At 73.3% G+C, this 57,671-nt stretch carries 44 protein-coding genes and 1 pseudogene (1 of these 45 running past the window's edge); 35 read left to right on the forward strand and 10 right to left on the reverse strand.

What is annotated here, in order from left to right; genetic code table 11:
* Positions 1 to 162 precede the first annotated feature (162 nt).
* Positions 163 to 2,502, reverse strand: coding sequence for an AfsR/SARP family transcriptional regulator (locus ACZ4A5_RS18765; protein ID WP_467584741.1), 2,340 nt, complete (start codon positions 2,500 to 2,502; stop codon positions 163 to 165).
* A 399-nt stretch (positions 2,503 to 2,901) separates the two neighbouring features.
* On the opposite strand from ACZ4A5_RS18765, the gene ACZ4A5_RS18770 reads away from it, so the two are divergent.
* From ACZ4A5_RS18770 to ACZ4A5_RS18810, 9 genes are all read left to right on the forward strand, one after another.
* Positions 2,902 to 4,524 carry an AMP-binding protein gene (locus ACZ4A5_RS18770; RefSeq protein WP_467584744.1) on the forward strand — a complete coding sequence of 541 codons (1,623 nt, stop codon included), beginning with the start codon at positions 2,902 to 2,904 and terminating at the stop codon, positions 4,522 to 4,524.
* Positions 4,521 to 5,081 carry a phosphopantetheine-binding protein gene (locus ACZ4A5_RS18775; RefSeq protein ID WP_467584746.1) on the forward strand — a complete coding sequence of 187 codons (561 nt, stop codon included), beginning with the start codon at positions 4,521 to 4,523 and terminating at the stop codon, positions 5,079 to 5,081. Before ACZ4A5_RS18770 ends, ACZ4A5_RS18775 begins: the two co-directional genes overlap by 4 nt.
* Positions 5,078 to 6,226 (forward strand): SDR family oxidoreductase, encoded by a 1,149-nt coding sequence (locus ACZ4A5_RS18780; protein ID WP_467584749.1) that lies wholly within the window; start codon positions 5,078 to 5,080, stop codon positions 6,224 to 6,226. The genes ACZ4A5_RS18775 and ACZ4A5_RS18780 overlap by 4 nt, the downstream gene beginning before the upstream one ends.
* On the forward strand, positions 6,219 to 7,070 hold the full coding sequence (locus ACZ4A5_RS18785) for an alpha/beta fold hydrolase (RefSeq protein ID WP_467584753.1): 852 nt from the start codon (positions 6,219 to 6,221) through the stop codon (positions 7,068 to 7,070). The genes ACZ4A5_RS18780 and ACZ4A5_RS18785 overlap by 8 nt, the downstream gene beginning before the upstream one ends.
* Positions 7,067 to 8,041: a hypothetical protein gene (locus tag ACZ4A5_RS18790; RefSeq protein WP_467584756.1), complete on the forward strand. Its 975-nt coding sequence runs from the start codon at positions 7,067 to 7,069 to the stop codon at positions 8,039 to 8,041. The genes ACZ4A5_RS18785 and ACZ4A5_RS18790 overlap by 4 nt, the downstream gene beginning before the upstream one ends.
* A gap of 30 nt (positions 8,042 to 8,071) precedes the next feature.
* Positions 8,072 to 9,673, forward strand: a complete 1,602-nt coding sequence (locus ACZ4A5_RS18795; RefSeq protein ID WP_467584759.1) for an MFS transporter — start codon at positions 8,072 to 8,074, stop codon at positions 9,671 to 9,673.
* A complete protein-coding gene (locus ACZ4A5_RS18800; RefSeq protein ID WP_467584762.1) occupies positions 9,670 to 10,068 on the forward strand; it encodes a VOC family protein in 399 nt (132 codons plus the stop codon). Before ACZ4A5_RS18795 ends, ACZ4A5_RS18800 begins: the two co-directional genes overlap by 4 nt.
* 2 nt (positions 10,069 to 10,070) lie before the next feature.
* Positions 10,071 to 11,636, forward strand: coding sequence for a GMC family oxidoreductase (locus ACZ4A5_RS18805; protein WP_467584765.1), 1,566 nt, complete (start codon positions 10,071 to 10,073; stop codon positions 11,634 to 11,636).
* A gap of 165 nt (positions 11,637 to 11,801) precedes the next feature.
* On the forward strand, positions 11,802 to 12,755 hold the full coding sequence (locus ACZ4A5_RS18810) for a TNT domain-containing protein (protein WP_467584768.1): 954 nt from the start codon (positions 11,802 to 11,804) through the stop codon (positions 12,753 to 12,755).
* A gap of 33 nt (positions 12,756 to 12,788) precedes the next feature.
* Here ACZ4A5_RS18810 and ACZ4A5_RS18815 read toward each other — a convergent pair whose 3' ends face one another.
* The 3 genes from ACZ4A5_RS18815 to ACZ4A5_RS18825 are packed head-to-tail and all read right to left on the reverse strand — an operon-like array spanning position 12,789 to position 16,048.
* The gene (locus ACZ4A5_RS18815) at positions 12,789 to 13,307 is read right to left on the reverse strand and encodes an NUDIX hydrolase (protein ID WP_467584771.1); all 519 of its coding nucleotides are present in this window, start codon (positions 13,305 to 13,307) and stop codon (positions 12,789 to 12,791) included.
* Positions 13,308 to 13,317: 10 nt separating this feature from the next.
* Positions 13,318 to 14,010, reverse strand: coding sequence for a response regulator (locus ACZ4A5_RS18820; RefSeq protein ID WP_467584774.1), 693 nt, complete (start codon positions 14,008 to 14,010; stop codon positions 13,318 to 13,320).
* Positions 14,003 to 16,048 carry a GAF domain-containing sensor histidine kinase gene (locus tag ACZ4A5_RS18825; protein WP_467584776.1) on the reverse strand — a complete coding sequence of 682 codons (2,046 nt, stop codon included), beginning with the start codon at positions 16,046 to 16,048 and terminating at the stop codon, positions 14,003 to 14,005. The genes ACZ4A5_RS18820 and ACZ4A5_RS18825 overlap by 8 nt, the downstream gene beginning before the upstream one ends.
* Before the next feature lie 208 nt (positions 16,049 to 16,256).
* Here ACZ4A5_RS18825 and ACZ4A5_RS18830 point away from each other — a divergent pair, with 208 nt between their 5' ends.
* The 5 genes from ACZ4A5_RS18830 to ACZ4A5_RS18850 all read left to right on the forward strand — a co-directional run bounded on the left by ACZ4A5_RS18830 (position 16,257) and on the right by ACZ4A5_RS18850 (position 25,660).
* On the forward strand, positions 16,257 to 17,318 hold the full coding sequence (locus ACZ4A5_RS18830) for a radical SAM protein (RefSeq protein ID WP_467584780.1): 1,062 nt from the start codon (positions 16,257 to 16,259) through the stop codon (positions 17,316 to 17,318).
* Between the two features lie 51 nt (positions 17,319 to 17,369).
* Entirely contained in the window at positions 17,370 to 19,898 is a 2,529-nt protein-coding gene (lanKC, locus tag ACZ4A5_RS18835; protein ID WP_467584783.1) for a class III lanthionine synthetase LanKC, read from the forward strand.
* A gap of 307 nt (positions 19,899 to 20,205) precedes the next feature.
* Complete coding sequence (lanKC, locus tag ACZ4A5_RS18840; protein WP_467584786.1) at positions 20,206 to 22,674, forward strand: class III lanthionine synthetase LanKC; 2,469 nt, start codon at positions 20,206 to 20,208, stop codon at positions 22,672 to 22,674.
* The gene (locus ACZ4A5_RS18845) at positions 22,671 to 23,942 is read left to right on the forward strand and encodes an MFS transporter (RefSeq protein ID WP_467584789.1); all 1,272 of its coding nucleotides are present in this window, start codon (positions 22,671 to 22,673) and stop codon (positions 23,940 to 23,942) included. Before lanKC (ACZ4A5_RS18840) ends, ACZ4A5_RS18845 begins: the two co-directional genes overlap by 4 nt.
* A gap of 689 nt (positions 23,943 to 24,631) precedes the next feature.
* Complete coding sequence (locus tag ACZ4A5_RS18850; RefSeq protein WP_467584792.1) at positions 24,632 to 25,660, forward strand: terpene synthase family protein; 1,029 nt, start codon at positions 24,632 to 24,634, stop codon at positions 25,658 to 25,660.
* A gap of 40 nt (positions 25,661 to 25,700) precedes the next feature.
* On the opposite strand, the gene ACZ4A5_RS18855 is transcribed toward ACZ4A5_RS18850, so the two are convergent.
* Complete coding sequence (locus ACZ4A5_RS18855) at positions 25,701 to 26,456, reverse strand: 2OG-Fe dioxygenase family protein (RefSeq protein WP_467584795.1); 756 nt, start codon at positions 26,454 to 26,456, stop codon at positions 25,701 to 25,703.
* A 301-nt stretch (positions 26,457 to 26,757) separates the two neighbouring features.
* Positions 26,758 to 27,750 (reverse strand): beta-ketoacyl-ACP synthase III, encoded by a 993-nt coding sequence (locus tag ACZ4A5_RS18860; RefSeq protein ID WP_467584798.1) that lies wholly within the window; start codon positions 27,748 to 27,750, stop codon positions 26,758 to 26,760.
* Positions 27,751 to 28,319: 569 nt separating this feature from the next.
* On the opposite strand from ACZ4A5_RS18860, the gene ACZ4A5_RS18865 reads away from it, so the two are divergent.
* The 21 genes from ACZ4A5_RS18865 to ACZ4A5_RS18965 all read left to right on the forward strand — a co-directional run bounded on the left by ACZ4A5_RS18865 (position 28,320) and on the right by ACZ4A5_RS18965 (position 52,625).
* Positions 28,320 to 29,117 carry a thioesterase family protein gene (locus ACZ4A5_RS18865; protein WP_467584801.1) on the forward strand — a complete coding sequence of 266 codons (798 nt, stop codon included), beginning with the start codon at positions 28,320 to 28,322 and terminating at the stop codon, positions 29,115 to 29,117.
* Between the two features lie 204 nt (positions 29,118 to 29,321).
* Positions 29,322 to 31,076: a fatty acyl-AMP ligase gene (locus ACZ4A5_RS18870; protein WP_467584804.1), complete on the forward strand. Its 1,755-nt coding sequence runs from the start codon at positions 29,322 to 29,324 to the stop codon at positions 31,074 to 31,076.
* An 11-nt stretch (positions 31,077 to 31,087) separates the two neighbouring features.
* Complete coding sequence (locus tag ACZ4A5_RS18875; protein WP_467584807.1) at positions 31,088 to 32,023, forward strand: acyl-CoA desaturase; 936 nt, start codon at positions 31,088 to 31,090, stop codon at positions 32,021 to 32,023.
* Positions 32,024 to 32,129: 106 nt separating this feature from the next.
* On the forward strand, positions 32,130 to 33,077 hold the full coding sequence (locus ACZ4A5_RS18880; protein ID WP_398868812.1) for an acyl-CoA desaturase: 948 nt from the start codon (positions 32,130 to 32,132) through the stop codon (positions 33,075 to 33,077).
* A 64-nt stretch (positions 33,078 to 33,141) separates the two neighbouring features.
* Entirely contained in the window at positions 33,142 to 33,438 is a 297-nt protein-coding gene (locus ACZ4A5_RS18885) for an acyl carrier protein (protein WP_467584810.1), read from the forward strand.
* 14 nt (positions 33,439 to 33,452) lie between these two features.
* Entirely contained in the window at positions 33,453 to 34,553 is a 1,101-nt protein-coding gene (locus tag ACZ4A5_RS18890; RefSeq protein ID WP_467584814.1) for a fatty acid desaturase, read from the forward strand.
* Positions 34,550 to 35,413, forward strand: a complete 864-nt coding sequence (locus ACZ4A5_RS18895; RefSeq protein WP_467584817.1) for an alpha/beta fold hydrolase — start codon at positions 34,550 to 34,552, stop codon at positions 35,411 to 35,413. Before ACZ4A5_RS18890 ends, ACZ4A5_RS18895 begins: the two co-directional genes overlap by 4 nt.
* Positions 35,410 to 35,598: a rubredoxin gene (locus tag ACZ4A5_RS18900; RefSeq protein ID WP_467584819.1), complete on the forward strand. Its 189-nt coding sequence runs from the start codon at positions 35,410 to 35,412 to the stop codon at positions 35,596 to 35,598. The genes ACZ4A5_RS18895 and ACZ4A5_RS18900 overlap by 4 nt, the downstream gene beginning before the upstream one ends.
* A gap of 202 nt (positions 35,599 to 35,800) precedes the next feature.
* Complete coding sequence (locus ACZ4A5_RS18905) at positions 35,801 to 37,024, forward strand: cytochrome P450 (protein ID WP_467584823.1); 1,224 nt, start codon at positions 35,801 to 35,803, stop codon at positions 37,022 to 37,024.
* 85 nt (positions 37,025 to 37,109) lie between these two features.
* Positions 37,110 to 38,516 carry an MFS transporter gene (locus ACZ4A5_RS18910; RefSeq protein WP_467584826.1) on the forward strand — a complete coding sequence of 469 codons (1,407 nt, stop codon included), beginning with the start codon at positions 37,110 to 37,112 and terminating at the stop codon, positions 38,514 to 38,516.
* A gap of 315 nt (positions 38,517 to 38,831) precedes the next feature.
* Positions 38,832 to 40,064, forward strand: a complete 1,233-nt coding sequence (locus ACZ4A5_RS18915; protein WP_467584828.1) for a serine hydrolase domain-containing protein — start codon at positions 38,832 to 38,834, stop codon at positions 40,062 to 40,064.
* 157 nt (positions 40,065 to 40,221) lie between these two features.
* A complete protein-coding gene (locus ACZ4A5_RS18920; RefSeq protein ID WP_467584831.1) occupies positions 40,222 to 41,172 on the forward strand; it encodes an ABC transporter ATP-binding protein in 951 nt (316 codons plus the stop codon).
* A complete protein-coding gene (locus tag ACZ4A5_RS18925) occupies positions 41,169 to 42,155 on the forward strand; it encodes an ABC transporter permease (protein WP_467584834.1) in 987 nt (328 codons plus the stop codon). Before ACZ4A5_RS18920 ends, ACZ4A5_RS18925 begins: the two co-directional genes overlap by 4 nt.
* Positions 42,156 to 42,209: 54 nt before the next feature.
* A complete protein-coding gene (locus ACZ4A5_RS18930) occupies positions 42,210 to 42,596 on the forward strand; it encodes a GntR family transcriptional regulator (RefSeq protein WP_467584836.1) in 387 nt (128 codons plus the stop codon).
* 212 nt (positions 42,597 to 42,808) lie between these two features.
* Positions 42,809 to 43,906 (forward strand): hypothetical protein, encoded by a 1,098-nt coding sequence (locus tag ACZ4A5_RS18935; RefSeq protein WP_467584839.1) that lies wholly within the window; start codon positions 42,809 to 42,811, stop codon positions 43,904 to 43,906.
* A gap of 139 nt (positions 43,907 to 44,045) precedes the next feature.
* The gene (locus ACZ4A5_RS18940; protein WP_467584841.1) at positions 44,046 to 44,609 is read left to right on the forward strand and encodes a sigma factor-like helix-turn-helix DNA-binding protein; all 564 of its coding nucleotides are present in this window, start codon (positions 44,046 to 44,048) and stop codon (positions 44,607 to 44,609) included.
* A 183-nt stretch (positions 44,610 to 44,792) separates the two neighbouring features.
* A complete protein-coding gene (locus ACZ4A5_RS18945) occupies positions 44,793 to 45,725 on the forward strand; it encodes a D-alanyl-D-alanine carboxypeptidase family protein (protein ID WP_467584844.1) in 933 nt (310 codons plus the stop codon).
* A 496-nt stretch (positions 45,726 to 46,221) separates the two neighbouring features.
* Positions 46,222 to 48,219, forward strand: coding sequence for an ABC transporter ATP-binding protein (locus ACZ4A5_RS18950; RefSeq protein ID WP_467584847.1), 1,998 nt, complete (start codon positions 46,222 to 46,224; stop codon positions 48,217 to 48,219).
* A gap of 548 nt (positions 48,220 to 48,767) precedes the next feature.
* Complete coding sequence (locus ACZ4A5_RS18955; RefSeq protein WP_467584850.1) at positions 48,768 to 49,418, forward strand: DUF4360 domain-containing protein; 651 nt, start codon at positions 48,768 to 48,770, stop codon at positions 49,416 to 49,418.
* Between the two features lie 315 nt (positions 49,419 to 49,733).
* The gene (locus ACZ4A5_RS18960) at positions 49,734 to 50,270 is read left to right on the forward strand and encodes an ATP-binding protein (RefSeq protein ID WP_467584853.1); all 537 of its coding nucleotides are present in this window, start codon (positions 49,734 to 49,736) and stop codon (positions 50,268 to 50,270) included.
* 264 nt (positions 50,271 to 50,534) lie between these two features.
* Complete coding sequence (locus ACZ4A5_RS18965) at positions 50,535 to 52,625, forward strand: SpoIIE family protein phosphatase (protein WP_467584855.1); 2,091 nt, start codon at positions 50,535 to 50,537, stop codon at positions 52,623 to 52,625.
* Positions 52,626 to 52,661: 36 nt separating this feature from the next.
* Here the strand turns inward: ACZ4A5_RS18965 and ACZ4A5_RS18970 are convergent, their stop codons facing one another.
* From ACZ4A5_RS18970 to ACZ4A5_RS18985, 4 genes and pseudogenes are all read right to left on the reverse strand, one after another.
* Positions 52,662 to 53,165, reverse strand: a complete 504-nt coding sequence (locus ACZ4A5_RS18970; RefSeq protein WP_467584858.1) for a hypothetical protein — start codon at positions 53,163 to 53,165, stop codon at positions 52,662 to 52,664.
* Positions 53,166 to 53,350: 185 nt separating this feature from the next.
* Entirely contained in the window at positions 53,351 to 54,256 is a 906-nt protein-coding gene (locus tag ACZ4A5_RS18975; protein WP_467585011.1) for a ribokinase, read from the reverse strand.
* Positions 54,257 to 54,287: 31 nt separating this feature from the next.
* Positions 54,288 to 56,182 (reverse strand): annotated as a pseudogene (locus ACZ4A5_RS18980) (ABC transporter permease/substrate-binding protein).
* Positions 56,172 to 57,671, reverse strand: partial view of a sugar ABC transporter ATP-binding protein gene (locus tag ACZ4A5_RS18985; RefSeq protein WP_467584861.1) — the 3' portion only. 84 nt of this gene lie beyond the right edge of the window; 1,500 of the gene's 1,584 nt are visible here — the last part of the coding sequence; its start codon lies off the right edge, out of view; it ends in the stop codon at positions 56,172 to 56,174. Before ACZ4A5_RS18985 ends, ACZ4A5_RS18980 begins: the two are co-directional and overlap by 11 nt.

Raw genomic sequence — 57,671 nt, forward strand, 5'->3', positions numbered from 1 at the left:
CCCCCCCCCCCCCCCCCCCCCCCCCCCCCCCCCCCCCCCCCCCCCCCCCCGCGCCCGAAGGGCGCTCCCGCCGCAGGCGGCAACGAAACCCGCACAAGGCAACGGCGCTCCCGCCGCAGGCGGCAACGAACCCGCACCCGGCAACGAACCCGCACCCCACAGCTACCCCTCCCACCCCCGCCCCACCGCACAAGGCACCCGCCCCCCACCCCGCGCAGCCGAAACGCACGCCAAGCGATACCGTGCGTGCGACACCGTCGCCTCCTGCCCCAGCAGCGCCGCGCACCGCGCGATCCGCCGCCAGGTCCGCTCGGCGTCGTCGAGCAGGCCGTGCTGTTGCTGCCAGGCGAACTGACGGTCCGCCAGCCGGGCCGCGGCTCCCGGCCGGGCGGCGCACTCGCGGTCGATGGCGCGCCGCAGGTTCGCGTACTCGGCCGCGAACCACGCCGAGGCGTCCACCGTGATCCGGGTGGCCACCCGGGCGGGTATCGCGGCGGCGAGGGCATCGGCCCGGTCGCCCCGGGCCTCTTCCGCGGGCTGCGGGAGGGGCAGGCGAGGCAGGCGGGGCGGGCGGCCGAGCCCGCGATCGGCGGCGCGGGCCAGCAACAGCCAGGCGTCCAGCAGACGTTCGCGTACGACCTCGGCCTCCTCAAGCGCCGCACCCCCCGCAGGCGCCGCACCCTCCTCAAGCGCCGCGCCCCCCTCAGGAGACCCGCCCCCCTCCTCGCCCGCCCCCGCGTACAGCCGCAACAGCTCCGGCAGCCGATAGCGCGGCTCGCCCGTCGCGTCGACGCCGACCGGGGTGAGCAGGCAGTGGTCGACCAGGGTGCCGACCACGGTGTCGGCGTACGGTCCGCCGAGCAGGACCCCGACGACCCAGGACGCGAAGTCGTCGAGCTCGCCGTGGGCGAGGAGCCGCATCGCGCGCCGGGCGCGCGGGTCCAGCGCGGCGCAGCTCGGGGCGAGCCGGGCCCGTACGCCCACGTCGTCCGCCTCCAGCACGTCGAGACGGCCGTGCCGGTCGCCGATGATCTCCGCGAAGGTGCTCAGCGGCCAGTTGGGCCGCGCGGCCAGCCGCATCCCGGCGATCCGCAGGGCGAGCGGGAGCTCGGCGCAGGCGGCGGTCACCCGTGCCGCCGCGTCGGGTTCGGCGGTGACCCGCCGTCGGCCGATCATGCGCTCCAGCATCAGCAGGGAGTCGGCGGAGGAGAGCGGTTCGAGGTCGATCAGGGTCGCGCCCGGCGGCGCGGCGAGCCGCATCCGGCTCGTCAGCAGGAGCGCGGAGCTCGCCATGCCGGGCAGCAGCGCCTGCGTGGGGCCGGCCGCGTCGTCGGCGACGATCAGGACGCGGCGGCCCGACAGGCGCGTACGGAGCAGCGCCGCCCGCTCGTCCGTGGAGTCGGGCACGGCCCCGCAGGCGACGCCGAGTGAGCGCAGCAGCTCGCCGAGCGCGTCGTGGACGCCCTTCGGGCTGTCCGAGGTGGCCCCGAGCCGCACATGGAGCTGGCCGTCGGGGAAGCGGTGGCGCAGCTGGTGGGCGGCGTGCACGGCCAGCGCCGTCTTGCCCACGCCTGGCTGGCCGCACACCAGGACGACGGGCGGCGCGGTGGCGGTCCCGGCCGCTTCGAGGAGCATGACCAGCCGGGCCGTCTCGGCCTCACGGCCCGTGAAGTCGGGGATGTCCGGCGGAAGTTGGTGGGGCGCCGGGGCCGGCTCGCTCGCGCGCGGGCGCTCCGGCTCCACCGGTTCGGGGCCGTGATGGCTCAGGGTGTCGTCCTCGTCGAGGATCCGCTGATGGAGCCGGCGCAGCTCGGGCCCGGGGTCGACCCCGCACTCGTCGGCGAGCAGCGTACGGACCTGGGTATAGGTCATCAGGGCGTCCGCCTGGCGGCCGCTGCGGTAGAGCGCGAGCATCAGCTGCGCCCAGGCGTGTTCGTCCAAGGGGTCGGCGGCGGCCATGGCCCGCAGCCGGGGCACGATCTCGTGGTGCCGTCCGAGGGCCAACTCCGCCCACACCAGCGAGCGTTCGGCCAGCCGCCGACGGTCCATCAGATGGATGGCCTCGGCCTCCATCGCGGCCGTGGGGGGCAGGTCACCGAGTACGGGCTCCTGCCACAGGGACAGGGCCTGCTGGAGGAGGAGGGACGCGGTGTGCGGATCGTCCTCGAGCAGCTGCTCGCCGACGTCGACGAGGCGGCGGAAGTCGTGCAGATCGAGCTCGCCCGGCTCCACGTGGAGCGCGTAGCCGCTGGGGTGGGTGCGCAGCCTGCCCGGGTCGTCGAAGAGGGTCCGTGCCTTCCACAGATACGTACGCAGCATGCCGCAGGCCGAGGCGGGGGGGCCGGGCCCCCAGATCAGGTCGGTCAGCCGGTGCTTGGGCACGGGGCGGTTGGCGTGCAGCAGCAGGATGCTGAGCAGGGCACGCAGCTGGGGCTGTGTGATATCGAGAACCTGATCGTCGGCGGTGCGGATCTCCAGATATCCCAAGACTCGAAATTTCACGGTTCCCCCGGGATGCAGATGTTGACGCGGGACGGCAGCGGGCCACCGATGGATCTGCCGCCTCCGGGCGACGCTCCGGTCGCGCGGATTGTAGTCAGTTCGAGGGCACTCCGGATGAGGCGGGGAACCGGCTATTTGGCGATCAAGCGGGGACTCGCACGGGAGCCGGATCGGGGGTCACCGCGCATCGGAGAGCGCTGACGTGAGGGTAGCAACTCCCTGACCGGCGCGGCAGGCGTACCGGTCCGCGCCCGGCGGACGCCCCGTAGACGTCGCGTAGACGGTGCGCTCCTAGAGTCGACTGGGTCCAGTGGTCATGGACCATCGGTGTCAACGGGGGGATCGGCCATGCGCGTTCCGGGCCGTAAGGGGCAGTCGCCCGGAGCGTACGGCGGAAATGTGAATTCCGAATTCCATACGCTGGCCGATCGCCTCGCCGAACACCCCCGGCGTGAATTGTGGTACTACCGGGGGCGGGAAATCGTCCGCCAATCCTACGCCCGGGTCCACGACGACGTCCTCGCCGCCTGCGCCGCGCTGGAGCGCGCGGGTGTCGTCGCCGGGACGCACGTCGGCATCCTCGGCGCGAACAGCTACGAGTGGATCGTCGCCGACCTCGCGCTGATCCGGCTGCGGGCCGTCTCCGTCGCGCTGCCCGTCGAGACCCACCGCGACACCCCGCCGGAGGAACTCCGCGCCGCGTACGGCCTCGGGCTGCTGCTGATGTCGCGGAGCGAATACACCCGGCGCGCTCCCGGCCCGTCCTGGACCGCCGCGCTGGACGACCTGGGCACGGCCGTCGTCGCACCCGGCCGCGCCCACCAGGTGCCCGGCCCGGACGTCTTCACGCTGGTGTTCTCCTCCGGGTCCAGCGGCCGGCCCAAGTGCGTCATGATGAGCGCGCCGGGCACCGTCGCGACGCTGGAGGAGTACGCCGTCCAGCTGCGCCTGGACGCCGACGACGCGATCTTCGTGGTCCTGCCGCTCACCGCCTTCCCGCAGCGGCTCATGGTCTACCTCGCCGTCTGGCACGGCTTCGACATCCGGCTCGCCGACGTGCCGCGGCTGCACCCGGCGCTCAAGGCGATGGCACCCACCGTCGTCGTCGGGCCCCCGGCCTTCTTCGAGACCGTGGAGAACCGCCACCTAGCCCTGCCGCCCGCCGAGCGCCGCCGGGCCGACCGGCTGCGCCGGCTGACCGGGCTGATCCCCCTGCGCGCCGTCCGGCAGCGGGTGCGCCGACGGCTCTTCGCCGACGCGCACGCCCAGTTGGGCGGCCGGGCGCGGCTGCTGCTCACCGGCTCGGCCCCCGCCCGGGTGGCCACCCTGCGGCTCATGGAACAACTCGGCTTCGCCCTGCACGAGTTCTACGGCATGACCGAGGTGGGCGTCATCTCCTGGAATCTGCCGGGCCGCACCCGGCACGGCTCCGTGGGCCGCCCGCTGCTCCCCGGCACCGTCAGGACCGCCGAGGACGGCGAGATACTCGTCCGCTTCGACCCGCCCCGCAGCGTGGGCTATTACGGTGAGCACGGCGATGACGACGTCTACCGCCCCGACGGCTGGACCGGCACGGGCGACTTCGGCCACTTCGACGGGCCGTACCTGCACCTCACCGGCCGCAAGAAGGCCGTCATCATCACGCGGTCCGGCTACAAGCTCCAGCCCGAACCGGCCGAGCGCGCCCTCGCCGGGCTGCCGGGGGTCGCGCACGCCGTACTGCTGGGCGGCGAGCACGCGCATGTGGTGACCGCGGTCGTCTCCCTGTCGGGCCCGGCGGACGACGGTGTGCGCACCCGGCTCGACCGTGCCGTCGAGGACGTCAACCGCGGCCTGCCCGAACCGGCCCGGATCACCCGTCTGTTCTGCACGGAGGAGGCGTTCACCGCCGTCAACGGGCTGCTGACCCGCACCCTCAAGCCGGACCGGGCCGCGATCGCCGAGCGCTTCGGGAACGGCCTGTTCGCGCCGGCTCACCTCCCCGCGACGACACCCGCACCCAGCACCGGAGAGGCGCCATGAGCCGGCGGACACCCCAGGACGACCCCGGAGCGCGGGCCGTCGCCCTGATCAGCGAGACCCTGCCGCCCTGGGCGGACCGCACAGCCCTCGTGCCCTCGGCCCGCCTGCGCGAGGACCTGGGCCTGGACTCGCTGGCCAGGGTCGCGCTCGCGGCCCGGATCAGCGAGGACATCGGCGAGGCGGGAGACGGCCACGCCGCCGAGGAGTTCACCGCCCTCCGCACCGTCGGCGACGTCCAGGACCTCTACCGCAGGCTGAGCGGGGCACCGCCCGCGGACACCCTCGGCCGGCTCGTCCACCTGCTCGCCCGCGTCGGCCCGGAGCCGCTCGACACCGCGCGCCTCGACCCGTCCGCGCCCCTGCGCGACCTCGGGCTACCCTCCATGGTTCTGGTGGACTTCTTCGTCCGCATCGAGACCGAGTTCGCGTTCACCTGGGACGAGGACACCTCTCCCCAGACCTTCGCCACCCTCACGGCGCTCGCCCGCCACATCGACGACCGCGCCGCACCACCGGCCACCGGCCGGCCCGCCGCCCACAGGGAGCCCGCTCCATGACGCCGTCCGGCGCACCACCCGCCCTCGTCACCGGCGTCACCGGCCTCGTCGGCGGCGCGATCGTCCTCGAACTGCTGCGCCGCACCGACGCCGACATCCTGTGCCTGGCCCGCGACAGCCGGCACGAACCCGCCGCCCGCCGGGTCCCCCGGCTGCTCGCCCGCATGGCCGCCGACTACGGCATGGACGACGTCGCCGACCGGATCGCCACCCGCTGCCGGGTGTTGGCCGGCGACGTGACCGCCCCCGGCTGCGGCATACCCGACGCCCTGCTGCCCCCGGCGGTGGGCGAGGTGTGGCACGCCGCCGCCTCCCTGAAGTTCCGGGACCGCGACCGCGCGGAGATCGACCTGCACAACGTCACCGGCACCCGCAACGTCGCCGAGCTGGCCGTACGCCTCGGCGCCCACACCTTCGACCTGGTGAGCACCGCCTATGTGGTGGGCGACCGCACCGGGCTGCTGACCGAGGAGCCCGTCCCCGCCGGCTGCCGCGCCAACAACGCCTACGAGAGCTCCAAGATGGCCGCCGAGGCCCTGGTGGCCGAGGTGCCGGTCGAGACCGTACGGATCCTGCGCCCCGGCATCGTCATCGGCCACAGCGGGACCCTCGCCGCGCCCACCACCTTCGGCCTCTACAGCTTCGTCGACGAACTGACCGCGTTCCGCGCCCTGATCGAGCCCCGGCTCGGCAACTACCTCGACCACTACCCCGTGGCGATCCTCGGCGACCCGGCCACCCGCGGCAACCTCGTGCCCGTCGACGCCGTGGCCGCGGCGGCGGTACGCCTGGGCGCCGTGCGGGCGCCGGGCGGGGTCTACCACCTGACCAACAGCGAACCCACCCGCCTCGGCGAGGCCCTCACCGCCCTGACCGGCGCCCTCGGCATCCGCGCGCCGCGCTGGGTCGGCGACCGGGCCGAACTGAACTCCATCGACGAGGCGTTCAACAAGGGCCTCGACTTCCAGGGCGCCTACATGCTCCAGGACAAGGTCTTCGACGCCTCCAGGGCCCGGCGGTACTGCGCGGACCTCCTCACCGTCCCGCTCAGCCCCGCCCGCATCGGCGCATTCATCACCCGCTATCTCAAGGACGGCGCCGCCGAACAGGTCCGCGCCCTGCGGAAGGCGGCCGCCCGTGTTTGACTTCGCCGACCCCGCGACCCTCGACCTGCGCTACCGCGGCCAGGGCCGCTGCCCCACGGCCACCGGCGCCGAGCTCTACTACGAGAGCGTCGGCAGCGGGCCGCCCGTCGTCTGCCTCAACAACTTCTTCATCGTCGCCCCCGCCTGGCGGAACTTCACCTCACGCCTCGTCCGCGACCACACCGTCGTCACCTACGACCTGCGCAACCAGGGCGTCTCCAGCCCCGGCCCCGGCGAGCAGCACTTCGACGACCACGTGGGGGACCTGCGCGACCTCCTCGACCACCTCGGCCACGAGACCGTCCACCTCATCGGCACCTCCGCCTCCACCCTGATCTGCCGCGACTTCGCTCTCCGGCACCCCGAACGCGTGCGCGGCATGGTCCTCACCGGCCCCGCCTTCTCCCCGTACGGCCCGCTGCGCATGCGGCTCATGGCCAAGGACTGGCTCCAGCGGCTGGACACCACGCACGCCGCGGGCGTCTTCGACTACCTCTATCCGCTGGTCTTCACCGACAAGGCCATCGAACGCGGCGGCCGCGCCACCTACCTCGCGCTGCGCGAACACTTCCTCGCCCTCAACTCCGAGGCACAGGTCCGCGCGTGTGTGAGCGAACTCCGTCAGGCGTCCGGCGACCCCGCCCTGCTCGCGCGGCTCACCCGGCCGGTGCTGCTGCTGATCGGGGACGGCGACCACCTGTGGTCCCGCACCACCCTGAAGGACGCCACGGACCTGATCCCCGACGCCACCGGCCACGTCATCGAGGGCGCGGGCCATATGCCGTTCATCGAGGCGACCGAGGAGTTCGAGACCGTCGTGGGCAGCTTCCTGGCGAAGACATGAGCGGCGCCGCCGCCGTGGAGGCGGGCTGGCAGGCGGCCCTCGACGGCTTCGTGCCCGTGCCCGCCGCCCACGCCCGGCCCGAGCTGGACGCGGCCACCGCCCGGCACCTGCTGCGCTGCCCGCCCCGGGTGTGGGAGGCGCTCACCGCCGGGGGCCTGCCCGCGAGGCCGGCGCCCGACGGCGAACGCTACGACAGCCGCGACCTGTTCAACCTCGCCGTCCACTCCGGCTCGCGCGCCTCCGTACCCGAGATCGCCCTCTCGCTGGCCCTGCGCTTCACCCGGCAGGACCCCCGGCAGTGGTCACGCACACGCGAGTGGGAACTGCGGACCACCCTGACCTGCCTACGTCATCAGGGGGAGGGGCACTGGCGGGTCTGGCCACCGGTCCCGTACGACACCCCCGATACCCCCGGCACCCCCGCCGAGGGTGCCGGGCCCCGGCGCTGGTCCGGCCCCGCGGCCGTCCACACCCTGAGCCACCGGGTGCGGACCCGCGGCGTACACGCCGCTCTGGTGGGCCCGCGGCTGCGCGCCGAGACCGCCCGCGAGCTCGCCCGGCCGCTGCGCTACGTCCGCATGCCCGCCGCCGTCCGCGCCGACGCCGCGTGGATGGCGGAACGGGGGCTGGTCGACTGCGTCAGTGGTACGCTCGCGCTCGCGCGGCGGCTCACCGCCGCGGGATACGAGGTCCGTGGCCGCACCGGCTGGCTCGTGGGGCCGGAGGTCAGCGACCACACCTGGCTCGACGTCCGGGACGACGACGGCCGGTGGAAGAGCGTCGACGTCGCCCATCACCACCTCGCTCGCACACTGTTCGGACCGGATGCCGTCGCTCCCGAGACCTTCGCGGGCTCGCGCCCCGACCGCCTCGTGGCCAGCGCCGCCCCGCCCGGGGAGCAACTGTTCGCCCACCGGTGCGGCACCGCACCGGCCGACCTGGACTGTCGGATCTCAGCTGTGAGCCGGTAGGCCCCCGGGGCCGAGGAGGCGTGGAGAGACATGACGGAGGCGGAGAGGCTGCGGCGGCCGCGCGTGCCGGAGGCCCCAGGGGACGCGGTGACGCTGCGGTCCATGGCACCGGTGCTCGTCATCCTCTGCACCGGGCTGTTCATGGTCTGGCTCGACACGACGATCGTCAACGTCGCGCTGCCCGACATCCAGGACTCCCTGGGCACGACCTTCACCGGTCTCCAATGGGTCGTCAACGCCTACACCCTGACGTTCGCCTGCCTCATGCTCGTGGCCGGTGACATCGGTGACGTGTTCGGCCACAAACGGGTGTTCCTCATGGGCATCCTGGGCTTCACCGTCGCGTCGGCGCTCTGCGCCGTGGCGCCGGACATCGGCTTCCTCCTCGCCGCCCGCGGGCTCCAGGGCGCCTGCGGTGCGGTGATCATGCCGATCTCGCTGTCCCTGATCACCGCGCAGGGCGGCAGCCCGCGGGTGCGGGCCGCCGCCGTGGGCATCTGGTCCGGCGTCGGCAGCCTCGGGCTCGCGGGCGGCCCGCTGGCCGGCGGCCTCCTCGTCACCCACTTCGGCTGGGCCAGCGTGTTCTGGGTCAACGTGCCGATCGGGCTCCTCGCCGCGCTCGCCGCCCTGCGGTTCATCCCCGGCGGCCGCGACCGCGCCGGCCGCCGCATCGACACCTTCGGCATGGTGCTCTTCTCCGCCGGTGTCGGCTCCCTGACCCTCGGTCTCATCCAGGCCGACGACTGGGGCTGGACCTCCGCGGCCGTCCTCGGCGTGCTCGCCCTCGCGGCGGTCCTCCTCGCCGGCTTCGCGGGCTGGGAGCTGCGCACCCGCGCCCCGGTCCTGCCGCCCGCCCTCTTCCGCGACCGGGCCTTCACCCTGCCCAACCTCGCGGGCATGGTCACCTTCTTCGGCATGTTCGGCGTCCTGCTCTTCCTCTCGGTCCACTTCCAGTCCTTCGAGGGGCTCTCCGCCTACGACACCGGGCTGCGCTTCCTCCCGCTGACCGCGGCGACCGCCGTGGCCGCGCCCGTCGCCGGATGGGTGACCGGCCGCTTCGGCGCCCGGCTCCCGCTCGCCGCGGGCTGCGCCGTCTCCGCGCTGGGCCTGCTCGCCCTGACCCGGGTGCCGATGGACGACGGATTCCTGGAGTACACCGGCCCGTTCGTCCTCATCGGCTTCGGCACGACCCTGGCCGTCACGCCCGGGACCATCGCGGTGCTCGCCGCCGTCATGGAGAACCGCGCGGGCATGGGCGCCGGGGCCGTCCAGACCTCCCGGCAGATCGGCGGGGTCCTGGGCGTCGCCGTCCTGGGCACCGTCGTCATCCAGCACTTCCGCGACAAGCTGCCCGGCGCGCTGGCCCGCCTCGCGCTCCCGGACGGCGAACGCGCCCGCATCGTCGAGCGGCTCTCCTCGGGCGGCCGCCCCGACGTCTCCGGGCTGCCGCCCGCCGCACGCACGGCGATCCTGGAACCGGCGGGCCGGGCCCTCGCGGACAGCATCCAGACGGCCATCGGCGTCGCCGCCGTCTGCAACCTCGTCGCGGCTGTGCTGGTGCTGGCCGCCATGCCCCGCCAGGCACACACCCCGGTGAAACCGGTGAAACCGATGAAAGGAAGCGCCGCGTGATCGGACACCTGGGCCTGGGCGTGCCCGACCTGCGGGCCGCCGTCGCGTACTACGACCGGATCCTGCCCCTGCTGGACTACGAGACCTATTTCGGCGACGCGGCAGAGCACGCCTACCGGCCCGCGGGCGGCAAGCGCGGCACCTACCTCTTCCTCTACGAGAGCGCGGAGCCCGGCGCGTACTCCCGCCACCGCACCGGCCTCCAGCACCTCGCCTTCATGGTCCGCACCCGCACCCGGGTCCGGGAGGTCGCTGCGGCGGTGGCCGACGCGGGCAGTGAAATCGTCCACGCGCCACGGGAGTTCCCCGAATACCCACCGCCCTACTACGCCACGTTCTGGACCGACCCCCACGGCTTCCTCCTCGAAGCCGTCTGCCACCACGACCAGGACTGAGCGTGGGCGACCGGGCCGGCCACGACCATGACTACGACTATGTGATCGTCGGCGCCGGGTCCGCCGGCTGCGTCCTGGCCGCCCGGCTCAGCGCCGACCCCGGCACGAGCGTCCTGCTCCTGGAGGCCGGACGCGACGACGCCGTCCGCGCGATATCCGTGCCCGCCGCCTTCTCCACGCTCTTCCGCACCGAGGTCGACTGGGACCACCGCACCCGCGCCCAGCGCGCACTGGACGGCCGGGAGCTGTACTGGCCCGCGGGCAAGGTCCTCGGCGGCGGCTCCTCCATCAACGCCATGGTGTACGTCCGGGGAAACGCCGCCGACTACGACGGCTGGCGCGAACGGGGCCTGGAGGGCTGGGGCTACGGCGACGTCCTCCCGTACTTCCGGCGCTCGGAGCACAACACCCGCGGCGCCGACGCCTACCACGGCACCGGCGGCCCGCTCACCGTCTCCGACCTCCGCGACCGGCACCCGCTCAGCGAGGCGTTCCACACGGCGGCCCAGGCGGCGGGACTGACCGCGAATCCCGACTTCAACGGCGCCCGGCAGGACGGCGTCGGCTTCTACCAGGCCACCGTCCGGCGCGGCCGCCGCGCCGGCACCGCGAGCGCCTTCCTCCGCCCCGCCGCCCGGCGCCGCAATCTGACGGTGCGCACCCGGGCGACCGTACGGCGCGTCCTCGTCGAGCACGGCCGGGCGGTCGGGGTGAGCGCCGGACTCGACGGCGGGGAAACGGAGTTCCGTGCCCGCCGCGAGGTGATCCTCGCGGCCGGCGCGATCGGCTCGCCCCGGCTGCTCCTGCTCTCCGGCATCGGCCCCGCCGCCGAACTCGCCGCGCTGGGCATCGCCGTGGTGGCCGACAGCCCGCAGGTCGGGCGGAACCTCCAGGACCACCTGACCATCGGCGCGGGCTGGGAGGTGCGTGGCATCCGCACCATGGAATCAGCCCTCCGCCCGGCGAACGTGCTGCGCTACGCGGCCGGGCGCCGTGGGCCGCTGGCGTCGCACGTGGTCGAGGCGGGCGCCTTCGTCACCGCCGGGGACGGCCCGCCGCACCTGCAACTGCACGCCGCCCCCGTGCTCTTCGACCAGCACGGCCTGACGCCGCCGCCGTGTCCCGGGTTCACGATCGGGGTGTCCCTGCTGACGCCCACGAGCCGGGGGAGGATCACGCTCCGTTCCGCCGATCCGGCGGCGGCCCCCGTGATCGACCCTTGCTACGGCACCGGGCCCACCGACCTCGCGCGCCTCGTCGACGGCCTGGAACTGGTCGTCGAGATCGGCGGCACCCGGCCGCTGGCCGGCCACTTCGCCACCCTCTACGCCCTCCCGGCCACGGACCGCGGGGCGCTGGAGCGGTGGACGCGGGCCCGCGCGGAGACCCTCTACCACCCGGTCGGCACCTGCGCGATGGGCACGGTGGTCGACGCGGCGCTCAGGGTGACCGGGGTGGACGGGCTGCGGGTGTGCGACGCCTCGGTCATGCCCGTGATCCCCCGGGGCAACACCAACGCCCCGACCATCATGATCGCGGAACGGGCCGCGGACCTGATCCGCGGCTGAGGCCGCGCCCGGCCCCTGGGCCGACGGAAGCATCCCGGCCCAGGCGTACGTCCGGCCGAATGCAGACGGCTTGATCCCTTCTTCCTCCGGTGTGTCTGTTTATTGCAGTGTTCTGAGGTGGCCGAGTGCCACTCCAGTCACAAACTGCACACCCGGAGAGCCTTTATGACACGCAAGGTCCGAATAACGGCGGCGATATGCGGCACGGTGCTGGCCGGCACCGCACTGACCGGCACGGCACACGCCCAGGGCTCCGCACCGGCGGCGGCCGGCCCGGACGCCGTGACCGCTGACGGCAGCTGTGCCAAGCCCTTCGGAGACAACTGGGCGCTCGGCGCGGCGGACCTGCCGGGCAAGGCGCCGCTCGGCCCCCTGCTGAAGAACTGGGTCCGCACCGGCAAGGGCAGCCCGGCCCCCGACGTCTTCCTCAAGCAGTGGCGGACGGCCGACGGCAAGGACTGGAAGTGGCCCGGCAACGACGGCTTCGACGGCCCCAAGAAGATCGTCAAGCTGAAGGCGGGCGCCCACGTGGACCGCTTCGGCCAGCCGACGGGCACCTTCCTCGCCCCCACCGACGTCTCGTACGCGGCACGCGCCGTCCCGCCGTCCAACCTGCGGACCTACCCGGGCGGCGCGGTGTGCAACTACCACGTCTACAAGGTCGGCAAGCCGTTCGGCGTCTACGAGGGCGCCATCGCCCCCTGGTTCGGCCAGCCCGGCAAGGGCCTCCAGATCAAGCTCGACCAGGCGGCCGACCCCACGCTCCCCAAGGACGTGAACGTCAAGTGGCTGCTGGACCACAAGTACCTGGAGGAGCTGCCCACGACGCGCACGCCCGCCGCGGCCCCGCGGCCCTCCCTCGCGCGGCGGCACGGCGCGCAGCGGGGCGACGTACGGGCGGCGCTGCGCGCGGCAGGCGTGCCCGACGACTCCTACCGGCTCGGTGACGCGCGTGACTCCGCCGTACCGGCCTCGGAGTTCTACTCGCTGCGGCACGGGGCCGACGGCTGGGAGGTCGCGCTGACCGAGCGCGGCGAGAAGCGGACCGTGGCGACGTACGCGCAGGAGCCGGAGGCGGCCGACCGCCTCTACCGGGAGCTGGTGGCGAACGCCGGCTAGCGGCCGCCCGGCGCTCCGGGGCGCCCTGGAGCCTCAGCCGAGTGGTGCCTCTCCTCGGCCGCGGGGCAGCAGCCCCGCGGCCACCAGTTCGTCCAGGACCATGGCGGTGGCGGTGCTGACCCGGTCGCGGTCCTCCGGGCCCAGCCACGCCACCTCGGCGATCTCGCCGTCCGGCGCCGGGGTGCCCGTGCCCTCGGCCGTGAAACAGACCATCCGCACGACCGTGCCGGCCGCCTTGCCGTCGGCCGCGGCCTCGACGGTGACCGCGTGCGCGACGGTCGCGGGGTCGAGGGTGACGCCGAGCTCCTCCGTGATCTCCCGGACCAGGGCCTCCTCCCGGCTCTCACCGGCCTCCGGCTTGCCGCCGGGGAGATAGAAGGCGGGCCTGTCGTGCGTACGGGCGGTGAGCACCCGGCCGTTCCTCAGCCGGATCCACGCGACCTTCTCGATCAGCCTGCCCGCCGGGGCCGGTCCGGCGGGGCGCTGTTCGACGTTCATGCTGCTCCTCGGGGTGATGGGCGCGGGCTCCTCGACGGCCGGCGCGATCCGCACGCCGATGATGTCATCCCCGGCCGGGCGGGCCCGAGGGGGCGTGGCGGAGGTAGGCGAGCACGGCGCTGACCCGGCGGTGGAGCTGGGGGACCTCGGCGAGACCGAGCTTGGCGAAGGTGGAGTTGACGTGCTTCTCGATGGTGGACTCCGACAGCGTCAGGGCCTCGGCGATCGCCCGGTTCGTCTTGCCCTCGGCCATGTGCCGCAGGACGTCGAGTTCGCGGCGGGTGAGCGCGGCCAGCGGCGCGTCCGAGGCGCGGACGTGACTGCCCATCAGCACCTCGACGATGCGCGGGTCGACGACCGAGCGCCCGGCGGCCACCTCCCGCAGCGCGCGCAGGAGCTCGTCCACCTCCCCGATGCGCTCCTTGAGCAGATAGGCGAGGCCGTCCGTGCCCCGGCGGAAGAGGTCGAAGGCGTAGTGCTCGTTGGCGTGCTGGGAGAGCATCACGACGCCGATCCCGGGGTGGGCGGCGCGGATCGCGTGCGCGGCGGCGATGCCCTCGGTGTGGTGGCCGGGCGGCATCCTGATGTCCGCGATGACGACCTCGGGCCGCAGGCGGTCGACGGCGGCGAGCAGCTCCTCCGCCGTGCCCACCGCGGCGACGACCTCGGCCTCACCGGTGTCCTCCAGCAGGCGGCGCGTGCCCTCGCGGACCAGGTAGTGGTCCTCGGCGATGACGACACGCAGGGGCTCAGGCACGGGCTTCCTCTCTGACGCGCTCCCGCAGCCGGGCGCGGATGGTGGTGCCGCCGGGTCCGGCGGTGATCCCCAGTTCGCCGCCGACCGCCTCGATGCGGTCCCGCATGCCGGTCAGGCCCGACCCCCGGGTGGAGCCGACGGGGAAGCCGGTGCCGTCGTCGCGCACCTCCACCAGCAGCCAGCCGTCCTCGCGCGCGAGGCGGATCGTCACATGGCGGGCGTGGGCGTGCTTGAGCACATTGGTGAGGGCCTCGGACACGAGATAGAACGCGGACTCCTCGACGTCCAGCGCGAACCGCGCGCCCTCGACCTCGTCGCCGCTGTGCACGGTGACGGGCATCGGCATCCGGCGCGCGCAGGACGTCACGGCCGCCACCAGCCCCTGGTCGGTGAGGACGGGCGGGTGGATGCCGTGGGCGAATTCGCGGAGTTCGTCGATGACGCGGCAGGCGTCGTCCTGTATCGCGACGAGCGCCGCGTCGATGTCGGCTCCCCGGTGCAGGCGGTTGCGGGCGAGCGCCAGCCGGGCGACGAGCGCGACGAGCTCCTGCTGGATCCCGTCGTGCAGCCGCCGTTCGATGCGGCGCCGCTCGCTGTCCTGGGCGTGCACGATGCGGGCGCGGGAGGCGTCGAGCTCGGCGGCCTGCCGCTGCACTTCCGCCACCTTCGCGCAAAGGGCCGCGGCCAGCCGTACGTTGTGCACGGCCAGCGCCGCCGGGCCGGCGAGGGTCTCCACGACGTCGTGGTCCTCGGGGGTGAAGCGGCCGGCCACCTTGGGCCCGTACTCGATCAGCCCCTGGATCTCGTCGCCGTGCCGGAGGGGGAACGATCCGTGCGGTGGCCCGCCCGACGGATCGCCCGCCTCGGCGAGCGAGACGGGCAGGCCGTCGCCGCCCAGCCGCACGCGCACCCAGCGCAGGCTGAGGCCGTCCCGCAGCCCGGCGGCGAGCCGCGGGGCGAGCCGGTCGAGGTCGTACGCGTGCTCCAGGGTGCTGCCGAACTGCACGAGCAGTTCGAAGCTGGTGAGGCGCTTGCCGAGGACATGGCGCTCGACCAGGCGGTTCAGCCGGCTCCGCAGCGGCTGGAACAGGGCGGTCGCGGTGACGGCGATCAGCACGGCCAGCCCGATCGGGAGGTACTGCCCGGCGGTCAGCCCGAGCGTCATCGCCATGCCGAGGTACCAGCTGTTGACGATGAGCCAGAGCGCCCCGTGCACGGCCGCCCGGCTGACGGGGATGTCCACGCCGAGCAGCCGGTGCCGGAACGCGGCGTAGACGACGAGGAGGGAGATCAGGACGTACGGCAGCGCGCCCAGGAGCGCGCCGATGAAGTAGAGGTAGCCGTGGTCGCCCTGCCAGGTGCGGAACAGCCGGGACGCCGCGCGCGCCAGAAGCAGGGCCGCCCCCGGCACGGCGAAGGGCAGCAGGGCGGCGATGTCACGCTGCCCGGCCGCCCGGGCGCGCAGACAGCGGACCACGAGCAGCACCGCGCCCACCGCGGGCAGCCACGCCTCCGGGTAGTAGAAGACCAGGCCGTGGGCGACGCGGTCGGACACCGGGGTCAGCGGCAGCACCAGGGGCAGGGCCAGCAGGGCCCAGAAGGCGCGCAGGAGGCGGCGTTCGTAGGCGAAGCGGGGGGTGCCGTCGGGCAGCAGGGCCAGCAGCCGGACGATGAGGACGCTGACCGTCATGTCGTCCAACTGTCCGCAGATCAGGCCGAGATACCCCTCGGGGGAGGGGTGGCCGGTGCGGGGGTGCAGGCGCCAGCCGAACGTCATGGTGAGCAGCGTCTCGGTATAGCGAAGGGCGATGGTCGCCGAAAGGCCCACGCCGATCAGCAGCAGACGCCGTGCGATCGGACTGGCCGGCGCGTGCCACCAGCTGAACAGGCCGGCGAAATAACACGGCAGTACGGATCCGAGAATCCACGGCAGCGTATAGCGGTTCTGCAACTGGGTCGTCCCGATGACGGTCGCCCAGAGCAGGCAGGGAGCCCCGCCCCACGCGGCCACCCGCATCCACCCGCTCCTGGCCGTCACCCCCGCATTATCGGCGGGCCGTGCCACGGCCGTCCAGGAAGAGGACCTCCGTGCCCGGATGGCGGAAAACCTCCAAGGAGATTGGGGGTGGACCGGGTCCCCGGAAAACGCCCGGCGCAGCACACTCGAGTGGTCTCCTCCCGCCCGGCAGGGTCCGGGAAGGTGATTTCGGTGAGGCGAGTGGGATTTCCGAGAGCGGGTGGTTTCGATGAGTCTTTCCGCCGGGCCCGAGGTGGTCATCTGGGACACCACATATGCGTGCCCCTTGCGATGCTCGCACTGCTATTCGGAATCCGGTCGGCGTCCGACCCGGCAATTGCGTCTCCCGGACCTGCTGCGCGTGACCGACGCCCTGATCTCCCTGGGGCCGCGGGTCGTCGCGCTCTCCGGCGGTGAACCGCTCGTCGTGCCGGGCGTCTTCGAGGTCGCCGAGCGGCTGCGGCGGGCCGGGGTGAAGACCTCCGTCAACACCAGCGGGTGGGTGATGAGCCGGTCGGTCGCCGAACGTCTCGCGGGCGCGTTCGACGAGGTCATCGTCAGCCTCGACGGCGCCACGGCTGTCACGCACGACCGCGTCCGCGGCCGGGCGGGCTCCTTCGCCCGGGCCATGGCCGCCCTCGGCAAGCTCGACGACGTGGCCCGGCGGCGCCGGACCGAGGGCGCCCGGCGGCTGCGCTTCGGGATCGACTGCGTGGTGATCCGGTCCAACATCGGCGAACTGGAGCAGTTCGCCATGGACATCGCCCCCAGGTTTCCCGAACTCCACACCCTCGCCTTCAACGCGGCCGTGCCCGAAGGGCTCGCCAGCCGACCGGAATTCTGCCGGAACGAATTGCTCGACCAGGCCCGGGTCGCCCGGCTGACGAGCGAGGAACAGCTCCGGCGGCTAAGGGAACTCGCCCCGCCGACCGTGACGGTGTTCACCACCGACAATTTCAACCTCGTCATGAATCCGCAACGCGTCGCCCAACAGGTCGACACCCGGGTGATGCAGGTGGAACCGGACGGGGCCGTACGCGGAATTCCCGTCTACGAGGGCACCGTCGGCAATCTCCTCGACGTCCCCGCGAGGGAATTGTGGGAACGCGCCCTCGCTCGCCTGGAAGACCCCTTCGTGGTCGAGACCCTCTCGGCGGTCCACACCGTCGAGGAATGGGCGGAGGCCGTACGGAAGATGGATCGCCACTTCGCCTCGCCGGAGGACCGGGCCCGCATCGACCGGCGCACCGTACGGCTCGATCCACCGGAATTCCTCACCGCCGCGCAGTGACCGCCGCGCAGTGACCGACACCCCGATGGAATCCGGCAGAGGGCGCCCGCCATGATGACACTCCAGGACTACGACCGCTTCTCCCTGGCCGACCCCGTCCTCTTCGAACTCCCGGAGAACCTCCCGGACGACGGTGAACGGCTCGCCGCGGCCACCCGGGAACCGCCCGCGGGCTGGACCCGTACCGCGCACGGCTGGTGGGTCCGCCTGCGGCCGGACGGCACCGCTCCGCCCGGACAGGGCTGGAAGATCCACGTCTCGGTCACCCCGGACCACGTGCCACGGACCGCCGAGCTGGTCCGGGCCCACGCCGTACGGCACGGCCTGGCCGTCGACATCATCCGCAGCGTGGCCGCCGCACGCGTCCTCAACGGCGTGCGCGCCGACCGGCTCACCAGCGGCGACCTCCTCACCCTCCATCTCACGGACGCCTCCGCCCTGGCCAACTCCCTCGGTGAACTCGCCGCCCCGCTCGACGGGACCCCCGGGCCCTACGTCCTCGGCGCCCTGCGGCACCGCTCGGGCCCCCTCTACGCGCGGTACGCCTCGGGAGCACCGGACGGCACCCCCGCCCCCGAGGACCCCCTCCGCCGCCCCCTCTTCCGCTGCCCCGACCGGCTGCCCCTGCCCGACGTGCTGCGCGCCGACCTTTCCGCCCTGCACGCCCCGCCGGAGGGGGAACTGCCCTTCCGCGTACGGCGCGCGCTGCGGCTCACCAACGGCGGCGGCACCTACCTCGCCACCGACCGGCGGACCGGCGCGCGGGTCGTGCTCCGCGAGGCCCGTCCCCACGCCGCCCTCGACCGGCGCGGCGAGGACGCCGTCACCCGGCTCGCCCGGGAACGCGCGGCCCTGGAACGGCTCGCGGGCCTGGACTGCGTGCCCCGCCTCGTCGGCCACCACGTCCTCGGCGAGCACCACTTCCTCGCCGTGGAGCACGTCGAGGGCACCAGTCTGGCCGAGGCCGCCGCCCTCGCCCTCCCGCTGACCTCCGAGGAACGCGCCGAGAAGGAAGCCCCCGCGTACACCACCTGGGCCCTCGCGATCCTCGACGCCCTCGGCCAGGCGCTGCGCCGACTCCACACCAGGGGGCTGCGCCTGGGGGAGCTCGCCCCCGAGGACGTGATCGTCCGCCCTGACGGCCGCCTCGTCCTCGTCGGCCTCGCCACCGCCACCGGCCTTGCCGACGGGCGCGCGCCCGCCCTCGGCGACCCCGGCCACACCGCACCCGACGGCCTCCGCGGCGCCGACGCCACCGCGCACCTGCTGAACCTCCTGCGCCTGTGGCTGTTCCTGCCCCTCCCGTACGACAGCCCGGCGGGGCTGCGCAACCTCACCACGGCCATCGGCCGGATCTACCCGCTGCCGACGGGTTTCGGCGCGGCCCTGCTCACCGGCCTGAGCCCGGCCGGCCGGAGCACCGCCGCGCGGGATCACCCCGGGGACCTCCTCGCGGCGCCGGAACCCCACTGGCCGGCGATCCGGGACTCCCTCGTCGACGGCATCCACGCGATGGCCACGCCCGGCCGCGCCGACCGCCTCTTCCCCGGCACGCCCACCGGCCCGGCGGCCATCGGCGGCCCCGCCTTCGCCTACGGCGCGGCCGGCGTCCTCCACGCGCTGCACCGGGTGGGCGCCGAGGTCCCCGAGGAGTACGTCGCGTGGCTGACCGCGGCCGCCCGCCGGGACCCCGCGCCCAGGCCCGGCCTCCACGACGGCCTGCACGGCATCGCCCTGACACTCGATCAACTGGGGCATCGCGAGGCCGCCTTGGAGCTGCTCGACCGCTGCCGCGCGGCCGCAGCCGAGGTCGCCTGTCCCGGTCTCGCGAACGGCGCCGCGGGCATCGCCCTGAACCAGCTGCGCTTCGCCCGGGCCACGGGGGACGCGTCGCTGCGCGACGAGGCGGTCCGTACGGCGGAGAGGCTGGCCGCCCGCGTAGCGGCCGGACCGCCCGTCCCGCGGCCCGGCGAGCCCGCGCCGTACGGCCTGCTGCACGGAGGCGCGGGCATCGCCCTGCTCTTCCTGCGGCTGTACGAGGAGACCCGCGCCCGGCGCTGGCTGGACGCCGCCGACACCGCGCTCGGCCATGACCTCGACCGGTGCGCCATGGGCCCCGACGGCCACCTCACGCTCTTCGACGGCACCCACCGGCTGCCCTATCTGCACGGCGGCAGCACCGGCCTCGCCTTCGCGCTGCGGCACCTGCTCGCGCACCGCCCCGACCCGGCGCGGACGGCCACGCTCCGCACGCTCCTGCACACCTGCCGCGCGCTGTACGTACGCAACTCCGGTCTGGTCCGCGGCCGTTGTGGGGGCATCGCGGTTCTCGCCGCTCTCGGCAGGCCCGGGGACGCCGCGGCCATCCGCACCCAGATCCACCGCCTGGCCTGGCACGCCCGGTCCTACCGCGGCCATCTGGCCTTCCCCGGCTTCCGGTCGGTCCGCCTCGCGGCGGACCTGGCCACCGGGTCGGCGGGCGTCCTGCTCGCCCTGAGCTCCGCGTTCGAGGGGACCGGTCCGGTCCTGCCCTACCTCGACCCGCGGACCCTGTCCGGAACGGACGGAGAGAGGAGGTGAACGACATGGCAGAGATCCTCGAACTCCAGGAGCTGGAGGAGGAGGCCCCGGCCCTGTGGCCCTGCGCGAACAGCTACGAGAGCGCGCGCGGCGTGGTCTGACGGCCGGTCGTACGCACGGGGGGCGGCCGGCCGCCGGTCTCGGCACCGGCGGCCGGCCGCGCGGATCGCGCCCTGGACGCCGTGCGTCCGTGTGTCCCGGGCGCCCCGGACGATGGATCCGCACCGTCGCCGCCCCGCCCCAGCAGCCGTGGACACCGCCGCACCCCGCAGCTCGCCGCGCCCGCACCGGCACCCAAGGAGCCCCCGTGCCCGACCACTTCGTCGACACCCTCGACCACCTCGACGACGCCGGCAGCCGCTTCACCCGTACCCGGCTCCCCGCGCCGCCGGGCCGCCGCCGCACCGAGCAGGGCGGCTGGGTCCACCTCCACGACCCCACCGCCCGGCTGCCCCGCCAGGGGTGGAAGATCCATGTGTCGGCCACCCCGGACGCGGCGGACCAGGTGATCGGCGAGGTCTGGGACCACTGCCTCCCGCGCGGGCTGTGCTTCAAGTTCCTGCGCAGCGCGGCCGTGCACCAGCTGATGAACAGCAAGCAGGCCCCCAGGACGGCCAGCGGCAAGCTCGTCACCGTCTACCCCGCCGACGAGGGTGAGCTGGAGCGGACCCTGCTCCTGCTCGCGGAGCGGCTGCGCGGCGTGCAGGGCCCGTACATCCTGAGCGACCTGCGCTGGGACGAAGGCCCGCTGCACGTGCGCTACGGCGCCTTCGACGTGGCGTACTGCTTCTCCCCGGCGGGCGAGTACGTGCCCGCCATGGAAGGGCCGGACGGCGGGCTCGTCCCCGATGTGCGGGGGACTGGCTTCAGGGTGCCGCCCTGGGTGACGGTCCCGCCGTTCCTCGACGCGCGCATCCGCGCCGCCCGCGCGGGCGGCGCGACGGCGTTCCCCTACCGCGTGGAGAAGGCCCTGCACTTCTCCAACGGCGGCGGGGTGTACCGCGCCGTCGAGCGGGACACCGGGCGGCGCGTGGTGCTCCGCGAGGCCCGGCCGCACGCCGGGCTCGACGACAGCGGAGCGGACGCCGTCGCCCGGCTGGGCCGCGAGCACACCGCGCTCGGCCTGCTCGCCGGACTGCCCTGCGTGCCACGGGTGTTCGCCCGGACCCGGCACTGGGAGCACCACTACCTCGTGGAGGAGTTCGTCGAGGGGGAGACCCTCCAGGAGGCGGTCGGCCGCAGGCACCCCCTCCTCCGGCCGGGCGCGGACGAGGCCGGGGTCGCCGCGTACACACGCTGGGCGTGCGACGTCCTCGCCCGGGTCGAGGCGGCGATCGGCGCCCTGCACGGCCGGGGCGTCGTCTTCGGCGACCTCCAGCCGGGGAACGTCATGGTCCGCCCGGACGGCAGCGTCTGCCTCGTCGACTTCGAGACGGCCCGCACCACCGGCGAGGGCCGCGCCCCCGCCCTCGCGACCCCGGGTTTCGCGGCTTCCTGGGCCCGTTCGGGCCCGGCCGTCGACACCTATGCGCTCGGCTGCCTGGCGCTGGCGCTGTTCTGCCCGCTGACGCCGCTGCTGCGCTTCGACGACCGGAAGCACGAAGAGCTCATCGCCTGGGCCGAGGCCCGCTTCCCCCTGCCGCCCGGCTTCGGCGACCGGCTGCGCGCGACGCTCACCCCGCCCGCCTCGGACGCCGGGAGCGCGGCGGCGCCCGAGGAGTGGCCCGCCCTCGACCGCCTGGCGGACGCGATCCTGCGCAGCGCGACACCGGAGCGGGACGACCGGCTGTTCCCCGGCGACGTGCGGCAGTTCGACGGCCAGGGGGCGAGCCTGGCGTACGGCGCGGCGGGCGTGCTCCACGCCCTGCACGTCACCGGGCGCGCCGGTCACCCCGGCTTCGGCGCGCACGTCGACTGGCTGGTCCGGGCCGACGAGAGGACCCGCTGGCCGCGGCCGGGCCTCTACGACGGGCTCGCCGGGGTCGCGTACGTCCTCGACGCGCTGGGCCGGTGCGAGGAGGCGCGCGGGACGCTCGACCGGCTGGCCGCCTTCGACCTCCGGGGCTGTGGGGCGTCTTTGTTCGGCGGGCTGTCCGGGATCGCCCTGGCCTGCCTGCGCCTCGGCCGCACGGACACCGCGCTGCGGCTCGCCGGCCGGCTCGTACGCGCCCTGGAGGGCGACGGACTGCCCGGCGGGGACCGGGCCGGGCTGCTGCACGGCTGGTCGGGCCCGGCGCTGCTCTTCACCCACCTCTTCCGTGCCACGGCGGACCCGCGGCACCTTGGGCACGCCCGGGCCGCGCTCGAACGCGACCTCGCGCACTGCGGCACCCCGGGCGGCGAGCGGCTGCACGTCAAGGACGGAGCGCGGCGGCTGTCGGCCCTCGACGGCGGCAGCGCGGGCATCGGTATCGCCCTGCACGCCTACCTGCGGCACCGTGACGATCCGCGCCTCGCCCTGGCGCGTGACCGGATCCGGGCCGGGCTCGATACCGAACTCCTCCTTTCCCCCGGTCTGTTCACCGGTCAGGCGGGGCTGCTGTACGGCCTCGCCCACCTCGGCGGCCCGGGCTCCGCGGTGACCGCGCACCTGCGGAGTCTGGGACTCCACGCGGTCCGCCACTCCGGCGGGCGGGTCTTCGCCCTGGACGGCCTGCTCCGGCTCTCGAACGACCTCGCGACCGGCACGGCCGGTGTCCTGCTCGCCCTCCACGCCGCGCTGGGCGACGGCCCCGGCCCCCGGGCGGCGCTGCCGCTGCTGGGCGAGGACCCATGAGGAGGAGCGGCGCGGCGGGGCGGGAGGGGAGCCTGCGCCGCAACCGGCGGTTCCAAATCCTGTGCGTGGGCCAGGGGTTGTCCCTGCTCGGCTCCGGCGCCTCCGGCATCGCGCTGCCCCTGCTCGTCCTGCGGCTGACGCACTCGCCCCTGTGGGCCGGCCTGGTGGAGGCCGCGTGGACCGGAGCCCTCGCGCTCGCGTGCCTGCCCGCCGGGCCGCTCGTCGACCGCCTCGACCGCCGCAGGGTCCTGCTGAGCTGCGAAGCGGGCCGCGCCCTGACCAGCGCGGCCCTGGCTGCGGCGGTCCTCACCGGCCGCGCGACGCCCGCCGCCCTGCTGGCCGCGGGCGTGGTGCTGGGCTTCCTGGCCGCGCCGTTCAACGCCGCCGGGCTCGCCTCGGTCCGGCAGGTCGTACCCGAGCACAAGCTGAGCACGGCGCTCGCCGTCAACCAGGTGCGCGGCCAACTGGCCTTCCTGCTCGGCCCGGTGCTCGGCGGGCTGCTCTTCCAGGCTTCCCCGAGCGCCCCGTTCTGGCTGGACGCCGCGTCCTTCGCCGTCTCCGCGGGGTGCGTCCTCGCCCTGGGCCCGGCGCTGTACACCCCGGCGGGGGAACGCGAGGGGTGGTGGCGGTCGTTCACCGCGGGCCTGCGCTTCCTGTGGCGCGAACGGCTCCTGAGGCGGCTGACGCTGGTCGCGTCCGCCCAGAACCTCGTCCTCGACGGGGTGTACCTCGCGGTCGTCGTCGGCTGCGCGCGGCAGGGCGCGTCGGGGCTGTCCGTCGGGGCTGTGACGGCGACGTCGGCGGCGGGCGCGACGGCGGGGGTGCTGCTGGCGCCCCGCGTGGGGAAGCGCTTCCCTCCGGCGCGGGTGCTGCTCGCCACCGAGACGGTCTGTGCCCTGCTCGTCGGCGCGATGGCGCTCGGCGGTGGCCCGGCGCCCCGCGCGCTGCTGCTGGCGGGCTGTGCCCTGGCCGTGGCGGTGTCCGGCTCGGTGCTGACGGTGGCCCGCCTGCTGCGCACCCCGGAACGGTTGCAGGGCCGTGCGAACAGCGTGATCGGGCTGCTGTTCATGGCCACGCCACCGCTCGGTTCCGCGCTGTCCGGCGCGCTGGTGGACAGCTGGCCCGACGCGGCCGTCTTCCTGCTCCTCGGCGCGCTGCTGGGCCTGCTCGCCGTCGCTCTTCCGAGGGACAGCGCCTTCGCGGCCGGAGCACGCGACGACAGCGCGGTCGGGAACGGCGCCGAGGCGGTGTCCGGCTCGGTCAGGTGAGCGAACGGCCACGCGCGATCCCCCGGAGAGCGGGCCCAACGGCCGTGTGAGGGTACGGAATTCGGTCACTCCTATATGCCGTCACCATATGCCATTGGGCGCGTAGTCAGGTCCGTACCGGTGCCCACTGGCGCTGCTGCGCTCCTGAGTGCCGGGCGTGTCGCCGGTGGCTCACCAGGCCCTGCCGTACGCTCACGGTACGCCTTCCCCAAGGCGTCCGGATCACGGCGCTGTTGTCACCCCATCGCAGCTGAGCCGCATCAGGGGGCGCGTGGCGCACGGACAAGTCCGTTTGTCTGTGCAGCACGGACCGAGTGCGCCTCGTGCCCCAATACCTCTATCGAATGTATGGTTTTCGTTTTTACGCTCGCGTCTAGAGGGCACCTTCTTGCCAGGCCCCGAAAGGAGGGGAGACGGGGCCTGGACGCACGGCCCGCCACGGGGGACGAGGGAGAGGGCAGTGATCCAGCCTGGAAGCGAACGTCCAGGGGGACACGGCGCGGTCATCGCGCCGCGAGGGAGCGCGTGCGGGCGTTCCCTGCCTTCTCCGTGCCGACACGCCGGAGAGTCGGCTTCCGCTCCGCCGAGGAGAAACCAACCGCAGACCAGGACGGGCTTCGCCCGGTCCGAGCACCCCGTACCGCAACGTCGAGTTCGGCTCGGAAAGGCCCGAAGGAGGCCGGCCCCAGATGCCACAGGACATCGCCCTGGACATACCGTTCCCCACCAAGACGAATCCACGGGTGGACGCCGTGGCCGATCGCAATGAGCGATGGCTGATATCGGCGGGACTGCTCAGCAGCCAGCAGAACATCGAGCGCTACCGGTCGTGGAACATCGCCCTGCTCGCGGCGGGCTTCCTGCCCGACGCCTCCGAGCGGGAGCTGACCTTCGGCCTCGCGGTGCAGAGCTTCTTCTTCTTTTTCGACGACCTCTTCGACGGCGCCCTGGGCCACAACCCCGCGGCCACGTACGAGATCTGCCACGAGATGGCGGCCCTCGCGCGGCAGGGCTCCGGCTTCGGCAAGCCCGTGGTCGCGCCGACGTTCCCCCTGGCCCGCCTGTGGTCGAGCCTGTGGGCCCGGGCCCAGCAGGGGATGTCGGCCGCCTGGCGGGCACGCACCGTCCGGCACTGGGAGGAGTACTTCCTGACCTACGTCTCGGAGGCCGTCAACCGCAAGAGCGGCACCGCGCTCGGCATGGACTCGTACATGAAGCTGCGCCGGGACGGGATCGGCAGTCAGGTCGTGCTCGACATCTCCGAGCGCTGCGGGCACTTCGAGGCACCGCCGGAGATCCACCAGAGCATGTGCATGCTGGAGGTCCGCGACATCACCGCCGAGGTCGTCACCCTCACCAACGACCTCCACTCGCTGGAGAAGGACCAGGCGAACGGCGACCCGAACAACGCGGTGCTGCTGCTGAGCCGGGAGCACTCCTGCTCACAGGACGAGGCCATCGCCCGGCTCCAGCAGATGGTGCGCAGGCGGACGCTTCGCTTCCGGCAGCTGGTCGACGAGGTCGACCGGCTGTGCGACGCCTTCGGTTTCTCCGGGGAGGAGCGCGAGAACACCCACCGCTTCCTGGACGCCAACCGGGCGTGCATGCGCGGCAATTACCACTGGAGCAACATCAGCGCCCGCTACAGCGACGTGGGCGTGCTGCACGTCATCCGCTCCCCCCGCATCGAGGACGTCATAGCCCAGACCGTCGACTGAACGGCGCGTCCCGGGCGGCGGAGCACCGCCGCCCGGGGGCTCACCCCGATTTCCCGCCGGCCCCCGGGAAGAAGTCGACGAGCAGCATGTCGCGGACGCCGGAGTCCGTGCCCCGCGCGGGCCGTACGGGGGAGACCCCGTGCAGCACCCGGCGGTCGTCGAGCACGATCGTCTCCAGGGGCGCGGTGAGCTGTGCCCGGTGCAAGGGCCGCTCCTGGAGGTCGTAGAGGCAGGACTCCGCGCCCCGCACGTCCTGCCGGCGGATCAGCACCTGCGCGACATACGCGTGACCGTCCCGGTGCACGCCCTCGGGCGCGGGGTGGCCCTCGGCCCGGACGGTGGCGGTGACGCGGATCTGGTGGACGCCACAGGTGTCGATGCCGGTCCGGGGGCCGGGCAGCCGCTCGTGGAGGGCGTGGACGACCGTGCGCAGCACTTCGCCCGAGGCCACCGACTCCTTCAGCGGGGCGAAGAGCCGGTCGACGCCGCCGTGCACCCGGTTCACCGACCGGTCCTGGAAGAACGCGGCGTGCGGCAGCGGCGTCAGCCGGTCGCCGGCTATGCGGAAGGTGCCGTACCGGCGGAAGCGGTAGGGCTTGTCGGTGCCGAGGTGGGCGTCGGCCGGCAGGTCGTCCCAGGAGGCGGCGAAGCGCGCGACGGAGTCCGCGGGAAGCCCGTCCAGCGCGGCGGCCAGCACCTCCGGTCCCAAGTGCGTGAAGGGCGGCCGTTCCGGTTCGGCGGGCTGTCCAAAGGAGGCGGCGGGCCGGCCCGGCACGCGCGAAGGGGCTGACGTCATGGTGTCCTTGCCTTTGGTGCGGTGTGTTCCGTCGGCGAGGCGGGCCGCTGCGCGGTGGCCTCATCACGACATTAAGCCGACACCGCGGCCCCGTTGGCCGGAACGCGTTCATCGGCGGGACGGAAGGGGACAAACGGGCTGCGGGGGTGGCGGTGCCCGTGGAACGGCCCAGCGCACGCGCTCATTCGGCGCCCCGCTCTCCGCGTGGCTTCCCGAGCGGACGGCTTCCCGCGTGGCTTCCCGAGCGGACGGCTTCCCAGGTGGACCGCTTTCCGCGCGGGCGGCCTTCGAAGCGGACCCTTCACGGAAGTCGCACGACCTGGGCTCCCCAGGTGAGGCCGGCCCCGAATCCGAGGAACAGCGCGAGATCTCCCGTGCCCACGGCCCCCGATTCGCGCAGCCGGGCCACGGCGAGGGGAATGGAGGCGGCCGAGGTATTGCCGGCGTGCACCACGTCGCGGGCCACGGCGACGCGCGCGGGAAGTCCCAGCCGCTGCACCACGGTCTCGATCATCCGCAGATTCGCCTGGTGCGGGACGAAGGCGCCGAGTTCGTCCGGGCGCACACCCGCCGCGTCCAAGGCCCGCCGGGCCACATCGGGCATTTCCTCGATGGCCCAGCGGAATACCTCGGGCCCCGCCATGCGCATGGTGGGCCAGGCGATTCCCGGATCGTCGCGGTAGCGGAGCCAGTCGGCCGAGTGCGCGATGAGTTCGCGGCGACTTCCGTCCGAGCCCCAGACGACGGGTCCTATGCCGCCCCCTTCCCGTGGTCCGACCACCATGGCCCCGGCACCGTCGGCGAACAGAAGGGCCGTGGAGGGGTCTTCGGGCGCGACGATGTCCGTCATCTTGTCGGAGCCGATCACCGCCACATGGCGGGCCGAGCCGTCGCGCACCAGTGAGGCGGCCAGGGCCAGCGCGTAACAGAAACCCGAGCAGGCGGCGTTGAGGTCGAACGCGGCGGCCCGGGTGCCCAGCCGGTCTGCGATCTCCGCCGCGCTCCCGGGGGTCTGCCGCAGGCCCGACATGGACGCCAGGACCACGGCGTCCAGCCCGCCGGGCGCGACCCCCGCGTCGGCCGCCGCCTTCCGCGCCGCCTCCACCGCCATGTCCGCCACGGTCTCGTCCGCGGCGGCGTACCGACGCTCGACGATGCCCGTACGCCGTTCGATCCATTCGGGCGTACGGCCGGTGCGCTCCGCGACCTCGTCATTGCCCACGACGCGGTGCGGCCGATAGGCGCCGATCCCCAGAATTCCTACGTCCTGTGCGGCAGCTCGCTGTATCAGCATGGCAATACCCACCTTCGGTCCGTCCGGGTGCCGGTCCGCCTCCGGCCGTCACCACGGGCCCGCCGCGGTGCTCCCGATACGGAACGCGGCCACGGGAACAGCGGCGGAAGAACCGTCACGGCCCGGGCGCGCCGGCCGTTGCCGGGGTCCGTGTCCGCGGTTCGGTTTCCGCTCCGGAAAAGGGCGGGGCGACCGGCCCCGCCTGGGGCGATATCGGAGCACGTGGCTTCCGTGGGATGTCGGGCGCGCCGCGGCGACGGTCACCGTGCCGCTCATACGGGCCCCCCGAACCGGATCGAGCTCACTCGCCGTGGAGACTATCTCCGGGCGAGTTGGATTCCGCAACCCGCCCGGGGAAGACCGTCGAGTGTTGAACGTCACGCGGATTCCATGATTCGCCCGTCAGTGACGCGGGTCACAAAAATTATTGCTTGCTTGCCGACATCGGCCCCTTCTACGGTCACTCGTGTGATCCAACTCATCGCCATGACTGGCCTGTTGTCGACGATCGAGTTCCGCCGTCGCGCGCAGTGCCTCGTGCCCGCACCGACCGGGGAAAGGGCGGGCTCATGACGAACTCCGCACCATCGCTGTCACCGCTGGATCTGCTCGGCCGGACCACGGCCGGACCTGTCGACGCCGGAACGCACCTGAACGGCTTCGGCGGATTCCACGGCGGGCTCACCGTCGCGCTCATGGCGGCCGCGATGCGGGGCGAAGCGCCCGGCCTGCCGCTGCGCAGCGTCACCGCGCGCTTTCACCGGCCGATCAGTGCCGAGTTCCAGGTGGAGACCTCGCTGACCAGGGCCGGGCGCAGCCTCACCGCGGTCGGCGCCAGGGCCGTGACGGCGAAGGGAACGCACGTCGACGCCTCGGCGGTCTTCGGGTCGCTCAAGCCTGCGGAATGGCGGGAATTCGCCCCCGAGATGCCGGAGGCGCCACCCGCCCATGAATGCGAAATCTTCGCGATCCCGCCGGAGTTCGTGCCCATCTCCGCCTATCTGGAGATCCGCCCGGTCGGCCCCAGCCGGCCGTACGCGGGCGGCACGGAACCCGAATTGACCGCGTGGATAAGGCTCATGGGCGACGAGCGGCCGCCGGACGCCCTGCGGTTCATTCTGCTGATGGACGCGCTGGCGCCGTCCTATGCCGCCGTGCTGTCGACCCTGGCCCTGGTGCCGACCCTCGAACTCACGGTGCGCCCCGGCGAGAACCTCGACCGCGCGGACTCGCCCTGGATCCTCCTGCGCGCCCGGACCCGCGCCGCCACCGCCGACGGCTGGGTGGACGAGGAGATCGACGCCTGGGGCCCGGACGGCGCCCACCTGGGTTCGGCACAGCAGCTCCGCATCATCCGCGCCGACTGAGACCTCCACCGCGCGGCGGCGGGAGCACAGGAATCCAGGGTCCGGCACCGGCGCGACGACGGGCCCGGTCACGAGACCCACGCGGTCGAAGAAAGACCCGCGCGGTCGAAAAGAAGAAGCATCGAAAAAGAAGAAGCACACGGGGGCGCTGTGGATCACATATCGGGGTGGGCGGGTCCGCCGCGGCCCGCGACCTTGCCCGAGTTGCTCGGACACCGCGCGAGCCTGCCCCGGCAGCTCGCCTTCCGCTTCCTGCCCGACGGCACGGACGACGCGGCCGTGGAATGGACGTACCACGACCTCGCCGAGCACGCCGCCACCGTCGCCGCCGACCTGCTGCGGCGTGAACTCACCGGCCGCCGCGTCGTCCTGGCCCTCGATCCGGGCCTGCACTACATCGCCGCCCTCTTCGGGATCCTCCGGGCCGGCGCCACCGCCGTGCCCTCCTTCCCGCCGACCGGGAAGCGGGCCCTGGCGCGCTTCGTCTCCATCGTCGAGGACTGCGCCCCGGACGTGATCGTCGCGGACACCCGGCTGGCGGACCGGGTCGCGCAGTTCGAGGCCGTACTGCCCGCGTTCGTGGCCCGCCCGCAGTGGATGTTCGTCGACGACGACTACCTCCGGCGGGCCGCGGACTCCCGGACTCCGGACGGTGGCGCGCACGCGCCGGTGCGGGCCGACGGACCGGCACTGCTCCAGTACACCTCCGGCTCGACCGGCGACCCCAAGGGGATCGTGCTCACGCACGAGAACCTCGTCAGCAACTGCCGGGCGCTCGAGGCGAACATGGGATACGAGCCCGACCGCGTCGGCTGCACCTGGCTGCCGCCCTACCACGACATGGGCCTGATGGGCACGATCATGCTCGCGGTGCACGGCGGCTGGCCCCTGGTGCTGATGCCCCCGGCGTACTTCGTGCAGCGGCCCTACCGCTGGCTCAAGGCCGTCACCGACCACAAGGTGACCATTTCGGTCGGCCCGAACTTCGCGTTCGACATCTGTACGTCGAGCATCACCGACGAGGAGCTGGCGACGCTCGACCTCGGCAGCCTGCGCCAGGTCTTCTGCGGATCCGAACCCGTCTCGCGCGCCACCCTGGACGCCTTCCGCGACCGCTTCGGACCGCGCGGCTACGACGAGACGTCGCTGATCCCCTGCTACGGGCTCGCCGAGGCCACCCTCTATGTGTCGGGCAAGCGCGCCGGCAGCGCCGTGAAGACCGTATGGCTGGACAGGGCCGAGCTGGAGAACGGCCGCGTCCGGCAGCTTCCCGCCGAGGAGGCCGAGGCCGCGGAGGACGGCCGGGCCGCCCGGATCGTCAGCTGCGGCGAGGTCGCCGAGGGCCATGAGGTGATCGTCGTCGACCCCGGCGAGCGGCGCCCGGTGGAGCCCGGCCGGGTCGGCGAGGTCTGGGTGCGCGGCCCGAACGTCGCCACGGGCTATCTGGGCAAGCCGGAGCTGACCGCCGAGACCTTCGCGGCGCGCCTCGCGGATCCGGAAGCCGGACACACCTATCTGCGCACCGGCGACCTGGGATTCCTGCACGAGGGGGAGCTGTGCATCACCGGGCGCCTCAAGGACCTCGTCGTCATCGCGGGCCGCAATCTCTATCCGCAGGACATCGAGCATTCCGTGCGCGGCTCCCACGAGAAGCTGCGCGGCGCGGCCGTGTTCTCCGTGCCGGGGGAGAGCGGCGAGGAACTTGTGGTGGTCACGGAATTCCGGGGCACGGCACGGCAGTTGGCCGGGGAACGCGACCAGGTGCGGGACGCGGTGGTCGCCGCGGTGACGGCCGGGCACGGCGTGGCACCGGCCGACGTGCACTTCGCTCCCGTCGGCGCGATCCCGATGACGACCAGCGGCAAGGTCCGCCGGGACGCCACCCGTCAGGCATACGTCCAAGGAACGTTGAAGAAGCTGACCCCGGCCGCGGACGAGCTGCCGCTGTCCGTACGGTGACGGGAGTCCCCATGACCTCTGTGCCCGACACCTCGGTCGCGCCCCCGCCCGGCGGTCTCGCGGCGGCCGGCCCCGACACCGACGCCTCCGCCCGCCGGCTCGCCTATGTCACGGTGGGCGTGCCCACCCTCGGGTTCCTGGGCGCGGTGGTGTTCGCCGTGGCCTACGGATTCACCGCCGTCGACCTCGGCCTGCTCATCGGGATGTATCTGCTGACCTCCCTGGGCGTGGAGGGCGGCTTCCACCGCTTCTTCTCGCACCTGTCCTTCGCGGCCAGGCCCGGTGTCACCGCCTTCTGGGGCATCGCCGGGTCCATGGCGGCCCAGGGCCCGATCGTCTTCTGGGTGGCCACGCACCGCCAGCACCACGCGTACACCGACCGCGACGGCGACCCGCACTCGCCCCGGCCGGTCCGGGACGGGCGGCGCTTCCCCCGGCTGCGCGGGCTCTGGCACGGCCACGTCGGCTGGCTGTTCACCGTCCGCCGGCAGAACTGGAGCAAGCGCGTCCCCGACCTGCTGCGCAACCGGCTGGTCATGAGGATCGACCGGTACTACTTCGGCTGGGTCCTGCTCGGTCTGGCGCTGCCCGCCCTGCTGGGCTGGGCGCTCACCGGGGGCAGCGGCCGCGGCGCCGTGGGCGGGCTGCTCTGGGGCGGGCTCGCCCGGATCTTCCTCCTCGACCACGTGACGTGGAGCGTCAACTCGATCGGCCACACCCTGGGGAGCAGGCCGCACCGCACGCGGGACAACAGCCGCAACGTCGCCTCGCTCGCGCCGTTCTCGGTGGGGGGCTCCTGGCACAACAACCACCACGCGCAGCCCGGTCTGGCGCACAACCGGCACGCGTTCTGGCAGATCGACATCGCGGGCGGCTTCATCCGGCTGCTGGATCTGCTGGGTCTGGTGTCCGACGTCCGCTATCCCAAGCGCGCGCGACCGGAGTAGGCCCCGCGCCGCCGCCGGTGCGCGGCACCGGCCGTACCGCCGCGCGGACCCGCGGAAAGCAGCCCGGCAGTCGAAGCAATCCGGCAGTCGAAGAAAGGAGCACCACGTGTCCACCACCACCGTCGACCCTCTCGCGGCGGCCATCGTCAAGCTGGATCCCGCCAGCCGCCGCATCAAACGGTTCTCCGCGCTGACCACGATGACCCTGCCGCTGCTCGGCACCGCGGCGGCCGCGTATTTCCTGTGGACCGGAAACTTCACGACCACGGACCTGGTCCTGTTCGGCGTGATGTATTTCGTGCACATGGGCGGGATCACCATCGGATTCCACCGCTATCTCTCGCACAAGGCGTTCAAGACATCGCCCTTCTTCCAGGGCGTCATGATGATCACCGGATCCATGGGTGCCCAGGGCCCGTTGATGTTCTGGGTCACCACCCACCGCAGGCACCACCGGTTCAGCGACCGCGAGGGCGACCCGCACTCGCCCAATCTGCACGGCCGCAGCCTGCGGGCCAGGCTGCGCGGCCTGTGGTACGCGCACATGCCGTGGATGCTGAGCGACGAGACCTCCAAGTGGACGGTCTTCGCCCCGGACGTCCTGCGCGACCGCCGGCTGATGTGGTACCACCGCACCTACCCCACCTGGGTGGTCGTCGGTGTGCTGATCCCGGCCGTGGCCGGCCTCGCCGTCGAGCGGACGCCGATGGCCGCCGTGACGGGCCTGGTGTTCGGCGGTCTGGCGCGGATCTTCGTCGCCAACCAGGCGGCCTGGTGCGTCGGTTCGGTCTGCCACGCCATCGGCAGCCGGCCTTTCAGCAACGCCGACCGCAGCGCCAACAACTGGCCCGTCGCCGCGTTCACCTTCGGCGAGGGGCTCCAGAACAACCACCACGCGTTCCCGGGCTCGTACCGCCACGGGGTGACCTGGTGGGAGCCGGACCTCAGCGGCTGGCTGCTCTTCGGCCTGGGCAAGGCGGGCGTCGTCTGGGACCTCAGGGAGCCCGACGCGGCCACCATCGCGCGCAAGCGGGCCGTGAAGACCGCCGCGTGACCTCGCCCGCCCTTTGCCCCAGTGACCTCATCCACCACGACACCCACGGGAGCGTGAGCACCAGATGTTCGGACGCAAGAAGGAAGCGCCGATAGCCGGACCGCTGACGGAGGAGTCCCTCCGGCAGTGGCTGACCGACCACCTGGCCAAGCGGATCGAGGTGCCGCCCGCCGAGATCGACACCGGCAAGTCGTTCGAGGCGTACGGGCTCGACTCCCGGGTCGCCGTCCAGGTGTCGGGCGCGCTGGAGAAGGTCGTCGAGCGGCGGCTGTCCCCGGGGCTGCTCTACGAGCACCAGACCATCGACGACCTGAGCGGCTATCTGGCCCGGGAGCTCAGGCTGTCCGACCGGACCGGCTGAGGGGAAGCGGGACCATGGCCGCGTACAACTTCCCCTCGGACCCCGGCGAACCCTTCAAGGACTTCCTGCGCAAGTCGGAGCGGCTGGAGGGCGAGCGGCTCGCGTCGGCGATCCCGAGGGACTACTTCGAACCCCGCGTCGCCCGCGGCCTGCTCGGCTTCGCCGTCAGCTGGGCGCTGTACGCCGGGGCGATCGTGGGCGTCGCCTACGCGCCGCACTGGCTGCTGTACATCCCCCTGTGGGTGGTGGCGGGCCTCGGTGGCTGGGGGCTGCACTGCATCGCCCACGACTGCGGGCACGGCTCGTTCTCCCGGTCGCGCAGGTTCAACTTCGCCGTCGGTCATGTGTCCTTGCTGCCCCTGGTCTACCCCTTCCACGCCTGGCGCCACGTGCACAACCTGCACCACAGCCACACCAACAACCTGGAGCTGGACACGGACTGGCGGCCGGTCCCGGCGGCGCTGTACGACCGGATGCCGCTCCACGAGAAGGTGATCTACCACGGGACGCGGACCTGGGCGTTCTGGGGCGGCACCATCAACTACTGGCGGGAGTCGGGCTTCCGGCCCTCCTTCTTCCCCAAGCGGGAGGCGCGCCGCGACGTCCGCCGGTCGATCGTCTTCGTCCTGGCCGTGTGCGTCCTCTACTTCACCCCGCTGGTCTATTTCACGGGCGTGGAGGGATTCTTCCTCTACTTCGTGGCGCCCTGGCTCGCCACCCACGCGTGGTTCAGCGCGACGACGCTGATGCACCACAGCGCCGACGACGTGCCCTACCTGACCAACGAGCACTGGACGCGCAACGCCAGCAGGCTGCTGGTGACGACGGACTACGTGTACCCGAAGTGGCTGCTCTTCCTCACCCACAACATCTCCATCCACACGGCGCACCACGTGGCCCCCGTCGTCCCGTACTACAACCTCCGCAAGGCCCAGGCGGCGCTGAAGGAGGCGTACCCCGGCATGGTCCGCGAGGAGAAGGTGCGGGTCGGGCAGCTGGCGCGCATCATCCGGCGGCTGCACTTCTACGACACCGAGTCGGGCTTCTACACCGACTTCTCGCGCACCCGGGTCGCGCCGGCGGACGCCCCGCCCGCGGTGAAGGCGCCGTCATGACACCGCTCGCGCTGCGGAGGATCGCCCACGCGGCGGTCGGCGCCGTGCTGCCGGGCACCGGCGGGCGCTGGGCGACCGACGTCTTCAGCCGGACCCGCCCGCTGGGCGCCCGGCCCGACAACGTCCTGCCGCTGGGCGCCCGGAGGTTCGCCGTGACGGGGAACCCCGAGGTGCGCGGAGGCTATCTGTGGGGCGACGACGGCGGGCCGACCGCGCTGCTCGTGCACGGCTGGGGTTCCGACAGCAGCAGCATGTACTCCCTGATCGCGCCGCTGCGGCGACTCGGCTACCGTGTGGCCGCTTTCGACGCCCCCGCGCACGGTGTGCACGAGGGCACCCGGGCGACAATGACGCAGTTCACCACCGCCGTGGGCGCCGTCCTGGACTCCCTCGGCGGCGCGCGCGTGGTGATCGCGCACTCCCTGGGCTCGATCGCCGCCGTCGGGGCCGTCGCCGCGCGGCCCCGGCAGGGCGTCGACTGCCTCGCCCTCATCGCCCCGACCTGCACGCTCACGGCGGTGCTGGAGCGCTGGGCCGCGGACGAACTCCGGCTCTCGCCCGCCATCGTGGACCGGGTCCGCACCGAACTGCACCGCCGCAACGGCGTGCCCGTCACCCACTGGGACGTCGTCGGCCTCGGCCGCGCGCTGGACTGCCCGGTCCTCGCCCTGCACGACCCCGACGACCCGGTCGTCCCCTTCCGCGAGGCCGAGGCGATCGCCGCCGGACTGCCCGGCGTACGGCTCGAACGCGCCCCCGGCCGCGGCCACATGGGCATCCTGATGTCACCCGAAGTGAAGAGCGCCGTCTCCGCGTTCGTCGCGGAACACGGCACGAGGACTGGAGAGACCATCCCGTGAGCGAGCGAACGGAATCCGGCGGCAGGGCGTGGATGTGCCTGGTCTGCGGCTGGGTCTACTACGAAGCCCTCGGCCTGCCCGAGGAGGGCATCGCCCCCGGGACCCGCTGGGAGGACATCCCGGCGGACTGGAAGTGCCCCGACTGCGGCACGACGAAGGACGACTTCGTGATGGCCCCGCTCTGAGCGCTCCGCTGGAAGCCCGGTGAACCGGCCGCGCCCGCGCGGCGGAGCCGCGCATCGGCACCTCCCCGCCCCTTCCGGGACCGGCGAACCGTACCGGACTCCACCGGGCCCGCACAGCACCACGGCCACCGGCCGCCGGACCCGCGGGACGACCGGGCCCGGCGTGACAAGACCTCAAGTCCCGCGCGACGAAGGAGACCCCATGACCACCGCCACGGACCCGCGCACCGCCATGATGACGCTCCTCTCCCCCCAGGGGAAGCGCGATCCCTATCCGCTCTACGAGGCCCTGCGCGCCTACGGCCCGATCCTGCCGCTGGGGCCGGGGCAGCTCGTCGTCACCGGGCACGCCGAATGCGCCAGAGCCCTCCGCGAGCCCGCCCTGCTCTCCACGGACGCCGCCGTGCAGGACGCGCTGCTGCCCGGCTGGCGCGACCACTCCTCCTGGCGCTGGCTCACCAAGAACATGCTCTTCAGCAACAACCCCGACCACGACCGCTACCGCCGCTTCTTCGGCACCGCCTTCACCCCCCGCCGCGTCGCCGACCTGCGGCCCGCCCTGGAGGGCCTGATCGGCGGGCTCGTGGAGCGGCTCGCGGACCTCGGTGCGGGCGGAGCACCGTTCGACTTCATGGCGGAGTTCGCGTTCCGGGTGCCCATGGCCGTGATGGGCGAACTGCTCGGCATACCCGCGGCGGAGCAGCCGGGCTTCCGCGGCGCCATCGGCGCGATCACCACCGCCCTGGAGCCCGTCCAGGACCTCGCCCAGCTCGCCCCCGGCGACGCCGCGATGGATCAGCTCGCCGATTACTTCACCGATCTGGCCGCCCGGCGCCGCGCCCGGCCCGGCACCGACCTGGTGAGCGAGATGGTCCTGCTGCGGGACGGGACCGGTGAGCTCAGCGAGGAGGAGCTGGTCGCCAACTTCATGCTGCTGCTGGTCGCCGGCACCGAGGCGCCCATGGACCTCATCGGCAACGCGCTGCGCCTCGCCGTCGAGCACCCGGAGCACGCCGCCAGGCTGCGCGAGGACCCCTCCCTCGCCCCCGGCTTCGTCGAGGAGACCCTGCGCTTCGACCCCGCGGCGCAGGCCCTGAACCGCATGGCCGCCCGGGACTTCGACTTCTTCGGGGTGCCGGTGGCCGCCGGTACGAAGGTGACGCTGCTGATCGCCGCGGGCAATCGCGACCCGCGCCAGTACGCGGACCCCGGCGTCTTCGACCCCGCCCGGCAGGGCAACCACGCGCTCACCCTCAGCGGGGGAGCGCACTACTGCCTCGGCGCGGGCCTGGCCCGGATGCAGGCGGAGCTCGCGCTGCCCGCCGTGCTGCGCCGCTTCCCGGGCCTGACTCTCGCAGGTGAACCCACCTTCCGTGACCAGCTCGTGCAGCGCGGCTTCGGTCAACTCCCCGTGAAGTGTGGGTGAGCGGCACACCTCACATTCCGTCAGTGCTGGGTGACGCTGTATGCTCCAGTGAGTTGGAAAAGCCAACTCACGAACGAGGAGAGCGATGACTCAGACTGCCGCCGCTGAGGCGGGCAGTGCGACGAAGCCCCGCTTCGGTCCAGTGTTCGCCGTCGTTGTAGCCGGGGTTGCGATGTCCAACCTCGACATGTTCATCGTGAACGTCGCCCTGCCCGACATCGGCGATCAGTTCTCCGGCTCCTCGCTGGCGTCGCTGTCCTGGATCCTCAACGCCTACGCGGTCGTCTTCGCCGCGCTGCTCGTCCCGGCGGGCAGCCTCGCGGACCGCACCAGCCCCCGCCAGGCGTATCTCCTCGGCATCACCGTCTTCACCGTCGCCTCCGCCGCCTGCGCGGCGGCGCCCGGCGTCTGGGTCCTCGTCGCGGCCCGGGTCGTGCAGGCCGTCGGCGCGGCCATGCTGATCCCCTCCTCGCTCGGCATCCTGCTCGCCGCGGCCCCGCCCGAGAAGCGGGTCGCCGCGGTCCGCGGCTGGACGGCCATCAGCGGTGTGGCCGCGGCGCTCGGCCCCGTCGCGGGCGGCCTGCTCACCCAGCTCGACTGGCGCTGGGTCTTCCTGGTCAACCTGCCCATCGGCGTCTTCGCGCTGGCGCTCGGCGTGCGGGTGCTGCCCCGTACGCCCGCCCGCCCCACCACCGCCCGGCTCGACCTCGTGGGCGCGGCCCTCCTCACCCTCGGCATCGCCGTCGTCGCCCTCGGCCTGGTCAAGAGCGAGGACTGGGGCTGGACCTCCGGCCGCACGATCGGCTCCCTGGTGGCGGGCGTCGTCCTGCTGGTGCTCTTCCTCCTCGGCTCCTCCCGCCACCCCTCGCCGATCCTGCCGCTGCGCCTGCTGCGGGTGCCCGCCGTCGGGCCCTCCACCTTCGCCAATCTCCTCTTCGCGGTGGCCTTCGGCGCGATGCTGCTCTCGGCCGTGCTCTGGTGCCAGCAGGTGTGGCACTGGTCCCCGCTGCGGACCGGCCTCGCCATCGCCCCCGGCCCGCTGATGGTCCCCGGCTTCGCGATGGGCATCGGCCCGGTGATCCGGCGGCTCGGCTCGGCCGCGGTCTCCGCGATCGGCTGCGTCCTCTTCGCGGCCGGCATCGCCTGGTGGATCTACCGCCTCGACACCGGCCACGACTACGCCGCGGGCCTGCTCCCCGGCATGCTGCTCACCGGCATCGGGGTCGGCCTGGTCGTGCCCACGCTGGTCGGCGCCGCGGTCACCGCGCTGCCGCCGCAGAGCTTCTCCACCGGCTCGGCCGTGGTGACGATGGCCCGTCAGGTCGGCTCGGTGCTGGGCGTCGCCATGCTCGTCGCCTTCCTCGCCGCCCCGCACGGCGGCGACCCCGTCACCTCCTTCGACCACGGCTGGGAGTTCATCCTCGTGTCGGCCGCGGCCGCGGCGGTGGTGTGCCTGTTCATCCCCCGAGCGAGGCCGAAGGAAGCGGCCTGACGGTGTACGTAACGGTGGAGCCCGGAGGCACGAAAGCCCCCGAACCCTCCGGGCTCACGCGCTCCCCTGGCGCGGCCGCGGCCTGACGGCCGTCGGCACGACGTGCACCAGGCCGGGCGGCCCGTGCGCGCGGTGACCTCACCGCGCCGGGCCGCCCGGCTCTTCCGCGTCACCCCCCTCGCGGGAAAGGGGGGTTTTCCCCACCCCGGCCGGGGGCTCACGTCCCTGGCCCGCCCCCGCCGCCCCTGATTGGCTGTGGAGCGCGGGGAGGGAACGGCCCTCCACCGGCACGGGACACCCAGGGGGACGAGGACGATGCGCGCGTACGGGCGGAAGAGCCGCTGGTCGAGAGCCGGACGGGCGGGGGCCGCGATGGGTGTGGCCGCGGCCGTCGCGGCGGGGATCGCGGTCGCGCCGCAGGCGAGCGCCTCCGGCCCGGCCGCTGGGCACTACGACACGCGCGCCCTGGAGGCGGACGTGCGCGCGGTGCGGGCCGCGAGCGGGAAGGTGAGCGTCCTCGCCGAGGCCGCCACCGGCGAGGGCACCCTCCGCGCCAGGTCGGCGGCGGGGGAGCGGGTGCCGTGGGACGCGCGGTTCCGCACGGCGAGCACGACCAAGACGTTCACCGCCACCGTCGTGCTCCAACTGGCCGCCGAGGGGAAGCTGTCCCTGGACGACACGGTCGAGAAGTGGCTGCCCGGCGTGGTGTCGGGCAACGGCAACGACGGGTCGAGGATCACCGTGCGCGACCTGCTCCGGCAGACCAGCGGCCTCTTCGACTACGTGGACGACCCGGAGCTCTCCGGCGCGCTCGCCCAGGACTTCGAGAAGCACCGCTACGACGCGACGCCCGCCGGGCAGTGGGTCGCGGTCGCGATGCGCCACCGGCCGCTGTTCGCACCCGACCGCGAGCACCCCCGCTGGGCGTACTCCAACACCAACTACCTCCTCGCCGGCCTGATCGCCGAGAAGGCGGGCGGCATGGGCTGGCGCGAGCAGGTCGAGCACCGTGTCATCGCCCCGCTCGGCCTGCGGGGGACCAGCGTCGCGGGCACCAACCCCTTCATGCCCGGACCGCACGCCCGGGTGTACTTCGACCTCCCCGGCGGCGCCCGGCTGGACGTCACCGAGAACAGCCTCCAGCACACCGCGGACTCGGCGGTCATCAGCACCACGGGCGACCTCAACACCTTCTTCCGCGCCCTCGTCACCGGCAAGCTCCTGCCCAAGGCCCAACTGGCCGAGATGCAGCGGACGGTGGCCCGCACCGACGACCCCGGCGACCGGGCCGAGTGGCCGCGCGGGGAGTACGGGCTGGGGCTGCGCTGGGTCCCGCTGTCCTGCGGCAGCGGCTACTGGACCCACGAGGGCGACGGGTTCGGCTCGTACACCCGCACCGGCGTGACCCCGGACGGGAAGCGGTCCGTCGCCGTGTCGATCACCAGCGCGGGGGACCGCCCCGACCCGGCGCGGCTCAACCCCGCCGCCCGCGAGCTCGTCGACGACGCCCTGTGCGCACGGCCGAGCGCGAACAACTCCGCAAAATAGGGCAAACCGCATTAAGTGGGGCGCGAGTTCGCTGCGACGCGGCGCGCTCGCGCCTCTTTTGGTCGTTTCCTCCCTCCGTGTTGACAGGTGATCCCGTGATCCATAATGCTCATTCCACTAGCTGACTAGTTAATTAGCAAAGTGGGCGGTGGATGGGATGAGATCAGCCGACGGCGCGAGCCGTTGGGCGGTGGAGGCACGGGGGCTGGGCAAGCGCTACCGGAAGAACTGGGCGCTGCGCGACTGCTCCTTCCGGCTGCCGGCCGGATCGATCTGCGGGCTCGTGGGCTCCAACGGCGCGGGCAAGAGCACCCTGCTGGGCATCGCGGCACGGCTCGTCCGGCCGACGACCGGCAGCCTGCGGATCCTCGGCCGGCCCGTGACGGACCCCGGGACGCTCGCGAGCTGCGCCTTCCTGGCCCAGGACAAGCCGCTCTTCCCGCAGTTCACCGTGGAGGACACGCTGCGCCTCGGTGCGGAGCTCAACCCCCGCTGGGACCGGGCCGTCGCCGAGCGCATCGTGGGCTCCGGCAGGATCCCGCTCGGCGCGCGCGTCGGCACGCTCTCCGGCGGCCACCGCTCCCGGGTGGCGCTCGCCTTGGCCTTCGGCAAGCGGCCCGGACTGCTGCTGCTCGACGAGCCGCTGGCCGCGCTCGACCCGCTCTCCCAGCACGAGATCGCGGGCCTGCTGATGGCCGAGGCCGCCGAGCAGGGCACGACCGTCGTGATGTCCTCCCACCAGTTGTCCGACGTGGCCACCATGTGCGACCACCTGCTGGCCGTCGCCGACGGCCGCGTACGGCTGGCGGGCGAGGTCGACGAACTGGTGGGGGCCCACCGGCTCGTCACCGGAGCGCACCTCGTGGAGGGCGTGCCGCAGGAGATCGCGCGGCACACCGTCGTCGAGTCGCGCACCACAGGGCGCCAGTTCACCGCGCTGATCCGGGCGCGGGGCCCCATCGAGGGCGAGTGGAAGGTCAGCGCGCCCAGCCTGGAGGAGGTGCTGCTGGGCTACCTCCGGTCGCCCGGCACGCCCGCCCTGGTGACCGCGGACGCCGGAATCGAGAACGAGGACCGCGCCGCGCGCGGGGAAGAGGGGACGGCATGAGCGGCGCCGTACGGACACCGGAGGAGTCGGAGGCCGGCAAGCAGCCGCCGCGCCTGCTGCGCGGCATGGCGTGGCTGGTCTGGCGCCAGCACCGCACGGCGCTGGTGGCCTGCCTGGTCCTCGCGGCGTCGGCCTGCGTCTACATGCTGTGGGAGCGTGCCGCGGCCGTGGACTACCTGGCCGGAGGCCCGGCGGGGCTCGCGGACGGCGAGTTCAAGATGGCCTTTCAGGGCACGGCCTACGCGTCGGCCTTCCAGAACGGCTCCGGGGTGATGGCGATGCTGCCCGTGATCGCGGGAGCCTTCCTCGGCGCCCCGCTGATCGCCGGTGACCTGGAGCGCGGCACCTGGAAGCTGGTGACGACCCAGTCGATGACCCGCCGCCGCTGGCTGGGCACCAAGGCCGGGATGGCGGTGCTCGTCACGCTGGTGTGCTCGGTCGGGCTCTCGGCCGCCTTCACCTCCTGGTGGAGCGTGGTGCACGACGTCACCTCCGCGGACTGGATCGAGAACGGCGACTTCGACAAGACCGGGCCCATGCCGGTGGCCTGGTCGCTGCTCTACCTCGCCGTCGGCGCCGCGCTCGGGGTGGTCGTCCGCCGGGTGCTGCCCGCGATGGTGCTGACGTTCGGCTTCGGACTCGTGATGAGCATCGTGTGGGACCGGATCCGGCTGCTGCCCTTCAATCCCCGGGTGATCACCAACCCCGTGGAGCAGGGCCAGCCCACCGTGCCCGCGGGCGGCGCCCGCTTCGACAACTGGACCGTCGACGCCCAGGGCAGGCTGCACGGCTTCGGCGCCTGCTTCAACGAGCGCACGCCGGCCGAGTGCAGGGCGAACAAGAGCATCGTCGCCCAGCGCCTGGAATACTTCGCCCACGACCAGATGAGCGCCATGCAGTGGACGTGGGCCGGGATCCTGCTGGCGGCGGCCCTCGCGATCGCGGGCCTCACCGTGTGGTGGGTCCGCCGGCGGCCGCTGTGATCCGCGAAGCCGTCCGGTCCACGCGCGGCCGGACGGAATGAGGGGCGGGCTCACATGGTCGAGTTCAGGATCGACCGGCACAGCGGCATGGCCGCCTACCTCCAGATCGTCCAGCAGGTCCAGGAAGCGCTGCGGATGGGCATCCTCGCCGAGGGCGACCAACTGCCCACCGCGGCGCGGGTCGCGCGGGACACCAAGCTCAACCCGAACACGACGCTGAAGGCGTACCGGGAGCTCGAACACCTGGGCCTCGTCGAAGCCCGCCCCGGCGTGGGCACCTTCGTCAGCGCCGTCCCGGCCCAGCGCCGCCCCCTCGCCGACTCCCCGCTCCTCGGCGAACTGTCGGACTGGATGCGCCGGGCCCGCGGGGCGGGCCTGGACTGGGGGGACGTCTCGGCCCTGATCACAGCGGCACGCGCGGAGCACTTCCCCGCGGGGTGAGCGGTCCTGCGGCCGGCCTGATGCGCCCGGCTGCGGGCTGCCCCGTCCCCACGACGCGGCGAACCCATCGACATCTGTCCCAGAAACGGCATGACGACACCATGAAACCGGTCCCGATACCCGGCTCCCGTACGGGAGATCACGCACCGGCGGCGGAGCCCGTCGCCGGACCGGCGCCGTCCGCGCCTCTGGCGAAACGTATCTTCCCGTGGGTGTGGCCGCCCCTCGCGGTCTACGCCGTCACCACCGCGCTGCATCTCGCGCTGCTCTCCGCGATGGCGGGCCCCGACGGCCCCGGGCTGCGGAACCGGCTCCTCTCCTGGGACGGCGAGCTGTACGTCGACATAGCCGCCAACGGCTATCCCGACGGCTACACCTACGCCGCCGACGGCAGCCTCACCGGCAACAACCTCGCGTTCTTCCCGCTGTATCCGCTGCTGATCCGCGTGGTGCACACCTGCACGGGCCTCAGCCACGAGCTGGCGGGCATCGTCACCGCCCATCTCGCGCTGATCGCCGCGCTGATCGTGGTGCAGTGCCTCCTCACCCGGCTGTACGGACGGCGGACCGCCGTCATCGGGACCGTCCTGCTGGCCGGGGCGCAGCCGATGGCCGTCGCCTTCCTGATGTCCTACAGCGAGTCGCTGTTCCTGGCGCTGGCCGCCGGGACGCTGCTGGCTGCGCACCGCCGCGCCTGGCTCACCGCGGGCACGCTCGCGCTGCTGACCGGGCTGACCCGGCCCGCGGCGGCGGCGGTGGTGGCGGCACTGGCCGTGGCCGCCGCCCGGGAACTGCTCCGCGAACGCCGCCTGCGGGCCCGCCCGTTGGCGGGCCTCGCGCTGGCCTGCGCGGGCACACCCCTGTACCTGTGGTGGGTGGGCGCGCGCGTCGGTGACCCGGCCGCGTGGTTCACCATCCAGGAGGCAGGCTGGGGCACGCACTGGGACAACGGGGCGGCGTTCCTCGGCTTCCTCGGTGACTCGCTGGGCCGCGGCGAGGGCTGGGTACCGGTGAGCACGGCCGTGCTGCTGCTCGGGATGGTCTGCGCGACGGTGGTGGCCTGGCGGCGCGACGCGTGGCCGCCGCTGCTCGTCCACGGCACGGGCATCCTGGTGCTCACGCTCTGCCAGAGCAACTACTCCCATTCCAAGCTGCGTCTGCTGGTGCCGGGCCTGCTCTTCCTGGTGCCCGCGGCGAGAGCGCTGGCCCGGGCGCGCCCGCGTACGGCGGTGACCGTGCTGACGGCGGCGACATTCTTCGGCTGCTGGTACGGCGCGTACATGCTCACGATCTGGCGCTACGCGATCTGAGCGGCGGGGGGTCGGCCACCGCGCGGACGCATATGAGTAATCACGCCACTGCGGAGAGTTAAAATTTTTGACGTGTTGCCGCACAACCAGCTCCGCCTTCCGGTTCATTGGACGCACCGCACGACGGATCGAGGGATCTGTGACTGGAGAGACGGACCGGCTCCCGCCGCTCCGCACGTGCAGCCGCCGACTGGCGATCACCTTCGCCGCCTTCCGTGAGATGCACGCGAGGCGCTGGTGCGCCTACGCCCATGTGCACACCGGGGACGGTGCGGCGGCGGAGGAGATCGTGGCGGCGGTCTTCGGGCAGCTGGGCCGGCAGTGGCCGTATGTGCTGCGCCGGCCGTCCGCCGACGCGTACGCCTGGTCGTCGCTCAAGGAGCACCTGGCCGCCTGGCTCGCGGTGCGCGGCCGTGACTCGGCGCTGGTGACGGCCGCGTTCGGCTGCGTGACCCGGCTGCCCCGCGAGTGCCGTCAGCGGTTCGAGCTGCTGGAGAACCGGATGGCGCTGTACGCGGCGATCGCCCGGCTGCCGGAGCGGCGGTGCGACGCTCTCGTCCTCAACCATGTGATCGGCTACAGCGTGGGCCAGGTCGCGAGCCTGCTCGGCACCGATGAGTCGCTGGTGCGCTCCCACATCGGCCACGCGAAGCGCAGGCTCGCGTCCGGCCCGCCCGTCGGGCACCCCGTCAGCGGGAGCTGACGCTTTCGTCACGGCGTGCGCCGGCACCCCTTCGGCCGGCACCCCTTTATCAGATGCCCGCGCCCTCCCTCCGTCAGCACGCGAAGCCTCAATCACCCGATCGTGAGGCCGATTTCACCACGCGAGGGGACCGGTGCAACGATGCGCTCGCCCGAACCGACTATCTGAGTAACTGGAGCCTGCATGCAGCGATGTGGGGGAGCACCGGCCGGCCGCTGGGGAGCGGCGTTGATCGCGTCGGCCACGGCCGTCGTCCTCGCGCTCCCGGCGCCCATGGCGGAGGCCGCCGGCGCGAGCGGCCCGCCGAAGGTCGCCGCCAAGGGCGCGTACCTGCTCGACAGCGGTGCCGACAAGCAGCTGTGGGCCAAGGAGGCCGACACCAGGCGGCAGATGGCCAGCACCACCAAGATCATGACGGCGGTCGTGGTGCTCGACAGCCACGGGGTGGACCTCGACCGGCAGATCCCGGTCAAGCAGTCCTACCGCGACTACGTCACACGCACCGGAGCGAGCACGGCCGACCTCCGCACCGGCGACAAGCTGACGGTCAGGCAGCTGCTCTACGCGCTGATGCTGCCCTCCGGCTGTGACGCCGCCTACGCGCTCGCCGACTCCTTCGGCAGCGGCGACGATGAGGGCGCGCGCACCCGTTCGTTCATCGCGATGATGAACAAGAAGGCCGCCGAGCTCGGGCTGACCCGCACCACCTACGACTCCTTCGACGGCATCTCCTCCCGGGGCGGCAACCTCACCACCCCGCGTGACCTGGCCAAGCTCTCCCGGCACGCGCTGCGGAACCGCATTTTCCGACAGATCGCGGGGTCCCTGAACACCCAGCAGAAGGCGACCAACGTCAACCGCCTCTACACCTGGTACAACACCAACAAGCTGCTCGGCTCCTACAAGGACGTCGTCGGCATCAAGACCGGCACCACCTCCGCCGCCGGACCCTGCCTGGTCTTCGCCGCGCAGCGCCGTGGCCGCGCCGTCGTCGGTGTCATCCTCGACGACGCCACCGCCCGCTACCCCGACGCCGCCAGGATGCTCGACTACGCCTACGGCAAGCACACCGAGCTGAAGCTCCGCAAGCTTCCGCCGATGGCCCGCGAGGACTGAGCGGCTCCGTACCCCGCCTCACCCGGACCCGGGCCTCCGACCGGAGGCCCGGGTTTCCGCGCGCGCGGACGCCGTAGGTGAGTGACCGTCACTTCCCAGGAACCGGCACTGTTTTGTACCTGAACGAGTGAACCGTCCACGGGGAAGTGCCGGATGCCGAACTCCCCGGCGCGCAGGGGGAGATAGAGTCCTTCCTGTCCGGAAACGGACATCGGACCCCCGCGTTCGCCGACGGTTGTACCGGACCGCACCGCCGTCCGCCGGGGCCCGCCACCCCACTCCGACTCCTCGGCACGTCGCCGCCCACCCCTGCGGCATCCGCATGCCCATGGGCCCTGCCCAAGAACGGGAGCGCACCCCCACCACTTCGTCCACCGAACCCTGGAGGCGTCATGTCCGCCCGAACCGAGCCCCGGAACGACCCGCGAGCCCACCGCCCACGGCCCGCCGCCCCGGAGCGCCGGCCCGCCGCGGCGAGTGACCGGGCGGAGGCACGATGACCGTCCTCAAGGGGCGGACACCACGGACGATCCCCGTCTCGGTGAGCGAACTGCTCCTGTTCGGCGGCGCCTTGCGGTGCGACGCGCCGTTCACGGACCACGAGAAGCCCCTGCTGAGGCTCACCTTCCGGTCGATGGCGCGGCAGTTCCCGGCCATGGTCGGCACGGTCGCGAAGGCCGCCTGGCGCGAGGACCCCGCCGCGCTGCTCACCCTGCTGGGCGCCGAGCTGGGGCAGGGCGCCGCCCGCGCCTTCGGGCTGGTGGCCACCAATCAGGTGCTCGTCGCCCTCTTCGCCGCCGGGCCCACCCCCGAGCGGATCCACCGGGCGCTGCCCGCCCTGCTCGCCGTCACCGCGGTCAGCGCGGCCTCCGCCCTGCTCGCCTCGGTCTCCGTCGCCGCCGCCGGGCAGTTGGAGCCCAAGGTGGAGCGGGTGTGCACCGCCCGCTTCTACCGCACCGCGGTCCGGGTGGAGCTCGCGACGCTGGAGAACAAGGACTTCCACCGCAAGCTCGACGCCGGCCGCTTCGGCACCGACTCGGTGCGGATGATGCTCGGCTCCTCGGTGCTCGTCGTCAACGCCCTGATCGGGCTGGTCTCGGCCGCCGGTGTGCTGGCGCTGCTGCACCCGTCGCTGGTGTTCATGCTGCTGCTCATCGCGGCGCCCAAGGGCTGGGGCGCGGTCGTCTCCGCCCGCCGCCAGTACGCCTCGCGGCACGCCTGGATCGAGCACCGGCGCGCGATCTCCGTCATCACCTCCACACTGACCGGCCAGGACTCCGCCGCCGAGATCCGCGTCCACGGCGCGGGCCGGATGCTCGTCGACGCCTACGACGACATGGCGGCCACCATGGAGAAGGAGCAGCAGCGTCTGGCCCGCGCCCAGGCGGTCACCCAGAGCGCGTCCTCGGCGCTGTCCGGGCTGGCGGCCGTCGCCGCGTACGGCGTGCTGTGGCTGCTGCTGGCGTCCGGGGGCGTGCCGCTGGCGATCGCGGGCACGGCCGTGATCGCCGTACGCGCCAGCGGCGCCGGGCTCACCTCCCTGGTGATCCAGGTCAACCGCCTCTACGAGGAGGCGATGTATCTGGCCGACCTGGAGGACGCCTGCCGCACCGCCGAGCGGCACGCCATCCCCTCCGGCGGGACGCCGCTGGCGGCGGGGGTGCGCGAGATCCGGCTGGAGAAGGTGTCGTTCGTCTATCCCGACACCACGGTCCCCGCGCTCCACGAGATCAGCCTGGCCATTCCGCCGGGCAAGGTCGTGGCCCTGGTCGGTGCGAACGGCTCAGGCAAGACCACCCTGGCCAAGCTGGTCGCCGGGCTCTATCTGCCGACGTCGGGGTGTCTGTCCTGGAACGGCGTCGACGTCCGGGAGGCCGACCGGGACCAGCTCTTCGACCAGGTGGCCGTCCTCTCCCAGGACTTCCCCCGCTGGCCCATGACCGCCCGCGCCAACGTCCACATCGGCAGGCCGGGGCGGCGGCTCGACCAGGACCTCATCGAGCGTGCGGCCGCCGACGCCGACGCCACCGATGTCGTCAAGTCCCTGCCGCACCAGTGGGACAGCCTGATCATCAAGGGCTTCGAGCGCGGCACCCAGATCTCCGGCGGCCAGTGGCAGCGGCTGGGCAGCGCCCGGGCCCGCTACCGCCACGCCCCCCTGCTCATCGTGGACGAACCCACCTCCGCGCTGGACCCCAAGGCCGAGGCGGAGGCGTTCCGTTCGCTGCGGACGCTGACCGACGAGGGCACGACCGTCCTGCTGATCACCCACCGGCTGGCCGCGACCGCGACCGCCGACCTCATCTATGTGCTGGACCGTGGGCACCTCGTGGGCGAAGGCACCCACGAGGAGCTGATGGCCGTCGAGGGCGGGCTCTACCGCTCGATGTACGAGCTCCAGGCCGCCCAGTACGGCATCGAGCCCGCTCCGCGATCCGTCCCCGACCCCGTCAGGCGCAATGGTTCCCCGCATGCACAGCCCGCCCAGGCATGACGGTCGCACCGGCGCACCGTCCCCGTCCCGGCCCTCGCCCTCCGCTCCGTCCCTGCCGCATCCCAGGCCCCCGTCGCAGCCGTCGCCCCCGGCGGTCCGGCCTCCGTCCTCTTCCGGACCGCCGCCCCCGTCCGACCGGCCGGGGCCGCCCGCCTCTTCGCCCCCGCCGGCCCGGCCGCCCCTCGGTCCACTGGCGAGCACCTTGCGCGATGTCTTCGGGTGTCTCGGTGTGATCACGGCGGCGGTCCTCATTTCCTTCCTCTGCGTTCACTTGAGCCACGCGTTCCCCGAACTCTCGGCCAAGTGAACGGAGTCGGACGTCGGCCATTACCGGCCAACAGGCCGCATGGCCGACGTCGACTCTGGCGGAGCCGTGTGCCGCCTCCTACCATTCGAACGCTCCCGTCCCCACGGGTCAGCCGAGGGTATGACTTGTCATGATCATGCCCTGAAATCGTTCGGTTCTCACTCATTCCGTTTCCGGAATCCGTCGCCGGCGTCCGGCCGGAATGCGCCCGCTCAGTCCAGGACAACGATTGGAGAGAGCCATGCCCGCCGGTCTTTTCGCAGGGGCCACGATCGCGGCGCTGTTCAGCGCCCCGTTCTCCACGTACGGGCCCTCGGTCATCGTCAACCCGCCGCCGGACAAGATCGTGATCGAGATAGCGACCGTGAACGGCTCGGGCTGCCCGCAGGGGACCGCCGCGGTGGCCGTGTCGCCCGACAACACCGCCTTCACGGTGACCTACAGCGACTACCTCGCCCAGGTGGGCCTGGGGTCCAAGCCGACCGACGCGAGAAAGAACTGTCAGCTCAACCTGATCGTCCACGTCCCCCAGGGCTTCACCTACGCCATCGCCAGCGCGGACTACCGCGGCTACGCCCAGCTGGAGAACGGCGCGGTCGGCGCCGAGAAGGCGTCGTACTACTTCCAGGGGCAGTCCCAGACCGTCCCCAGTGTCCATAACTTCAAGGGCGCCTACGCCGACAACTGGCAGGCGACCGACCAGGTCGACATCGCGTCCCTGGTCTGGGCGCCGTGCGGCGAGCAGCGCAACTTCAACATCAACACGGAGCTGCGCGTCAACGCCGGGACCTCGGACCCGACCAGGACCACCAGCTACATGACCATGGACTCGACCGACGGCAACCTCAACACCATCTACCACCTGGCCTGGAAGGAGTGCCCGAAGAAGTAGGCACGGCCCCTGCGTGGGGTGGCGGGCCGGCGGGCCCGTCACCCCGGGTATCGACGGGGACTTTATCCCGCCCACAACATGCGTCACCTGCGGCAATAGCACTCCGCACGGCCTTGGTCACATAATGGGTATAGACCTCTGGCGAAAAGCGCGCGAATGTGGGGGGAACCACAGCGAAGACCACCGGTCCGGAATCAGCCCGCCAGGACCGTACCGGCGCCAAGGGCACCTCCCCGGCCGGCGCCCTTCGCTCTACCTCGACCGCCCTTGAGTCAGATGCCTGCAATCAGCCGCGACACCGTGAGTCATCCGCACATGGCCGATGCCGTCACCAGCGCCCCCGCCGCGTGGGCCGTGGCACCACGGCACAGCCTCCGCTCCTCCGGGGCGGCCGGGCTCCCCCTGTGCATGCACAGCCCGCCCGCGCCGCGGCAGCCGTACCACCCCGCGCCGCACCCCTCCCGCGCGATCTCGCTGCCCCCGACCGTGCGCTCGGTGGCCGCCGCCCGCCGCTTCTCGGAAGGGCTGCTGGCCGAGTGGGGCCTGCACGAGCTCGTCGGGGACACCGCGCTCCTGCTCTCCGAGCTGGTCACCAACGCCGTGGTCCACGTGACCGACGCCGTCGGCGACATCGAGCTCGTGCTCACCCGGGCGCAGGGACACCTGATCGCCCAGGTCTCCGACACCGGCGGGCACCTGCCGCGCTGCGGCGAGGCGGGCGCGGACAGCGAGAACGGGCGCGGGATGTGGCTCGTCGAGCAGATCGCCACGAGGTGGGGCCACCGGCCGTCGGTCAAGGGCAGGGGCAAGACCGTCTGGTTCACGCTGGCCCTGCCCGCTACCGCCCGGTAGGCCGCCTCCGGCCCGGGCTTCGCCGGGGGCGCGGCCGCCGCCGGCCCACGCCCCTTTCCCCCGCGGGCGCCACCACGGAGCGGACGGCGCGGCTCCGCATCCCGGCTCACGCGCGAACGCGCACAGGCTGCGCGCTGGGCGGGTTCGGAGAGACCATGGAAGTCGCTGCGGCGACATGGCGGAGCGGCGGGGCCGGGTGACCTGCCTCCGGTCCGACCGGTGCGAGGCCGCCGCACCAGCCTCTGGGGCGGAAGGAGGACCTCGATGGGGACGACCGACGCGTACCGGTCGGAACCCGGCACCGCCACGGGCGCGCCCTCCGAGCCGGGCGGCCTGCTGGACGTGCTCAACGTGGCCGCCGTCGTCCTCGACCGCAAGGGACGGATCGTCCTGTGGAGTCCGCAGGCGGAGGCCCTCTTCGGCTGGAGCGCCTCGGAGGCCCTCGGGCGGTACGCCGCCGAGCTGCTGGTCATCGAGGGGCACCTGGAGCCGGTGCTCGAGCTGTTCGCCAAGGTGATGGGCGGCGAGTCCTGGGCCGGCGTCTTCCCCGCCCGGCACAAGGACGGCACCGCCCGGCTGGTGGAGTTCCGCAACATGCGGCTGGAGGACCGCAGCGGGGAGTTCTACGCCCTGGGGATGGCCACCGACCAGGAAGTCCTCCGCCATGTCGAGCGGGACCTCGCCCTCTCGCTCCGGCTGGTCGCCCAGTCGCCGATCGGCCTCGCCGTCCTCGACACCGACCTGCGCTTCGTCATGGTCAACCCCGCGCTGGAACGCATCCACGGCCTGTCCGCCGAGGAACACCTCGGCCGCCGCGTCGGCGAGGCCCTGCCGCTCGCGGACGTGGCCGAGATCGAGTCCGCCATGCGCGAGGTGCTGGCCACGGGCACCCCGCTGCTGGACCGCTTCGCCGTGGGCCGCGCCGGTGGCGGCGCCTCTGATGACCAGGCCCAGCTGGTCTCGTACTACCGCCTGGAGGACCCCGCCGGGCGCATCCTCGGCCTCGCCACCTCCGTCGTCGACGTCACCGACCGGCACCGGGCCAACGACGAGGCGCGGCGCCGCACGACGCTGATCGCCGACGCGTCCGTGCTCATCGGCACCACCCTCGACCTGGACCGCACCGCCCAGGAGCTCGCCCAGGCCGTGGTGCCGGGCCTGGGCGACGTCGCCGCGGTCGACGTCCTCGACACGGTGCTCGCCGGTGAGCGCGCCGTCCCGCCGGACGGGGACGCCGCCGTCTTCCGCGCGCTCGCCGTGGCCTCCACCGAATCCGCCGGCTCCGCCGACGCCGTCCGCGCCGCCGACCCGCCGGGGCAGATCGCGAAGTACGCGGCCGACCGGCTGGTCACCCGGTGCGTGACCACCGGGCGGCCCGTGTGCGTCGCCCGGGTCCACGAGCGCGACCTGCCCCGCATCGCCCGCGACGGGGCGGCCGCCGAGCTGCTGGCCCGCGCCGGACTGCACTCCTACCTCGCGGTTCCCCTGATCGCCCGGGGCGAGGTGCTCGGCGCGCTGGACCTCAAGCGCATCGGCAACCCCCGGCCCTTCGGCGAGGACGACATCGCGCTCGCCGGGGAGCTGGCCGCGCGGGCCGCCGTCAGCATCGACAACGCGCGCTGGTACCAGCGCGAGCGCAGCACGGTCCTCACTCTCCAGCGCAATCTGCTCCCGCAGCGGCCCGCGCACCTGGTCGGCCTGGAGATCGCCTACCGCTACCAGCCCGCGGGCACCGCGAGCAATGTCGGCGGCGACTGGTTCGACGTCATCCCGCAGGCCGGGGAGAAGAGTGCCCTGGTCGTCGGGGACGTCATGGGCAGCGGCATCAACGCGGCCGCCGCGATGGGCCAGTTGCGCACCGCCGCCCGTACGCTCTCCCAACTGGGGCTCGCCCCCGACCAGGTGCTGCACCACCTCGACCACACCGCCACCGGTCTGGACCAGATGATCGCCACCTGTGTCTACGCCGTATACGACCCCCACGAAGCCCGCTGCCACGTCGCCACCGCGGGCCATCTGCCGCCCGTCCTCGTGCGCCCCGGCCATCGCCCCGAGTTGCTCGGCCTGCCCGCCGGGGCGCCGCTGGGCGTCGGCGGTGTCCCCTTCGAGAGCGTCAGCCTGCCCCTGGCCCCCGGCGATCAGCTCGTCCTCTACACCGACGGCCTGGTCGAGACCCGCGACGAGGACATCGACGTCCGCCTGGACGTCCTGCTCTCCGTCCTCGCCGACGCCCCCCAGGACCTGGAGGAGACCTGCGACCTGCTGCTGAGCTCGCTGCGCGCGGGCAACGACCAGGACGACGTGGCGCTGCTCATCGCCCGGGTCAGGGCCGGGCCGGCCCCGGACGCCCGGTGACGGGCGGCTCCCCGCGGGCGCGGCCCTGACGGCGGGTCAGCGGAGCTGGATGCGGTACGCCGCGCCGCCGTCCGTCAGCGTGATGCGGGCCTCGCCCTTCGCGCCCGCGTAGCTGCCCGTGCCGCCCGTCACGGCCGCGGTCGTCGGGTAGGGGCCGCGGCCGAAGCGGTTCGTGAGGGAGGTGAGGACGAGCGTGCCCCGGTCGGTGCGCAGGACGCGCTCGCACTGGGTCACGATGCCTTCGTAGCGCGCCAGGACCACGTCGCAGCGGTCGCTGGCGTCGCCGACGCGCTTGCCCGCGGTCTCCTTGCCGTCCCTGTCGGTGGCCGTGGTGTGCAGGTCGAAGTAGCTGACCCAGTGGTCTCCGGCCCGGGGGTACTCCGGCTCGGTGCCGGTCTTCTGCACCGTGGTCAGGCGGAGGTCCTTGTCCCCGTCGGCCGCGGCGGGTTGCAGGGACAGCACGCTGATCGTCACGGCGCCGGCGGCGGCCATCGCGGCGGCGGCGATGCTCAGCGTGCGGCGGGGACGGTCACGGAACATGTCGGTCCTCCAGATCGAGTCGGAGCGGCCCGGACCCGGCGTTCCTCATCCGTACCGTCCGGCACCGCGTTCACCTCGACGCCGACGGTATCGCGGAGCGACCGCGTGGCGACACGAAGTCACCCACGAGATACAGCCAATTGTTCGATAGTTGAACTCGGTTGACGATATGCGGACCGAACTCGCTATCCCGGGAGCTCCGACAGCGTGGGGTACGACGGCTGCGCACCGTTCCGCGTCACCGCCGCCGCCCCCACCCGCACGGCGAACCGCGCCGCCTCCAGCAGCGATGCGCCCGTGGCCAGCCGGCCCGCCAGCGCTCCCGTGAAGGCGTCCCCGGCCCCGGTGGTGTCGACCACCTCGGCGGACACCCCCGGCACGGGAGCCGGCTCGTCGTCCGCGGCGTCCAGCACCAGCGCGCCCTGCCCGCCGAGGGTCACCACGACCGAACGCGCGCCCGACTTCCGCAGTGCGGTGATCCACTCGCGGGCTTCCGCGCGGGGGAGCCCCGAGATCCGCCGGGCCTCGTGCTCGTTGACGACCAATGGATCGGCCGCCTCCAGGAGTTCGGGATCCAGGTCGCCCGCCGGTGCGGGCGAGGGATTGAGCACGACGCGGGTGGCCGTTTCCCGGGCGACGCGGACCGCCTCCCGTACGGTCTCCTCCGGGATCTCCAGCTGCAGCGAGACCACCGCGGAGCCGGCGATCACCTCCCGGGACGCCCGCACGTCCGCAGGGGAGAGGCGGGCGTTGGCGCCGGGGGAGACGACGATGCTGTTGTCGCCGTCCGCGCCGACGACGATCATCGCGGTGCCGGTCCGGGCGCCCTCCTCCACCACGACGTGCCGCACCTCGGCGCCGGACGCGCGCTGACCGGCCAGCACCAGTTCGCCGTAGGCGTCGTCACCGACCTTCGCCAGCAGGGCCGTACGGGTGCCGAGCCGGGCGGCCGCGGCGGCCTGATTGGCGCCCTTGCCGCCGGGCGACTCCACCAGGTCGGACCCCAGCACCGTCTCGCCGGCGTCCGGCCGCCGGCCGACCCGGACCGTCAGATCGGCGTTGGCCGAGCCCACCACCAGCACGTCGTACATCTTCTGCTTCCCGTTCATGCCCCTCACCCTCTCAGCCCGTGAAGCCCGCGGCGTTCTCCCGGGTCACCAGCACCACGGGGACCTTCACCTCGCGCGGCAGCGGCTTGTGCCGCGCGGCCCGGAGCGCCCAGTCCACCGCCTGCCTGCCGAGCAGCCTGGGCTGCTGGGCGACGGTCGCGGTCAGGGCGCCGTTCCGCACGGCCGCTATGCCGTCCGGCGTGCCGTCGAAGGCGACGACCTTCACGCCCTTGCCGGAGCGGGCGCCCAGCGCCTTGGACGCGCCGAGCGCCATCTCGTCGTTGGCGGCGAAGACACCGGAGAGATCACCGTGCGCCTGGAGCATGTTCGCCATGACGTCCATGCCCTTGGTGCGGTCGAAGTCGGCGGGCTGCCGGGCGACGACCTCGATGCCCGGGAAGGCCCGGATGCCCTCCTCGAAGCCCTTGCCGCGCTCCCGGGCGGCCGACGTGCCCGGCAGGCCCTCCAGGAACGCCACCTTCCCCTTGCCGCCGACCGCTTCGGCGAGCGTCCGCGCCGCCAGCCGCCCGCCCGCGACGTTGTCGGAGGCGATCGTCGAGCCGACCTTGCCGCCGTTGACCCCGCGGTCGATGGAGATCACCGGCACGTCCGCGCGGTTGGCGACCCCCACCGCGGGCACCGCGGCGTCCGAGTCGACGGGGTTGATGACCGCCGCCTTGACGTTCTGGCTGGTGAACGTCTCCATCTGATTGATCTGTTGCGTCGGGTCGTTCTGCGCGTCCGTGATGTTGATCTTCAGGCCGCGGGCCCTCGCCTCCTCCTGGGCGCCCTTCTTGATGCCCACGAAGAACGGGTTGTTCATCGTGGACAGGGCGAGCCCCAGATCCGTGTGGCCGCCGCGGTCGCAGCCGCTCAGCGCGAGGGCCCCGGCCAGCACCGCCGCCGCGGCCACCGCTTTGCCGCGCCCCCTCACCGCGCGCTCCGGCGGCGCAGCGTGTCCAGCAGCACGGCCAGCGCGATGACCAGGCCCGTCGCGACCTGCTGCCAGAAGGCCGACACCGACAGCAGGTTGAGCCCGTTGCGCAGCACCGCGAGGATCAGCGCGCCGATGAGCGTGCCCGACGCCTTGCCCGAGCCGCCGGACAGGCTCGCCCCGCCGATGACCACGGCGGCGATGGCGTCCAGTTCGTAGCCCACCGCGGCCTGCGGCTGCGCCGAGGTCAGCCGGGAGGCCAGCACGATGCCCGCCACCGCGGCGAACAGCCCGGAGAGCGCGTAGACGACGAGCTTGCGGCGCCGGACGTCGATGCCCGACAGCCGGGCCGCCTCCTCGTTGCCGCCGATCGCGAACATCGCCCGCCCCGTGTACGTCCGCGTCAGCACCAGCGCCGCGATCGCCCCCATCGCGACCATCACGAGCACCGGCACCGGCAGCCAGCCGCCGAGGGTGTCGCCGAGCCGGCCGAGCGAGGAGGGGAAGGCGATCGGGGAGCCGCCCGATATGACGAGCGCGAGGCCGCGGCCGACGGACAGCATCGCCAGCGTGGCGATGAAGGCGGGGAGCCGGCCGTACGCGACGAGCGCGCCGGACACCAGCCCGGCCACCACGCCCACCGCGAGGCCCAGCAACAGCGCCACCACCACCGGCAGCCCCTGGGACGTGGCGGCCCACGCGACCACCGTCGCCGAGAGCGCGGCCACCGAGCCGACGGACAGGTCGATGCCCGCCGACACGATCACGAACGTCACGCCGAACGCGAGGATCGCCGTCACCGACGCCTGGACGCCGACGTTGAGGAGGTTCTGCCCGTTCAGGAAGTCCCGCGACAGCGCCGCCATCACCACGACCAGGGCGATCAGCCCGCCCAGCGGGCCGTTGCGGAGCACCGCCCTGGTGAACCACTGCCCGGGAGTGATCCCGGGCGCCCCAAGCACCTCAGCCGACATCGGAGCCCTCCATCGCGCTCTGCACCGTGTTCCTGTCCGTGTGCGGCACCCGGACCGCGAGTTCCATCACCGCGTCCTGCGTGGCCTCCTCGCCCGCGAGCTCACCGACGATCCGGCCCTGGGCCATCACCAGCACCCGGTCGCTCATCCCGAGCACCTCCGGCAGGTCGCTGGAGATCATCAGGACCGCGCGGCCCGCGGCCGTCAGCTCGTTGACGAGCCGGTAGATCTCGACCTTCGCGCCGACGTCGATGCCGCGCGTCGGCTCGTCGAGGATCAGCAGCCGGGTGCCCGCCAGCAGCCACTTGCCGATGACGACCTTCTGCTGGTTGCCGCCCGACAGCGTGCGCGCCGACTGCTCCAGGCCGCTCATCCGCACCTTCAGCCGCTCGGCCACCGCCGCCGCCTCGCGGCGCTGCGCCCGCCGGTCCACGAACCCGCCGCGGGTGTCGCGGTCGAGCCGGGCCAGCGTGAGGTTGTCGCTCAACGAGGCGTCCAGGAGCAGGCCCTGGCCCTTGCGGTCCTCGGGGACGAGCCCGAGCCCGGCCCGCATCGCGGCCCGTACGTCACCGCGGGCCGGCGCCCTGCCGTCCACCTCGACCGTGCCCGCGTCGTAGCGGTCCACGCCGAACAGCGCCCGCGCGACCTCGGTGCGGCCCGCGCCCACCAGCCCGGCCACGCCCACGACCTCACCGGCCCGCACCTCGAAGGAGACGTCGGCGAAGCCCGGGCCCGGGCCGCCGGTACGGGTCAGCCCGCGCACCCTCAGCAGGGGCGCGCCCGGCTCCTCGGGGCGGCGCCGCGGATACTGCTCGGCGATGTCGCGGCCGACCATGAGCCGGATGAGCTCGTCCTCGCCGGCCGTGGCGGGCACCTCCGCCACCGAGCGCCCGTCGCGCAGCACCGTCACCCGGTCCCCGAGCGCGGCGATCTCCTCCAGGTGATGGGTGATGAAGATGACGCCGACGCCGCTCTCCCGCAGCTCGCGGACGATGCCGAAGAGGGTCGCGACCTCCTCGGAGGTGAGCACGGCGGTCGGCTCGTCCATGATCAGCACGCGGGCGTCCAGGCTGAGGGCCTTGGCTATCTCCACCATCTGGAGCCGGGCGACGCCCAGTTCGGTGACCGGGGTGGCGGGGGAGACGTCGAGGCGCACCCGGCGCAGCAGTTCCGCGGCGCGGGCCCGCATGGCGCGCCTGTCCACGAGGCCGAGCGCGGTGCGCGGCTGCCGCCCCAGGAAGATGTTCTCCGCGACGGTGAGCTGGGGGACGAGGTTGAACTCCTGGTGGATGGTGGCGATGCCCAGGCGCTCGGCGTCCTGCGCGGAGCGGATGGCCACCTCCCGCCCGTCGACCAGGACGCGGCCCTCGTCGGGGCGGTGGGCGCCGGCGAGCATCTTGATGAGGGTGCTCTTGCCCGCGCCGTTCTCCCCGAGCAGGACGTGCACCTCACCGGCGCGCAGGCTCAGGTCCACCCCGTCCAGCGCCCG

It is taken from the genome of Streptomyces sp. NPDC025618, assembly GCF_055558795.1.

Excerpts from the sequence above, each read along its gene's own strand:
- ACZ4A5_RS18930 (WP_467584836.1), top strand. The coding sequence starts at position 42,210 with ATGGTCGAGTTCAGGATCGACCGGCACAGCGGCATGGCCGCCTACCTC.
- ACZ4A5_RS18915 (WP_467584828.1), top strand. The coding sequence starts at position 38,832 with ATGCGCGCGTACGGGCGGAAGAGCCGCTGGTCGAGAGCCGGACGGGCG.
- ACZ4A5_RS18830 (WP_467584780.1), top strand. The coding sequence starts at position 16,257 with ATGAGTCTTTCCGCCGGGCCCGAGGTGGTCATCTGGGACACCACATAT.
- ACZ4A5_RS18905 (WP_467584823.1), top strand. The coding sequence starts at position 35,801 with ATGACCACCGCCACGGACCCGCGCACCGCCATGATGACGCTCCTCTCC.
- ACZ4A5_RS18855 (WP_467584795.1), bottom strand. The coding sequence starts at position 26,456 with ATGACGTCAGCCCCTTCGCGCGTGCCGGGCCGGCCCGCCGCCTCCTTT.
- ACZ4A5_RS18775 (WP_467584746.1), top strand. The coding sequence starts at position 4,521 with ATGAGCCGGCGGACACCCCAGGACGACCCCGGAGCGCGGGCCGTCGCC.
- ACZ4A5_RS18925 (WP_467584834.1), top strand. The coding sequence starts at position 41,169 with ATGAGCGGCGCCGTACGGACACCGGAGGAGTCGGAGGCCGGCAAGCAG.
- ACZ4A5_RS18850 (WP_467584792.1), top strand. The coding sequence starts at position 24,632 with ATGCCACAGGACATCGCCCTGGACATACCGTTCCCCACCAAGACGAAT.
- ACZ4A5_RS18950 (WP_467584847.1), top strand. The coding sequence starts at position 46,222 with ATGACCGTCCTCAAGGGGCGGACACCACGGACGATCCCCGTCTCGGTG.
- ACZ4A5_RS18960 (WP_467584853.1), top strand. The coding sequence starts at position 49,734 with ATGGCCGATGCCGTCACCAGCGCCCCCGCCGCGTGGGCCGTGGCACCA.
- ACZ4A5_RS18845 (WP_467584789.1), top strand. The coding sequence starts at position 22,671 with ATGAGGAGGAGCGGCGCGGCGGGGCGGGAGGGGAGCCTGCGCCGCAAC.
- ACZ4A5_RS18945 (WP_467584844.1), top strand. The coding sequence starts at position 44,793 with ATGCAGCGATGTGGGGGAGCACCGGCCGGCCGCTGGGGAGCGGCGTTG.
- ACZ4A5_RS18780 (WP_467584749.1), top strand. The coding sequence starts at position 5,078 with ATGACGCCGTCCGGCGCACCACCCGCCCTCGTCACCGGCGTCACCGGC.
- ACZ4A5_RS18890 (WP_467584814.1), top strand. The coding sequence starts at position 33,453 with ATGGCCGCGTACAACTTCCCCTCGGACCCCGGCGAACCCTTCAAGGAC.
- ACZ4A5_RS18875 (WP_467584807.1), top strand. The coding sequence starts at position 31,088 with ATGACCTCTGTGCCCGACACCTCGGTCGCGCCCCCGCCCGGCGGTCTC.
- ACZ4A5_RS18810 (WP_467584768.1), top strand. The coding sequence starts at position 11,802 with ATGACACGCAAGGTCCGAATAACGGCGGCGATATGCGGCACGGTGCTG.
- ACZ4A5_RS18910 (WP_467584826.1), top strand. The coding sequence starts at position 37,110 with ATGACTCAGACTGCCGCCGCTGAGGCGGGCAGTGCGACGAAGCCCCGC.
- ACZ4A5_RS18970 (WP_467584858.1), bottom strand. The coding sequence starts at position 53,165 with ATGTTCCGTGACCGTCCCCGCCGCACGCTGAGCATCGCCGCCGCCGCG.
- ACZ4A5_RS18795 (WP_467584759.1), top strand. The coding sequence starts at position 8,072 with ATGACGGAGGCGGAGAGGCTGCGGCGGCCGCGCGTGCCGGAGGCCCCA.
- lanKC (WP_467584783.1), top strand. The coding sequence starts at position 17,370 with ATGATGACACTCCAGGACTACGACCGCTTCTCCCTGGCCGACCCCGTC.
- ACZ4A5_RS18790 (WP_467584756.1), top strand. The coding sequence starts at position 7,067 with ATGAGCGGCGCCGCCGCCGTGGAGGCGGGCTGGCAGGCGGCCCTCGAC.
- ACZ4A5_RS18885 (WP_467584810.1), top strand. The coding sequence starts at position 33,142 with ATGTTCGGACGCAAGAAGGAAGCGCCGATAGCCGGACCGCTGACGGAG.
- ACZ4A5_RS18920 (WP_467584831.1), top strand. The coding sequence starts at position 40,222 with ATGAGATCAGCCGACGGCGCGAGCCGTTGGGCGGTGGAGGCACGGGGG.
- ACZ4A5_RS18955 (WP_467584850.1), top strand. The coding sequence starts at position 48,768 with ATGCCCGCCGGTCTTTTCGCAGGGGCCACGATCGCGGCGCTGTTCAGC.
- ACZ4A5_RS18860 (WP_467584798.1), bottom strand. The coding sequence starts at position 27,750 with ATGCTGATACAGCGAGCTGCCGCACAGGACGTAGGAATTCTGGGGATC.
- ACZ4A5_RS18975 (WP_467585011.1), bottom strand. The coding sequence starts at position 54,256 with ATGTACGACGTGCTGGTGGTGGGCTCGGCCAACGCCGATCTGACGGTC.
- ACZ4A5_RS18965 (WP_467584855.1), top strand. The coding sequence starts at position 50,535 with ATGGGGACGACCGACGCGTACCGGTCGGAACCCGGCACCGCCACGGGC.
- ACZ4A5_RS18865 (WP_467584801.1), top strand. The coding sequence starts at position 28,320 with ATGACGAACTCCGCACCATCGCTGTCACCGCTGGATCTGCTCGGCCGG.
- ACZ4A5_RS18895 (WP_467584817.1), top strand. The coding sequence starts at position 34,550 with ATGACACCGCTCGCGCTGCGGAGGATCGCCCACGCGGCGGTCGGCGCC.